The following is a 56,093-nucleotide window of genomic DNA, read 5'->3' as shown; positions in this document are numbered from 1 at the left end:
TACGCCGACCCGCTGCTCCTGCCCATCGTCACCCTGCTCAACGGCCTCGGGCTGGTGATGATCCACCGGCTCGACATCGCCGAGGGCCGCAGCATCGGGGAGGGTCTGGCCCTGCGCCAGCTCATCTGGAGCGCCCTGGCCGTCGCCATCGCCGCCGCCGTCCTGTGGTTCCTGCGCGACCACCGCGCCCTGCGCCGGTTCACGTTCACCGCGGCGATCGTCGGGTTCGGGCTGCTGATCCTGCCGCTGCTGCCCGTGGTCGGTCGCACCGTCAACGGATCGCGCATCTGGATCGGGTTGGGGCCGTTCACCTTCCAGCCCGGCGAGGTCGCGAAGATCGTGCTCGCCGTCTTCTTCGCGGGCTACCTCGTCCAGACCCGTGACGCCCTCTCGCTCGCGGGCCGCAAGGTGCTCGGCTTCACCTTCCCGCGCGGGCGCGACCTCGGCCCGATCCTCGTCGCCTGGATCCTCAGCCTGCTCGTCCTGGTCTTCGAGAAGGACCTGGGTTCGTCGCTGCTGCTGTTCGGCCTGTTCGTGTCCATGCTCTACGTCGCGACCGAGCGCGTGTCCTGGATCGCCATCGGCATGGCCCTGTTCTGCGGTGGCGCCTACCTCGCCTTCCTGCTCTTCTCCCACGTCCAGGCGCGCGTGAACCTGTGGCTCGACCCGTTCGCCCCCGGCCAGTCCGACCAGGTCGCCAAGGGCCTGATGGGTATGGCGGCCGGTGGGCTCTTCGGCACCGGCCTGGGTCGCGGTCGCCCCGACCTGACCTACTTCGCGGAGTCGGACTTCATCTTCCCCAGCTTCGGCGAGGAGCTCGGCCTGATCGGCCTGTTCGCGCTGCTCATGCTCTACGTCCTGCTCGTCGAGCGCGGCCTGCGCACGGCGCTCGGGGTCCGCGACGGGTTCGGCAAGCTGCTCGCCGGCGGGCTGGCCTTCTCCGTGGCGCTGCAGTGCTTCGTCGTCGTCGGTGGGGTGACCCGGGTCATCCCCCTCACCGGCCTGACCATGCCGTTCCTGTCCTACGGAGGCTCGTCGCTGCTGGCGAACTGGTCGCTCGTGGCCCTGCTCCTGCGCATCAGCGACCAGGCCCGCCGACCCGTCGTCGAGACGCCGGTCGGCGCGTCCAGCACCGGCGAGGCCAAGACCGAGATGGTGGCGCTGCGGTGAACGCCCCCCTCCGCCGGCTCTCCATGGTCGTGGCGCTGCTGTTCGGCGCGCTGCTCATCTCCTCGACCTACATCCAGTTCGTCCAGGCCAAGTCGCTGGACGACCGGCCCGAGAACCGCCGCACCCTCCTGGCCAACTACGCCCGCGAGCGCGGCCAGATCCTCGTGGGGGGTGCCCCGATCGCCAAGTCGGTCGCCTCCAAGGACGAGCTCAAGTGGCTGCGCACCTACCCGCAGGGCAAGCTCTACGCCCACCTCACCGGCTACTACTCCTTCACGTATGGCGCGGGCGGCGGGATCGAGGGCGCGGAGAACGCGCTGCTCTCGGGCTCCTCGGACAAGCTGTTCTACCGCCGCGTCAGCGACATCCTCACCGGCAAGGACCAGACCGGGGCCAGCCTCGAGCTCACGGTCAACGCCAAGGCGCAGGCCGCTGCGGAGAAGGCGCTGGGCAACCAGCGCGGGGCCGTCGTGGCCCTCGACCCGAGCACCGGTGAGGTCCTCGCGCTCGTCAGCCACCCGTCATACGACCCCTCGGTCCTGAGCAGCCACGACACCTCCGCCGTCGTCAAGGCGTGGAAGGACCTCAACGCCGACAGCAGCCGGCCGATGGTGGACCGTGCCATCGCCGGCAACCTCTACCCGCCGGGGTCGACGTTCAAGATCGTCACGTCGGCCGCGGCCCTGGAGTCGGGGAAGTTCACCGAGGAGTCGCAGATCCCCGGACCGGCCACGCTGGACCTGCCGCTGACCACGACCAACCTGCCGAACGACGACCGCCAGCCGTGCGGGCCGAACGGCAAGGTCACCCTCAAGCGGGCGCTGGAGATCTCGTGCAACACGGCGTTCGGGTGGCTCGGCATGCAGATCGGCGCCGACGACTTCCGTTCGCAGGCAGCCAAGTTCGGCATCGGTGACCGCCTGACGATCCCCATGACGGTGACCCCGAGCAGCGTCCCGGCCGAGCTCAACGAGCCCCAGCTGGCGCAGTCGGCGATCGGCCAGTACGACGTGCGGGTGACCCCGCTGCAGGTGGCCATGATCTCCGCCGCCGTCGCCAACCGCGGCATCGTCATGAAGCCGCACCTGGTCAAGAAGGTCACCTCCTCCGACCTGGAGGTCCTCGACGAACCCCCGCCCGAGCAGCTGTCCCAGGCCGTCTCGAAGGAGACCGCTGACGCCCTGACCCGGATGATGCAGGGCGTCGTCGAGAACGGCACCGGCACCGCCGCGCAGATCAGCGGCGTCGACGTCGCCGGCAAGACCGGCACGGCCCAGCACGAGGTGGGCAAGGCCCCGCACGCGTGGTTCACCGGGTTCGCGCCCGCCGTGGGCGCGAAGGTGGCTGTCGCCGTCGTCGTCGAGGACGGTGGCAACGCGGGGAACGAGGCCGCCGGTGGCCGGGTCGCGGCCCCCATCGCCAAGGCAGTCATGGAAGCGGTGCTCGGCAAGTGACCCCCACGCAGGGCGACGTGCTCGCCGGCCGCTACCGCCTCGAGGAGTCCATCGCGATGGGCGGGATGGGTGAGGTCTGGCGTGCCCACGACGTCACCCTGGACCGCGACGTCGCCGTCAAGGTGCTCCGGCCCGACAGCGCACAGGACGAGGGTTTCGCGGAGCGTTTCCGTGCCGAGGCCCGCCACTCCGGCGGCCTGAGCCACCCGAACATCGGGACGGTCCACGACTTCGGCGAGGACGACGGCACGGCCTTCCTGGTCATGGAGCTGCTCGTCGGCGAACCCCTCTCGACCCTGATCAAGGAGCGTGCGCCGCTGCCGCAGCAGGAGGTCACCGACATCCTGCGGCAAGCCGCGCTGGCCCTCCAGGCGGCCCACGACGCGGGGGTCGTGCACCGGGACGTCAAGCCCGCGAACATCGTCGTCGACCCGGACGGGTACGCCAAGCTCACCGACTTCGGGATCGCCCGCGCCCTGAGCGAGGCCCCGATGACCCAGACCGGCGAGGTCCTCGGCACGCCCCACTACCTCGCACCGGAGCAGGCCGCTGGCCGACCGGCCGGCCCGCTGAGCGACGTGTACGCCCTGGCCGTGGTCGGCTACGAGATGCTCACCGGCCGGCGACCGTTCAACGGCGAGTCGATGGTGACCACTGCCCTGGCCCACCTCAGCCAACCCGCGCCCCAGCTCTCCGACGAGGTCGAGGAACCCCTGCGGACGACGGTGATGGCAGCCCTGGCCAAGGACCCGTCGCAACGCCCCGGCAGTGCCGCGGAGTTCGCGGCCGCCCTCGAGCTCCCGCGCGGCGAGGTCCCCGAGCACCTCCGCGCCGGAGCCGCGTCAGCCGTCACCCCCGTGATCGCGGGGGCGCCCGAGGGCCTGACCGGCGACGACACGCTGCCGACGTCGGTCTTCCTCGCCCCCGCGGCGACCGCTGGTGTCGCGACCGACCCGGGTCACGACGACACCGAGGTGCACGACACCCGGCGGCCGGCGTGGGCCCTGCCCGTGGCAGCCGGCGTCGCCGTCCTGCTCGCCGTGGCGCTGGTGGTGTCGCTGACCTCCCGCGGCAACGCCAGCTCGACACCCACCCCGTCCCGGACCTCCCCGGTCGCCGCGACGAGCACACCCGTCGCGCCGAGCGCCACGAGCACACCCACCACCTCGAAGGCCACGACCCGCTCCACCATGACCCCTGCCACGAACACCGCCTCGCCTAAGAGCACGCCACGCACGACCCCGGCCGTGTCCAGCGCCCCGGCCCAGCCCGCCTCCGGCCACGCCGGCAAGGGCCAGGGCAAGGGCAAGGGGGGCAAGAAGCCGTGAGCGCACCACAGCTCCTCGGGGGCCGCTACGAAGTGGGCGGCCTGCTCGGTCGCGGCGGTATGGCGGAGGTGCACCTCGGCCACGACGCCCGCCTCTCGCGGCCGGTGGCCATCAAGCTGCTGCGATCCGACCTCGCGCGCGACCCCTCGTTCCTCAACCGGTTCCGCCGTGAGGCCCAGTCGGCGGCCGGGCTCAACCACGCGAGCATCGTCGCGGTCTACGACTCCGGCGAGGACCGGCTGACCGAGTCCGGCGGCGCCTCGGTCCCGGTGCCCTACATCGTCATGGAGTACGTCGAGGGCCAGACCCTGCGCGAGCTGCTCAACGACCGGCAGCACCTCGAGCCCGCTGAGGCGGCCCGCATCACCGAGGGCGTGCTCGACGCGCTGGCGTACAGCCACCGGATGGGCATCATCCACCGCGACATCAAGCCGGCGAACGTCATGATCGGCTCCCGCGGTGACATCAAGGTCATGGACTTCGGGATCGCACGAGCGGTCGCCGACGCGAACGCCACCATGACCCAGACGCAGGCCGTCATCGGCACCGCGCAGTACCTCTCGCCCGAACAGGCCCAGGGCCACCACGTCGACGCGCGCTCGGACCTGTACTCCACGGGCTGCCTGCTGTTCGAGCTGCTCACCGGTCGCCCGCCGTTCCAGGCCGACTCACCGGTCGCGATCGCCTACCAGCACGTGGGCCAGCCGCCCCCGCGACCGTCCTCGCTCAACCCCGCCGTGAGCCCGGCCCTCGACGCGGTGGTCCTGCACTCTCTCGCAAAGGACCGCGAGGCCCGCTACCAGGACGCGACCGCGTTCCGCGCCGACCTGCAGGCCGCCCGGCTCGGGCGCCCCATCAGCGATGCAGCCCGCGGGACGGCCGGCTCGGCGCCGGAGGCCACCGTGGCGATCGGTGCCCTCGGGGCCGCCGCGGCAGCGACCACGGTCCTGCCCGCGGGTGCCACCCCGACGACCGCCACCGCTCCCGGCACCGCCGGTGGCGGTCACGGCAACACCGCGACCCTGCCGGCCATCGGGCACGACCCCGACGACGAACCGCGTCGCCGACGCGGCCTCGCCTACGTGCTGCTCGTCCTCGCCGTGGTCGGCGCGCTGGTGCTGCTCGCCCTGGCCGGCAAGTCCTTCCTCGACCGGCCACCCGACACGCCTGCCCAGGTGTCCATCCCGTCCGTGGTCGACAAGCCGGTCGAGACGGCCGAGGCGGAGATCAGGGCGGCCGGGCTGGTGCCCGAGTCGACCCAGGTGGCCAGCACCAAGGAGATCGGCCACGTCATCGAGCAGAGCCCCGGCGGCGGCGAGCTGGCGGCGCGCAACTCCCGCGTCCAGCTGAGCATCTCGGCCGGCCCCGACACCAGGGACCTGCCCGACCTCAGGGACTACAGCCAGGACGAGGCGCGCACCGCCCTGTCCAACCTCAACCTCAAGGTCGGCGCCATCAAGGAGGTCGACGACTCCGGACTGGACAAGGGCCAGGTCGTCTCCACCGACCCGGGAGCCGGCGAGTCCGTCCCGGTCAGCAGCGCCGTCGACCTGACCGTGTCCTCGGGCAAGATCACCGCTCCCGACGTCGTGGGCAAGTCGCGCAGCGAGGCCGCCCAGATCCTCGGCGACCTCGGGTTCCGGATCAAGACCGAGTACGTCGAGAGCTCCGAGACCGAGGACTCGGTGACCAAGCAGAGCATCAAGAAGGGCGAGAAGGTCGACGACGGCACCCAGATCGTGCTGACCGTGGCCCAGCCGCCGCGTCCGACCCAGACCACCACCACGACGCCCCCACCGACCACCACGACGGCGCCGCCGCCGACCACGAGCACGACGACGACCACCACGGCTCCGACGAGCACCATCCCCGTCACACCCCCGGCGCCGGTCCAGACGCCCTGACCCGGGAGTGACCGGAGGTCAGTGGGCGGCGACCGCCCGGGCCACTCCCTCGGCGTCGCGGACCAGGGGGCTCAGGCCGGCCGACCGCTGGACGGCGTCGTCGAGGCCGCACACCTGCAGCCAGTTGGCCAGGATGCGGTGCCCACCCTCGGTGAGCACGCTCTCGGGGTGGAACTGCACCCCGTGCAGGGGCAGGTCGCGGTGGCGGACGGCCATGATGATGCCGGACTCGGTGTGCCCGTTGGCGACCAGCGCCTCGGGCAGCGTTGGGGGGTCGATGGTCAGCGAGTGGTACCGGGTCGCCGTGAACGGGCTGCCCAGGCCCTCGAGGACACCGGTGTCGTCGTGCAGGACCCGGGACGTCTTGCCGTGGAGCAGCTCCGGCGCCCGCCCGACGGTCGCCCCGGCCACGACCCCGAGTGCCTGGTGACCGAGGCAGACCCCCAGCATGGGCTGGGCCCGCTCGGCGCATGCCTCGATCATCGCCATCGAGACACCGGCCTGCTCGGGGGTGCCGGGACCCGGCGACACGAGCACGCCGTCGAAGTCCGCACCGTCGGCGGCGGTGAGCGCGTCGTTGCGGACGACCTCGCACTCGGCGCCGAGCTGCTGGAGGTAGCCGACGATGGTGAAGACGAAGCTGTCGTAGTTGTCGACGACGAGGATGCGGGTCATGGGGAGGCCTCGAGCTGGGGTGCGTGGACGGCGTGGGGACGGGCGGCCGAGGGGTCGACCGTGTTGTCGTTGAACGGCATGAGCGGGGCGATCCGCGGGAACAGCCACAGGAAGCAGAACGCCACGACGGCGACGACCAGCACCAGGGCCAGCAGCACCCGGAGCACCAGGGGCCCGGGCAACGCCCGCCAGATGGCTGCGTAGATCATCACGCACCTGCCTTCGGTGCGGCGAGGACGTCGGCGGGCAGCCCCGCCGCCCGGGGGTAGGACCGCACCAGCTCGGCGAAGACGACGTACCGCTGCGCCGCGCTGTACTTGGGGTGGCAGGCGGTCATCGTGAGCCACCGCTGCGTGGGCCTGGTGCCGACCTTCTGCGGCACCGGCGCGATGACGTCCACCTCGGTGGGCGCGACGATGACGTGCCGCTTCACGGCATACACGTGGAACTCGGTCCGGGTCTCGATCACGACCTTGTCTCCCGCGCGGAGGAGGTCGATGTCGTGGAACGGGCGCCCGTAGGTGGTGCGGTGGCCGGCGATCGCGAAGTTCCCCACGGCACCGGGCCGCGCCGTGCCCGTGTAGTGGCCGACACCGTCCATGAGGATGTCGCGGCTGGTGCCCTCGAGCACGGGCCGCGCGTAGTCGGCGCCGAGCCGCGGGATCCGCACGATCGCGAAGGCCTTGCCGAACGGCACGGCAGCCGGCACCCGGTTGGCCGCGGCAGAGCCCGACGCCCCGGACGCGAAGTCGCGGGTGAGCGCGTGGACGGTGTCGTCCTGGACGCGGTTGGCGGTGACGTCGGTCCACCACAACTGCCACCCGACGAACAGGAGCAGGAGCAGGCCGGCCGTGACGAACACGTCCCCGGCCAGCCCGAGCACCCACCGACCCGCCCGGGCCGCACCTGAGCTCATCGCGCCGCCCGGGCGTCCTGGAGGTTGATCGAGCCTGCGTAGGCCGGGAACGTCAGCTCGCGACGCGACGTCACGTCGTACCCCAGACCGGCGGCGTCGACCCACTGGCGGTAGATCCCGATGCTGGGGCTGGAGTCGAGCGCAGCCCGGAGCCGGCCCTGGTCGCCGATGGCCGTGATGACGTAGGGCGGCGAGTAGACCCGTCCCTGCAGGATCAACGTGTTGCCGACGCAGCGGACCGCGCTCGTCGAGACCACGCGCTGGTCCATGAGCATCATCGCCTCGGCACCGCCCTGCCACAGCGCGTTCACGACGGCCTGGACGTCCTGCTGGTGCACGACGTAGTCGTCGACCGAGAAGCCGTCCGGCAGCACGTCGGGAACGGTCTTCGCGTCGGTCATGGTGACCTGGACCGCCGGACCGGCCACCGGCTCGGTCCCGGCAGCGAGCCGCAGGGCGTCCGCGTCCTTGGTCAGCTCGGTGACCTGGAGGTCGCCGGGCGCCTGCTGGGCCGACAGCCGGTCGACCTCGGCGCGCAGGGAGGCGACCCGCTGGGCGGCGATGGCGTTCTGCCGGGTCTGCTCCCTGATCAGGCCGGGGACGTCGCCGCCGGAGGACCGCAGGTCCGTTCCCTTGGCCGTGGCCGCGCTCAGCGCGAACATGACCCCGGCGCCGAGCGCCACGAGGGGGACGACCGCCGACCACACCGTGGGCCGACGCGTCAACCACGTCAGCCTCTGGTCCGCCATGGCACTACGCTATGCCAAACGTCCCGGCGGCTCGATGCCGTCCGACCTGCGAGGAGAGTTTTCCCGTGCCGGAGTCCAAGGGCCGCGCCAAGCGCGCCTACACCCCGCCCAGCAAGCCCGCGAAGGCCAAGGTCGGGAACCCGCCCTGGTTCGTGCCCGTGATGCTGACCCTCATGGTGCTCGGACTGCTGTGGATCGTCGTCTTCTACATCACCAGCCAGCGCTTCCCGGTCGAGTCGTTCGGCCGCTGGAACCTCGGCATCGGCTTCGGCCTGATGCTGTCGGGGTTCGCGATGACCACCCGCTGGCGCTGAGCCACCGGACGCGGGTCGCCTGACGACCTGCTGGAACGACAGGAGCGCACCCCGGCTCGGCCGAGGTGCGCTCCTGTCGTTCGCCGTGGCGAACACCGTGGCCTGCCGGCGGGGGATTCCGGCGGCCAGGGGTCGGTGGGGCCAGCGGGGTCAGACCGTCGTGGCACCCGTGTTGAAGATGTCCGAGAGGTTCGTGCCCAGGAGCGCGACCGCGACGATGATGACGATGGCGATGAGGCCGACCATCAGGCCGTACTCGACGGCGGTGGCGCCGCGCTCGCCGCTGGCGTGCTGCTGGATCTTGCTGTGGATCAAGGTCATCGTGGGCTCCCTTGCGGCCGGCGGAATGGGCGTGTGGCCCTACGGAGAGAGTGGCAGCGCCGATCCGGTCGGACATCGTCCTCGTGCGGGTCGTCGTTCTCCACCATCCGCACGAGAGCGGCCCGGTCCCACCGGCGGCGCCTGCCGGCCCCGGACTCGCCTTCCCCCACTCACCCCGGGAGGGCGCGGGCCCGGCTGCTCAGAAGTCCCGGCTGCTCAGGAACCCCGGCTGGCCGCGTCGAAGATCCCCGCGAGGCTCTCGCCGAAGTGGCCCACCACGACGACGAGGAACGTCGCGACGAGACCGACGGTGAGGCCGAACTCCACCGGTGTGGCCCCTCGCTCGGAGGCGGAGCGGCGTCGGATCATCTGCTGGAGCGTGGTCAGGTGGTCCTTCTGTGGACATCGGTGTCGAGTCCCGAGAGCCTTCCAGCGCGCACCGCAAAGGTGATCATGCGGACAACGCAGCCATAGCCTCCTGCATCAGGACTAGACGCCTCATCCTCGGGCACCAGCGGGCATCCCCACCTTTGTCCACATCTGTCCGCCGCTCGTCCCCACCGTTGTCCACAGGGAGTTGTCCACACCTTTCTCCACAGCTGGGGACAAATGACAGGCGTGTAATACGCGGGTCCCCACCCGCTGCCGGGAACCCGGAGCCCGTCAGCCGACGAGGACGAACCCGGGGGAGAGCGCGTACTTCACGACAGCGAGCACGACGAGGACCGCGAGCACGGCCCCAAGGCCGGGCCACTGCCAGCGTCGGCGTTCGCGCGGCGTGGTCCAGGAGATGACGGCCGCCAGGGCCGCGCCGGTCAGCAGTCCGCCGAGGTGCGCCTGCCAGGCGACGTTGGGCAGGACGAACCCGATCACGGCGTTGATGCCGATGGTGAGGTACATCCCCGCGGAGGAACGGCCCAGGTGCCGGTTGAGCACGAGCAGGGCCCCGAACAACCCGAACACCGCACCCGAGGCACCGACCATCGGGGTGAACCACGAGGTCCGGTCCAGGGTGCTGGTGGGGGGCGTGGACATGAGGAGGTAGACGACCGAGCCGCCCACCGCGCTGATCAGGTACACCGCGGCATACCGGGCGGCACCGAGCAGGCGCTCGAGGTACTGCGCACCCACCATCCACAGGGCCGCCATGTTGAACAGGATGTGGGTGATCTGCTGGGGGCTGTGCGCGAAGGCCGAGGTGACGAACCGCCAGGGCTCGGACTCACCCGTGTAGGGGCTGAAGTCCACCTGGTCGCTGAAGCCCGGCACCGCGAGCTGGAGGACGTACACGAGCACGCAGAGCGCGATGATCGCGTAGGACACCACGGGGGTGTCGGTGACCCGTCCCCCGAAGACGGTCGTGGCCGAGCGCATCGTCTTGGCCTGGGCGCGGACGCAGTCGACGCACTGGACACCGACGGCCGCGGGCCGCTGGCAGTCCGGGCACACCGGCCGGCCACAGCGCTGGCACCGCACGTACGACACGCGCTGGGGGTGCCGGGGGCAGACCGGTGTGGTCTGCTGCTGCGCTCCGGCGGTGGGCTCGCTCATGCGCGGGTCCTGTCTTCGGGGGATCGGGTCGAGGTCAGTCGTTGACGACGACCGACTCGATGACAACGTCCTCGACCGGCTTGTCGTTCGCACCGGTGCGCACGTTCGCGATCTTGTCGACGACCTCGCGGCTCGGGCCGTCGGCGACCTCGCCGAAGATGGTGTGCTTGCCCTGCAGCCACGAGGTGTCACCCACGGTGATGAAGAACTGCGAGCCGTTGGTGCCCTTGCCCATGCGCTTGCCGGCGTTCGCCATGGCGAGCATGTAGGGCTGGTTGAAGTTCTTGTCCGGGCTGATCTCGTCGTCGAAGGTGTAGCCGGGGCCACCGAAGCCCTGGCCGACGGGGCACCCGCCCTGGATCATGAAGCCGGGGATGATGCGGTGGAACACCAGGCCGTCGTAGAACGGCGTGGGGTTCGTGCGGCCCGCGTCGTCGCGGTACTCCTGCTCGCCCTTGGCGAGGCCGACGAAGTTCGCGACCGTCTTGGGAGCGTGGTCGGGGAAGAGGGTGACATTGATGTCGCCGTGGTTGGTCTTGAGGGTGACGTCCATGCTGCTCATCCTTCCACGGAGGCCGTCCGGGCGTCGTCCGCGGGAGCCCCGCTGGGTTGCCCACCAGCCGAAACAAGGCAGGATGGGGCAGGAGTGACATCCCCTCGGGGAAGCCAGACATGTCCGCACCACCAGGGAGGCACAGGTGTTCCGCACCAAGAGCAAGACCGAGCAGGCCGCCGACGCTGTGAGCTCGACGGCCCACACCGCGGCGGACTACGCATCGACCCTCAAGGACCGTGTGGCCCCGGCCGCAGAGGTCGCCAAGGACCGCGCCGGCCAGGCCAAGGACTGGGGCAAGCCCCACGTCGAGGCTGCCCGCGACTGGGCCAAGCCCCACGTCGACCACGGCATCGAGGTCGCCGCCCCGAAGCTGCAGGGTGCTGTCGAGGGCCTCGCGCCCAAGGTCGACACCGCCCGCGACACCATCGTCGACAGCCTGCTGCCGAAGGTCGCCGAGGCCATCGCGGCCGTGGCCGCAGCCTCCGCTGCCGCCAAGAGCACCGCCACGGACGTGGCCGGCGAGACGGCCGACCGTTCCAGCGGGGCGTTCCACGTCCTCAAGGGCGACGCCGTCGCCAAGCGCAGCGGTCGCAAGGGCAAGGTGCTGATCTTCCTCGGCGTCCTCGCCGCTGCCGGTGCCGCGTTCGCCGTGTTCCGCAAGTCCGCGCCGCGCGAGGACCCGTGGGCCACCCCCCTCGACGACCCGTACACCGCGCCGACCAGCGGCCGCGCCTCCACCTCGGAGAAGGTCTCGAACCTGGCCGACGCCGCCAAGGAGAAGGCCGGAGCAGCAGCCGACACCGTCAAGGACAAGGCGACCGAGGCCAAGGACAAGGCCGCCGGTGCTGCGTCCGACGCCAAGGACAAGGTGACCTCCACGGGCAAGCACGCTGCAGGTTCTGCCGCGGACGCGACCAAGGACGCCGCCGAGGCCGTCGCCGACAAGGCCGACGAGACCAAGGACAAGGTCGACTGACCCAGCTCCACCGCCCTCAGCGCAGGGCGCACCTCCGGGGTGCCGCACCGTCGACCGACGGAGCGGCACCCCGCGGTGTTTGTCCCGGTATGCCGCCCTGCCGCCCCACACCGGCCCCCTGCCGCTCCCAGCCCACCTCCACGACGACTCCCGCCTGTCGCGACCGCCGGGTCGTCGCACCCGGCGGGTAGCGTGGACGCCATGTGGGACGCACTCGCGGGACCGTTCCTCGCCGTGGCGGGGCTGCTCGTCGTGGCCGGTGTGCCCAAGGTCATCGACCCGTTGCCCCTGGTGCGCGCCCTGCGCTCCGCCGGATTCGTCGTCCCACCGGGCCCCGGCGCGGCACTGGTCCGGCTCTTCGCCGTGGGCGAGGTCGTCGTCGGCGTCTGGGCCGTCGTGGCCCCGGGCCGCGCGAGCGCGGCCCTGGTGGCCGCGGCCTACCTCGTCTTCACCCTGTTCGTGGGGCGCGTCCTGACGCGCGGCGGGGTCCTCGGGTCGTGCGGGTGCTTCGGCAAGCCCGACACCCCCGCGACCCGGACCCACCTCGTCCTCACGGCTGCTGCCGCGCTGGTCGCCGTCGCGCTCGCCGCGGACCCGCCGTCCGCCGTGTGGTCCGGAGCAGCTGCGAACGCGCCGGCCGGTGCGTCCATCGTGACCACCGTCGCCCTCGCCGTCGTCATCGCCGGCCTCGCCTGGATGGTCATGGCCGTCCTCCCCACCACCACCGCCACCGCCGTCCGCAGCGCCAACCCGACCCGCACGAAGGGCTGACCCATGCTTGCCGTCGTCATCGCCGAGGGGGTCGCCGTCGTCCTGCTCGGCGTCCTCGTGCTCGGCCTGCTGCGCAGCCACGCGCTCATCCTCAAGGCCCTCCACGAGCTCGGGGCAGGCCTCGAGCTCGAGAAGGACGCCGGCACGGGGGTGACCACCGCGACCACGGGCGGCAAGCCCGGTCCCGTGCCGGTCGAGCTGGAGACCGGGGTCATCCCGGCCACCCGGCACGACTCGACGAAGGCGCACGACATCGTCGGCACCGACCTCGAGCGCGCCGCATCCGAGGTCGTCGTGACGGCCCCCGGCCAGCGGACCCTGCTCGCCTTCCTCACCAGCGGCTGCAGCGTCTGCCAGACGTTCTGGGAGGAGTTCCAGCGCGGTGTCGACGTGCCCGGCGACGGTGCCCTTCGAGTCGTCGCCAAGGGCCCCGAGGAGGAGTCGGTCCCGAGCCTCCGGTCGCTCGCCGGCGATGTGCCCGTGATCCAGTCCTCCGCCGCCTGGCTCGACTACGACATCCCCGGCTCGCCCTACTTCGTCTACGTCGAGGGGGGCCAGGTCACCGGCGAGGGCTCGGCGACCACGTGGCCGCAGGTCCGCGACCTGATGGCCCAGGGGGTGTCCGACAGCGAGGAGGCCCGTGCCGCGGCCGGCCGCAGCGGCCCCGGAGCGCTCGTGGGTGACGACCTCGGCCGCGGCGAGCGCGACAACCTCCCCCGCATGGACGGTGAGCTGCTCGCGGCAGGGATCGCGCCGGGTCACCCCAGCCTGTACGAGTCGCCTGACCCCGAAGGCCCGGACGACCATGACGGGCACGACCACCAGCACGACCACGACCACAGCGGGCACGACCACGAGGGTCACGACCACCACGGGCACGACCACGACGACGCCCACGAGCACGCAGTGCCCGGCCGGCGCGAGCACTGACCCGTGTCCGTCACCGTCCTGGCCCTCGCCCTGGGCCTGCCCATGGCGGCGGTCGCCGCCGTGCGCGCCACGTGGTCCCCTTGAGGTGAGTCGATGCTCTCGAGCATCAGCCCGCTCGGTGAGCGGGCCAGGAACTCCCGCTGGTGGCTGACCACCGCGGCATACCTCGTCGGGTCGTTGGTCGGCGGTCTCGGGCTCGGTGCCCTCGCCGCCCTGCTCGGCTCCGCCGTGCCCGAGGACGTGCGCGCCTCGCCCTGGGCCCTCGGTGTCGTGGCCCTGCTGCTGCTCGTCGGCCTGGGCTTCGACTCGGCGCCGGGCAACCGGATGGTGCCTTCGTGGCGCCGCCAGGTCGACGTCGACTGGCTCGACGAGTACCGCGGCTGGGTGATGGGACTGGGGTTCGGGGTGCAGCTCGGGTTCGGCCTCGTCACGATCATCACGAGTGCGACGACGTATGGCGTGGTGCTGCTCGCCGGCCTCTCCGGGCAGCTCGGTGCCGGGCTGGCCATCGGGGCGGTGTTCGGCGTGGTCCGCGCCCTCCCGTCGCTGCTCATGGGCCGGGTCACCGACCGGGCCGCGCTGCACGCCGTGTTCACCCGGGTGGAGCGTTGGGCCAAACCGGCACGAATCATCGCTAGGGTGGCGCTGGGAGGAGCGGCCGCCGCACTGCTGGTCGCCGCAGTTGGGAGCTGAACCATGGCAGACGCATACGGACTCGCCGCTCAGGCACCTCGGGGGTGGCACGTCGCCGTCTCACGGCGTCCCGGTGCCACCGACCTGGGCCCCACCGCCCGGGGAGCTGCCGAGGACGTGACCCGCCCGGTCCTGCACGCCTGCACCAGACCGATGCCGACGGCACGCGGGGACTTCGGGACCGGGGTGGTCGACCTCCTCGGCCCGGACGACATCTTCGTCGCCCTCGTCGACTACGGCACCGAGGTCGCCGACCAGGGCCTGTTCGAGAAGCAGGGGCTGCCCCGCCTGGCCCCGTCGCAGTTCGGCCCGAACCGGTTGCAGCGCCCGCTGCCGGGGCTGAGCGCGTCCCAGCACTTCTTCAGCTCGGGTGGTCGGGCGTTCTGCCTGTTCACCGTGCTCGGCAGCCACGCCCGACGGATGGGTTCGGTGCCCCGGGCGGTCGCCCTCGTCAACTCGTTGAGCATCACCGACCGGGCCACCCTGGCCCGACAGGGAGGACACCCGTGAGCGCCCTCGACGACCTCAACGCCGGCCCGGGCGGCATCGCCGGGTTCGTCACCTCGCTGACGCGGCGGATGCGCCCGGTGTCCCGCCGCGACGTGTTCGTCGGTGCGGCGGTGGCCGGCTCGGCCCTCGCGACGCGACCGAAGGACTACGTCCTGCGGCCCCAGCCGGCGTACGCGACGATCTGCGGCCCCGGCAACACCGCCAGCAGCGGCTGGACGGTGTTCTGCGCGACGGTCAACAAGGGCGCCAACACCTGTCCGCCCGGCAGCTTCGCGGCCGGGTGGTGGAAGGCCGCCGACTCCTCGTGGTGCGGTGGCGGCTACCGGTACATCGTCGACTGCAACGCCTCCTGCTCCAAGTGCTCGACCGGCTGCACCGACGGCATCTGCGACAGCAAGTGCTGGAGCTGTTCCTGCGGCACCGGTTCGAGCGCCACGTGCGACCAGCGCCGCGTCTGCTGCAACGCCTTCCGGTACGGCCAGTGCAACACCCAGGTGAAGTGCAGCGGAGGCGTGCACTGCCGGGTCGTCAGCTGTGTCGCCCCCTACAAGTGGGACGCCTGCACGACGACCTCGCTGCAGGACAACCGCACCAACGAGCACAGCTCACCCCTGCTCCCACGCTGGGGCGTCATCGAGAAGAAGTACCGCGACATGGGCGCCCAGGGGTCGTTCCTCAAGTCGTCCCTCGGGCCGATCAAGGACAACGGCGACAACCGCGGCACCCGGGTCGACTACCAGGGTGGCTCGATCCACACGAACTCCAGGACGGGTACCCGCGCGGTGCCCAACGTCGTGAAGACCGTGTGGACCCAGGTCGACGGGGTCAAGGGTCTGCTGGGCTACCCCGCCAGCGACTGGATGACGGGGCGGGCGCAGGGCGGCTGGGTCCAGCTCTTCGAGCGCGGCGCGATCGCCGACTCGCCGAGCACCGCGCCGAAGGTCGTCTACGCCGACGCGTACACCCTCTGGGTGAGCGAGGGGCGCGAGTCCGGACGGCTCGGGTACCCGATCAGCAACCGGTACTCCGGCATGGTCGACGGAGGCTGGCGGCAGGAGTTCCAGTCCGGCTGCGTCGTCGACTCGGCCTCGACGACCATCCAGTCCGTGTGGAGCGTCCGGTGGGACGTCTGGAAGCGCGAGGGCCGGGAGACCGGGCGGCTGGGCTACCCGGTCGCGCCGAAGGAGGACCTCGGCAACGGCGCATGGGTCCAGCGCTTCCAGAAGGGCTGCATCATCGACTCGGCCTCGACGACCACCCAGGCGATCAGCGGTGTCATCCACACGGCGTGGGTCGCCGGTGGGCGCGACCAGGGCTGGCTGCACTTCCCCACCGGGGCGCAGGGGACGGCAGCGCGAGGGGTCTACCAGAGCTTCCAGGGCGGCGACGTCTGGGCGCTCGGCACCGGGCCCGGCCGACGGGTGCTCGGCTCGGTCCGGGCGGAGTGGAAGGCGCAGGGCGGGGCGACCGGCCCCTACGGCTATCCCCTCACGGACACCCGGCGCCTCGCCGACGGCACCATGACCTGCACCTTCGAGGGCGGCACCATCACCGTCGCTCCCTGACGTCGGCTACCGCACCACCCGCGTCCCGTCGGGGAGCCGGCGCGTCACCATGAGGCTGTCGAGCCGTTCGAGCAGGGCGATGACCACCCGGCGCGAGGTTTGCAGCGCGGCGGCTGCGTCACCGGGGCGGAACGGCTCGGCCAGCCCCTGGATGGCGTCCGTGGCGCGAGCCACCGCGTCGCCGGCCAGCACCAGTCCGCAGAGGCGGGTCACCTGTCCGGCTCGTTCTGCTCCCGCGAGCACGTGGGCGGTCACTCCCCAGCTCCCGAGCTGCTCCCGGGTGGGCGGGTCGAGGGGGTGGACCGCCAACCACGACCCCAGCGTCGCCAGGGGTCCGTCGTCGCCGTTGGTGGGGGCCGTGCCGGGTTCGTCGGCAGCACCCTGACGAGTAACCGTCGGTCGCTGACGTCGCCGCGGCGGGTCGAGCGCCACCACCTCGACACCGGCGCGCACCTCGTGCAGCCCCGGATCCCTCAGCACCCCGCGGTCGCCGAGCGCCAGCGGCAGGGCGGTGGCGGGTCGCAGCCGGAGCCGCCCGTCGGCCATCGCGTGGACGTGCACGCCCACTGCGGCCGTGCCCACGTGAAGCACGAGCTGGCGCGGCCACGACCGGGGTATGGCGCCGCGTGGCCAGGGTTCGTAGGTGGTCACGTCCACGACCGCTGCCGGGCCGGGCAGGCGCGGGTCGAGCAGCACGTCCCCCCGGGCGACCCCGTCGAGCGGGACCGCCCGCAGGTTGAGCGCCACCCGCGCTGGCGCCGCCACCCGGTCGACGGGCCGGTCACTGGTCTGCACCCCGCGGACCCGGACCACCTCACCGCGCAGCAGCAGCTCGTCCTCGACCTGCACCGTGCCCGCGGTCAGGGTGCCGGTGACGACGGTACCCACGCCACGCACGGTGAACGCGCGGTCCAGCCACAGCCGTACCGGTGCCTCCGGGTCCGCGTCCCCCACGGCGACAGCGAGCCGGCGCAGCGCCTCACGCAACCCGGGCAACCCGGCGCCGGTGCGACCCGAGACGAGGACGAACTCGCGGGCCGCCAGGCCCAGGGCGGCCAGGTGCTCGACCGCGGCTCGCGCCGAACGGAGCGCCCTCGACTCGTCGACGAGGTCGCACCGGGTGACGACGAGCAGCACCTCGCGCAGGCCGAGTGCCGCGACAGCTCGGGCATGCTCCTCCGACTGTCGGGCCCAGCCCTCGTCGGCCGCCACGACGAACATCACCCCGGCGACGGCCCCCAGTCCGGCCAGCATGTTGGCGGCGAACCGCTCGTGGCCGGGCACGTCGACCAGGGACAGGTGCACCCCGTCGAGGTCGGTCCAGGCGTAGCCGAGGTCGATCGTCAGTCCACGGTCGCGTTCCTCGGCCCACCGGTCCGGCTCGGTGCCGGTGAGCAGGCGGACCAGGGTGGACTTGCCGTGGTCCACGTGGCCGGCGGTGGCGACGACCGCCATCTACGTCGTGCGCCCGGCCAACCGGATGGCCGCCGCGACGTCCGCGTCCCGCTCGCCGGGGACGCACCGCAGGTCGACCAGGCAACGGCCGTGGTCCAGGCGCGCGAGGACGGGGCGGTCGAGCGCCCTCAGCGCGGCGGCATACGGCTCGGGGAGGGCGACTGCCCACCCCGGCAGGGGGAGTCCGGGTGCACCGCCGCCACCGACGACACCGTCGGCGGGCACCACCTCGACGACGTGCGCGGGGTGGCTGGCGGCCACCGGACCGGTGACCTCCGCGGCCAGGCGTTCACAGCGGGACCGCAGTGCCCTCGGGTCGGCCTCGAGCGCCTCCCACACCGGGGGGCGGGGGCCGCGCACGGTGGCCTCCAGCCCGGCGAGCGTGGTCTTGTCGGCCCGCAGGGCACGGGCCAGCGGGTGGCGGCGCAGACGATCGACGACGTCGGCCGTGCCGAGGACCAGGCCGGCCTGTGGTCCACCGAGCAGCTTGTCGCCGCTGCACGTCACGACCGCGGCCCCGCCGCGCAGGGAGGTCGTCGCATCCGGTTCGTCGGGCAGGAGCGGGTGTGGACGCAGCAGGCCGCTGCCGATGTCGTGGACCACCGGCACACCGAGTCCGGCGAGCGCGCGGATGCCGACCGATGCGGTGAACCCCTCGACGCGGAAGTTGCTGGGGTGCACCACGAGGATGCAGCCGGTCTCGGGGCCGAGGGCGCGCTCGTAGTCGGCCAGCGTGGTGCGGTTCGTGGTGCCGACCTCCCGCAGCCGGGCGCCGGTGCTCTCGATGAGGTCGGGCAGGCGGAACCCGTCGCCGATCTCGACCATCTGCCCGCGGCTGACCACCACCTCGCGTCCGGCGGCGAGGGCGGTCGTGGCGAGCACCAGGGCGGCGGCCCCGTTGTTGACGACGAGGGCCCCACCGGCGGACGGCACCGCGCCGAGGAGGGCGGCGAGCGTGCCCCGACCACGCGTCGACCGGTTGCCGGTGGCGAGGTCGAGCTCGACGTCCACGGTGCCTGACGCGGCGACGACGGCCTCGACCGCGGCAGCCGACAGCGGTGCCCGTCCGAGGTTGGTGTGGATCACGACCCCGGTCGCGTTGAGCACCGGCGTGAGCGTGGTCGCCCGGGTGGGCAGCGCTGCCAACGTCGCTGACACCAGCTCGTCCGGACGTATGCCGCCGCGACGCACCTGCTCCTGCGCGGCCACCACGGCGGTCCGGACCGTGTCTCGACCCAGGCGCGAGATCGCCTCTGCCACAGCGGTTTCCGCAAGGACGGTGTCGGTACGTGGCACGAGGCGACGCACGTCGCCCGGTTGCGGCTGCGGCATACGTCCTCCTGTCGTGGCGGAGGCGGACGGGAATCGAACCCGCCAAGCCGAGCTGCTCGGCTTCACCGGTTTTGAAGACCGGGAGGGCCACCAGGCACCTGTACGCCTCCGCTGGCGAGGCTAGCGTAGGCACGGTGAGCACCCTCGACGCGACCACCGGGACGCCTGTCCGGCTGACGCAGTACGCCTCCGGTGGGGGGTGCGCCTGCAAGATCCCGCCCGGGGAGCTCGAGGAGGTCGTCCGCGGTCTCGTCGGCGGCGCACCGGTCGGAGCCGGTGACGGCGACCTCCTGGTCGGGCTCGACGACGGCGACGACGCGGCCGTGCTGCGCATCGACGGCGGCACCGCGGTGATCAGCACCGCCGACTTCTTCACCCCGGTCGTGGACGACGCCTACGACTTCGGGCGCATCGTCGCGGCGAACGCCCTCTCCGACGTCTACGCGATGGGCGGGCGTCCCGTCCTGGCGGTCAACCTCGTGGGCTGGCCACGGGCGGTCCTGCCGTTGGAGCTGTTGCGCGAGGTGCTCCGCGGGGGCCTGGACGTCGCCCGGTCCGCCGGCTGTGCGGTCGCTGGCGGGCACAGCATCGACGACCCCGAGCCGAAGTACGGGATGGCCGTGACCGGCCTGGCCGACCCGAACCTGTTGCTGCGCAACGACGCCGCCGTGGCCGGGCTGCCCATCAGCCTGACCAAGCCGATCGGGGTGGGGGTCCTGAACAACCGCCACAAGTCGACCGGTGAGGTCTTCCCCCATGCGGTGGCCTCGATGGTCGCGCTCAACGACGTCGCCTCCGCCGCTGCCGTCGCGGGCGGGGCGCGGGCGGCGACCGACGTGACCGGGTTCGGGCTGCTCGGGCACCTGTGGAAGCTGCTGCGCGCGTCCGGGGTGGGGGCCGTGCTCGACTCGACGGCGGTGCCGGTGCTCGACGGGGCCCGGGAGTCGCTGCGGGAGGGGTACGTCAGCGGCGGAACGCGACGCAACCTCGACTGGGTGCGCCCCCACCTGGACGCCGAGGTCTCCGAGGAGGTGCTGCTCATGCTCGCCGACGCCCAGACCAGCGGTGGCCTGCTCGTGGTCGGTGAGGTGCCCGGTGCCCCGGTCGTCGGTCACACGGTCGCCGGCCCCCCTCGCCTGCGCATCACCTGAGGTCTTGTCGTCGGGGGCTCGGGAGCGCACGCTGGGGTGATGAGGACCTTCGACGTCACCGCGCGCTCGCGTCGCGGCGGGCTGAGCACGTGCAACGTCCCCGCGGACAACGCCGGGGAGGCGGTCGCCCTGGTGCGTTCCCTCGCTCCCACCGACGCCACGGACGTCACCGCGTATGCCGTGTACCGGCAGCGCCGGGTCCGTGGCCGCCGCCTGGTCGGCCTCTTCGCCGGACCCGGCGCCGACGGTGGACCGGCAGGGGTGCGGGAGCCCCGTCGCCCCCGGCCGGCCCCGCCCGGCCTTGAGGTGCACGCCATACCTCCCACCCCCTAGCTGCCGGCGCGAACTCGTCCGTGCGACGGACCCGGAGGGTGGCACGGAGCAGTACGGTGTCCGCACCCCTGCACGACCCCTCGACGTGTCCGGAGACCTGTCATGCCCCGCTTCGCACACACGCTGTCCGTCAGCGCCCCACCGTCCGTGGTCTTCGCGATCGTCGACGACTTCAGCCAGACACCGCAGTGGCTGTCGCGGTGCACCGGGATCGACAAGCTCGACGCCGGGGCCAACGACGTCGGCACCAAGCTGAAGTACCACTACGACGACGGCCGGCGCACGGGTTCGATGGACGGCGAGGTCATCGCGCGCGAACCCGACCGCCACTTCGCGATGAAGTTCACCGACAAGACGATGGACGTCACGGTGGACTTCGTCGCCGCCTCGGACGGGGTGGGCACGACCCTGACGCACTCGATCGACATCGGCACCCGGGGGTTCGGCAAGCTCTTCACCCCGCTCATCCGTCGCGACCTGCCGAAGCAGACGATGGACGCCATGACGAAGCTCAAGTCGATGGCCGAGGCCCGCGCGACCCACTGAGGAGCCGGCCGGTCGAGGGGTGCGCTCGATGTCGGTCGACGCTGCCTGAGTCCGCACCTCGTGGACCTGTACGGGCGCACCCGGCGGTCCTAGGCTGCCAAGCGTTTCGGTTGTCCACTCGACGGAGGTGCGCCATGGCGGGGAAGTTCGAGCTCTACCAGGACAAGGCCGGCAAGTGGCGGTTCCGTCTCAAGGCCGGCAACGGCCAGGTCGTCGCCGTCGGTGAGGCGTACGAGAGCAAGTCCGCTGCCCAGAACGGCATCGCCTCGGTGCAGACCAGTGCGGCAGGAGCCCCGACCGTCGAGGTGGACGGCTAGGTCTCCGTGGCGGATCGCGCCGAGCGCTGGCGGGTCTGGGCGGCTCGGGTCTCCGTGGTGGTCGCTGGGGTCGTCGTCGCCGTGGCCCTGGTGAAGCTCTGGGCGTTCGCCAACACCGACAACCCTGCGGTCATCGAGAACTCGGCGATCACCCGGACCGTCGGCGTGGCGTGCGCGACGATGCGTGACTCGGTGTCGGCGGCGGCGGTGCCCACGTCCGCACCACGCAACCAGCGGCTCGGCGCCATCAACGCGCAGAACGACGCCGTGGTCGAGATGCTGACCACGCTGCGCTCCCTCGGTCCGGGCGTGGTCGACGCCGACCAGCCGACCGCCCAGTGGATCGACGACTGGGAGCAGCTGGTCACTGCCCGCGACGCGTACGCGCGGTCGCTGGCGGCGGGCAAGCCGAAGCCGTTGGTCCTCCCCGTCGTCGACGGGCGCCCGCTCGTCGCCCGCCTCAACGACGTCGGCGTCAACTGCCGCGTCCCCTTGGCCCTGCTGGCCCCCTGACCGTCGGATCCCTCAGACGCCCCGGGGCTCGCGGGGTCAGAGTCCGAGCTGGAGCAGGGTCTGCTCGGCCATCGCGGCCTCGCCGGTGGCGTTCGGGTGCACCGGGAAGGCGTTGACCGGTGCAATGGCCGGCTCGATCCAGCGAGTGCCGACGGGGGCGCACGCGTCGTGCCCACGGGAGCTGGCAGCCATGTCGATGAACCGGGCGCCTGCCTGCCGCGCCGCCTTGGCGATGACGGCGTTGAGGACGTCCTGCTCGTGCTTGAGCCAGGGCACGTCACCCATGGCGATCGGCATCGAGCGGTAGCAGTCGAGCCGGCCGACCTCGGGGAGGATCTGCGGGTAGCCCACGATCGCGATCGTCGCGGCGGGCGCCTTCTTGCGTACCGCCTTGAGCGCGGCCAGGACGTTGGGGTAGGTCTGGTTGACGATCGCGTCGGTGAAGGTGGTGCCGTACTTGCGCTGGCACGGGTTGCCCAGGACGTCGGTCGCCGAGATCGTCGCGCAGCCGAAGAACGAGCTGGTGAAGACGTCCTCGTCGTTGCCGCCGATCGTCATGGTCACGAACCGGGTCTTCTTCGTCACCGCGTCGAGCTGGGGCGCAACACCGGGAGCCTGCGAGCCGTAGAAGTCTGCGGTCTTCGCGCCGCTGCAGGTGACGTCGGTGAAGGACCTCGGCTGCGTGGCGGCGGCCAGGTCGTGGGCGAAGTTCAGCGTCGACCGGCTGCAGGTGGCCGGGGCACCGGCGACGAGCGGGGCCACCCCCGCCGCGGAGGCGTAGCTGTCACCGAGCGCCACGTAGGGGGACGTCTTGATCGAGTGGTGGTTCGCCTTGGGGGGACTCACCTTCGCGGTGGCGGGGACCGCAACTCCCACTCCCAGGGCTGCGGTGAAGAGGGTCGTGGCGAGGACACTCGTGGTGCGGCGCATCAGGAACTCCGATGTTCGTGAACAGCCCGGGTCCGGCTCGCCCCGGCGGGTGACGTCGGTGGCACCCAGCCCAACCTAACCCCGCGACGCCGCGGCAACGAGTGGAGCGGGCGGCGCAAACGGAAGAGGCCCTCCCGGCACACCGGGAAGGGCCTCTGATCTGTGGTGGAGCCAAGGGGACTCGAACCCCTAACCCCCTGCTTGCAAAGCAGGTGCGCTACCAATTGCGCCATGGCCCCCGACGTGCGGGCTGCGACTACGAGGGTGAGTCGGTCGCCTGGGCCCAGAGGTCTTTCTCGGCCTGCTGGTCCTTGAGCTTCTTCTGCACCGCGGCAGCCCCGACGACGGTCGCAATGAGGAGCAGGATCTTCTTCACGGCGGTCCGCCTTCCCTCGCAGAGGAACCCGCGGGGATCGGGATTGGTGGGCCTAACAGGACTTGAACCTGTGGCCTCTTCCTTATCAGGGAAGCGCTCTAACCGTCTGAGCTATAGGCCCGTGAGCCCAATCTCCGCTGCGCCACGGAGGGTGGCGCGAGGCACGAGGTTACATGACAGGTGACCCGCCCACCAAAACGGATACCGCCCACCCTCCGGGGCCGGAGGATGGGCGGTTTCGCGTATGCCGCGGGGCCGGCTCTCAGTCGTCGGTGAGGGTCAGCTGGAGGCCGCCGACGAGGGCCGAGCAGATGTTGTAGAGGAACGCTCCGAGGGTGCTCAGGGCGGTCAGCAGGATGACGTCGATGACCCCGATGACGATCGACAGGGACAGCACCCGACCGAAGCCGAGGAAGTCCATGATGTCGAACGGGTTCTGCGCGTCGTTGAAGACGGTCCCGACCAGGCGGTTGACCTCGGAGAAGACGCCCATGCCCGAGAGGATCATCCACAGCACCGCGACCATGACGACACCGGCGATGCCGAGGGCGACCGAGATGAGGAAGGACATCTTCATCGCCGACCAGGGGTCGACCCGCGAGACGGTGAGCTTCACCCGGCGGGCCCGGGCTGCGCTCGCCGCCGTGGTGGCTGCCCCGGGTCGGGACTGCGCGCCGGCGCGCGGTGCTGCCGAACCATCGGCGTTGCGGCTCATGGCACCGGACTCCTTCCCACCGGGCAGGGAGGTGCTGGTCTGGCCTGCCGTGCTCACTCGTTACCTCCGCTGGCGTCAGTCCCGGTCTCCTCGGTGGACTCCGGCGCCGTGTCGACCGACTCGTCGACACCCTCGCCGGCCACCTGGGCGACCTGCTCGTTCTCCGACGACGGTACGGCATCGACGGCCTGGGAGTCGCCTTCGGCACCCTCGGCGACCTGAGAGTCATTCAGTTCCTCGGCGGCACGCTCGGGGTTCCGGGCGACGGCCACGACGGAGTCGCTGCTCCCCGGGCTGGCGAACTTCATGCCCTGGGTGTTGCGGCCACGTCGGGTGACGGGACCCACCGGCATACGCACGATGTTGCCCTTGCCCATGATGACCAGGACCTCGTCGTCCTCGCTCACCGTGAGGGCGCCCACGAGGTCGCCGTTGCGCTCGGTGATCTTGGCGACGGCGACACCGAGGCCGCCACGACCCTTGGCGTTCCAGTCCGAGGACGGGCTGCGCTTGGCCATGCCGTTCTCGAACACCACAAACACGTCGGGGTCCTCACCCTCGTGGATGACGCTGAGCGACAGCAGCGAGTCGTCGCCGCGGAACCGCATCCCGGTCACGCCGCTGGTGGCGCGGCCCATCGGGCGCAGCTGCTCGTCGGTGGCGTGGAACCGCACCGACTGGGCCTTGCGCGACACGAGGAGCAGGTCGTCGGTCTGCGACGCGAGGTCGGCCGCGACGAGCTCGTCGCCGTCCTTGAGGTTGATGGCGATGAGCCCACCGCTGCGCGGGGAGTCGTAGTCGCCCAGGCGGGTCTTCTTGACCAGGCCGTTCTTCGTGGCGAGCACGAGGTAGGGCTGCTGGGCGTAGTCGCGCACGTCGAGGACCTGGGCGATCTTCTCGTCCGGCTGGAACGCGAGCAGGTTGGCGACGTGCTGGCCCTTGGCGTCGCGGCCCGAGTCCGGCAGCTCGTAGGCCTTGGCGCGGTAGACCCGTCCGAGGTTGGTGAAGAAGAGCAGCCAGTGGTGCGAGGTGGTGGTGAAGAAGTGGTCCACCATGTCGTCGCCGCGCAGCGAGGCGCCGCGGACTCCCTTGCCGCCTCGTCCCTGCGACCGGTACGCGTCGACCCGGGTCCGCTTCGCATAGCCACCACGGGTGATGGTGACGACCACGTCCTCCTCAGGGATGAGGTCCTCCATCGACATGTCGCCGTCGAAGAACTCGATCCGGGTGCGCCGGTCGTCGCCGTACTTGTCGACGATCTCCGCGAGCTCCTCGGACACGATCGTCCGCTGGCGCTCGGGCTTGGCGAGGATGTCCTCGAAGTCGAGGATGAGGGCCTCGAGGCGGTCGTGCTCGTCGATGATCTTCTGGCGCTCGAGGGCGGCCAGGCGGCGCAGCTGCATCTCGAGGATGGCGCGGGCCTGGATCTCGTCGATCTCGAGCAGGGCGATCAGCCCGTCGCGCGCCGCCTCGACGGTCTGCGACCGGCGGATGAGGGCGATGACCTCGTCGAGGGCGTCGAGCGCCTTGAGCAGACCACGCAGGATGTGGATCTCGTTCTCAGCCTTGCGCAGGCGGAACTTCGTCCGGCGCTGGATGACCTCGATCTGGTGGTCGACCCAGTGGCGGATGAAGGCGTCGATCGGCAGGGTGCGCGGCACCCCGTCGACGAGCGCGAGCATGTTGGCGCCGAAGTTCGTCTGCAGCTGGGTGTGCTTGTAGAGGTTGTTGAGCACCACCTTCGCAACGGCGTCGCGCTTGAGCACGACCACCAGACGCTGGCCGGTACGACCCGAGGTCTCGTCGCGGATGTCCGCGATGCCCGAGAGCCGGCCCTCCTTGGTCAGCTCGGCGATCTTCTGCGCGAGGGTGTCGGGGTTCACCTGGTACGGCAGCTCGGTGACCACGAGGCACTGCCGGCCCTGGATCTCCTCGACCTCGACGACCGCGCGCATGATGATCGAGCCACGGCCGGTGCGGTAGGCCTCCTCGATCCCCTTGCGGCCCAGGATCAGTGCGCCCGTGGGGAAGTCCGGTCCGGTGATCTTCGAGACGACCGCCGCCTGCACGGCCTCGCGGTCGGCCTCGGGGTTGGCCAGGATCCACTGGGCGGCGTCGGCCACCTCGCGCAGGTTGTGCGGCGGGATGTTCGTGGCCATGCCCACGGCGATGCCGGAGCTGCCGTTGACGAGCAGGTTCGGGAACCGGCTCGGCAGGACGGTCGGCTCCTGCGTCTTGCCGTCGTAGTTGTCGCGGAAGTCGACGGTCTCCTCGTGGATGTCGCGGACCATCTCCATGGCCAGCGGGGCCATCCGGCACTCGGTGTACCGCGGCGCTGCCGCCGGGTCGTCACCCGGGGACCCGAAGTTGCCCTGCCCGTCGACCAGCGGGTACCGCAGGGACCAGTCCTGCACCAGGCGGACGAGGGCGTCGTAGATCGAGGAGTCACCGTGCGGGTGGTACTGACCCATGACCTCGCCGACGACGCGGCTGCACTTGTTGTAGCCGCGGTCCGGACGGTAGCCACCGTCGTACATCGCGTAGACCACGCGGCGGTGGACCGGCTTGAGCCCGTCACGCACGTCGGGCAGCGCGCGGCTGACGATGACCGTCATCGCATAGTCGATGTAGCTGCGCTGCATCTCGGCGTTGAGGTCGACCGCCTCAGTGCGGTCGTACTCGATCGGCGGTATCTCAGTCATGAAAATCCTTGCGTATCAACGAGGAACGGTGACGATCAGAGGGAGGTGCTGCGGGGGGCGCGCAGGCCGTGGTGGGTCGGCGGGAGCAGGGAGTGCGCCCAGCGCGCGAGCTGCGGATGGACAGGCCAAGCGCCCCCCGCAGTGCCGACCGTCGGCGAGCCCCGCTGCATACCTAGATGTCCAGGAAGCGGACGTCGCGGGCGTTGCGCTGGATGAAGCCACGACGGCTCTCGACGTCCTCACCCATGAGGATCGCGAAGATCTCGTCGGCCGCGGCCGCGTCGTCGAGCGTGACCTGCAGCAGCACGCGGTGGTCAGGATCCATCGTGGTCTCCCACAGCTCCTGGTAGTCCATCTCGCCCAGCCCCTTGTAGCGCTGGATGCCCGCGTCCTTCGGCAGGCGCCAGCCCTGGGACTGCCCGGCCTTGAGCATGGCGTCGCGCTCACGGTCGGAGTAGGAGAACTCGTGCGCGTGGTTGCTCCACTTGAGGCGGTACAGCGGCGGCTGCGCGAGGTAGACGTAGCCCTCCTCGATCAGCGGACGCATGAACCGGAAGAGCAGCGTCAGCAGCAGGGTCCGGATGTGCAGGCCGTCGACGTCGGCATCGGCCATCAGCACGATCTTGTGGTAGCGCGCCTTGGTCTTGTCGAAGTCCTCGCCGATGCCGGTGCCGAACGCCGAGATCAGCGCCTGGACCTCGTTGTTGGCGAGCACCTTGTCGATGCGGGCCTTCTCGACGTTGAGGATCTTGCCTCGGATCGGGAGGATCGCCTGGTTGTGCGGGTTGCGACCGCGCACGGCCGAGCCGCCGGCCGAGTCACCCTCGACGATGAAGACCTCGGAGATCGAGGGGTCCTTGCTCTGGCAGTCGCGCAGCTTGCCGGGCAGGCCACCGGACTCGAGCAGGCCCTTGCGCCGGGTCGCCTCGCGCGCCTTGCGGGCGGCCATGCGGGCGGCGGCGGCCTGGATCGACTTGCGGACGATGTCCTTGCCCTCGGTCGGGTGCGCCTCGAGCCAGTGGCCGAACTCGTCGGTCATGGCCCGCTGGACGAACCCCTTGACCTCGGAGTTGCCGAGCTTGGTCTTGGTCTGGCCCTCGAACTGCGGCTCGCCGAGCTTGACCGACACGACGGCCGTGAGGCCTTCGCGGATGTCGTCGCCGGTGAGGTTGTCGTCCTTGTCCTTGAGCAGGTTCTGCTTGCGCGCGAAGTCGTTGATGAGCTTGGTCATCGCCGCGCGGAAGCCCTCCTCGTGGGTGCCGCCCTCGTGGGTGTTGATGGTGTTGGCGTAGGTGTGCACCGACTCGGAGTACGCCGTCGTCCACTGCATCGCGAGCTCGAGCGACAGCTGTCGCTCGGTGTCCTCGGACTCGATCGAGATGATCTCGTTGTGGACCGGCTCGGACTTCTTGGACGAGACCAGGTGCGTGACGTAGTCGACCAGGCCATTGTCGTACTTGTAGCTGACCTTGCGCGGCTTCTTCTCCGTCACGTCGACCACATCGGCCTCGTCGGCGTCGACCGCCGCCTCCGGGACCCGCTCGTCGACCAGGTTGATGGTCAGGCCCTTGTTGAGGAACGCCATCTGCTGGAAGCGCGCGCGGATCGTCTCGAAGTCGTAGGTCGTCGTCTCGAAGATGTCGCCGTCGGCCCAGTAGGTGATGGTGGTGCCGGTGCGGTCCGACGCCTCCATCTTCTCCAGGGGGGCCGTGGCCTCACCGTGGTCGAAGGAGACCCGGAAGACGTGGCCGAGCTGGTGCACCTCGGCGTCGAGGCGGGTCGACAGCGCGTTGACCACGGAGGAGCCGACGCCGTGCAGGCCGCCGGACACCTTGTAGCCACCGCCGCCGAACTTGCCGCCGGCGTGCAGCTGCGTCAGGACGAGCTCGACGGTGGACATGCCGTACTGGTCGTTGTTGCCCGTCGGGATGCCGCGGCCGTTGTCGACGACGCGCACCCCGCCGTCGGCGAGCAGCGTGACGTCGATGGTGTCGGCGTAGCCGGCCAGCGCCTCGTCCACGGCGTTGTCGACGATCTCCCACACCAGGTGGTGCAGTCCCCGCTCACCGGTCGAGCCGATGTACATGCCGGGACGCTTGCGCACCGCCTCGAGGCCCTCGAGGACCGTGATCGCGCTGGCGTCGTAGTCGGCGCCGGCGGGCACCCCGGCGAGCTCTGCCTCGGCCGCGAGTCGGGCCGCCTCGGCCTGCGCTGCGGTGAGGTTCTCGCTGGGGTCCGAGTTGGGCGTGGCTCCCGGTGCGTCGTTCGGGGTGGTGCTCGGCGTGCTCTCGTGTGGCGTCTGGTCAGACTCGGACACGGTGCTCCTTCTCCGGTGGGGCAGCGCGCTCGGGGGTCGCCCCGGCGCGTCGCTGCTCCCTGCTCATGGCACGCGGCCGTTCTGGTGGAGACCAGCCGGCCGCGATTTCACCCCCCAGTCTACCTGTCAGGGTGGTCGCACAGGGCGTCAGGAGGCCCGTGAGCCACGATTTGAACCAAAAAAGGGCCCGGTTTGGAGTCCCGGTACGTCACCCCGTCCTCCAGAGCCAGATTTCGGGATTTCCGGCGTCCGCGAGCGGCTCGTGTGGGGCCCGTTCCGCAGGAGCACCGCCGGTATGGCCCGTCTGGGCCATTTTCCCCCATTCGGCCCTCGCGACAGGCAGCCGCCCACCTATCTTCTCGGCCATGCGGGGGAGACGTGTGTCCAAGGGCCTGACCGGGTCCGTCGTGCTGGTCGTGGCGGCCCTCGGGCTGTCCGGGTGTGGATCGGGGGTCGGTCTCTCGTCGGCCACCCTGACCACACCACCACCGATCCCCGGCGAGATCACCCAGACGGCGACCCGCACCGCGGTGCCTTCGCCGAGCACCTCCACCTCGCTCGCCGGCGCCTCCACGCCGAGCACCTCCGCCTCGGCCGCCGGCACCTCCACGCCGAAGGCCACCAGGTCGGCGAGCGCGAAGCCGGCAGCCTCGTCCACGACCGCCCTCCGCGGCGACGAGCAGCGCGTGACCGTCAAGCCCGCCGGCATCAGCTTCGCCGCCCCGATCGAGCTCGGCCGCGTCGACGCGGACGCCATGCTGACCCAGAACGCGCAGGCGCCGGCCATGAAGGCGCTGGCCGCTCGACTCGGCGTCGGGACGACCGAGCTCAAGGACGGCCTGCTGCGTCAGACGGACACCATCCTGGTCGGTACGACGGTCGTCGTCGTGATGCACCTGCCGTACCAGGAGATCCCTGCGGACGACCTCCTGCGGCGCCAGCTGGAGTTCGGCTCGGGCGGCACGGTGACGAAGATCCGGCACGTGACGACCAAGGCCGGACCGGCCGTGCGCGCCAGCTACGTGATCACGTCGGGGACGAAGACCGTTGCCGGCGACGCGCTCATGGTCCGCACCGCGGGCGGGATCGCCAACGTCTCGACGACGGCAGCCAGCGCCTCGCGCAGCGCGGCGGTCATGACCCGGATCATCCGGACGATTCAGGCCACCCGCTGACACCGCGACCTCGTCAGCCCTGACCGGTCAGTCGCCGAGGGTGCGGCGGAACAGCTCCCGCACCGGATCCGGTATGCCGTGCTCGGGCAGCGTGACCTCGTCACCGTCCGGTGGGCAGGCCACGTGGTAGGTGAACGCGTCGGGGATGGTGCGCCCGCCCGGGCTCGCGGCCAGGGCGTGCAACCCGTCCTCCGCGAGCAGACTGCGCCACTGGCTCGCATCGGGTTCGGGGAGCTCGGACAGCGCCACGGTGCGGGCCTGCCGCATCCCCGCGAGACCCCCGGTGCGCCGCACCTGGACGAGCTCCGCCGGCGCGGGAGCGGGGGAGGGGACGGTGGGGGACGGCGCGGTGGGGGACGGCACGGCCGGACCCTGGCCGGCGGTGACCGCGACCCCGACCTCGGCCCAGGCCTGCTCGACCGCCGTCGCCTGGCTGGACCCTGCGCCATACCTCGTGGTGGCGGCGGCCACGGTGAGGCGGGCGAAGGTGGCGAAGTCGCAGTCGGCGGCGATCCCGTCGCCGGTCAGGGTGTCGAACCAGATCTGGCCGGGGGCCTCCCAGGCGTTCCCGCCGATGGCGGTCGCCGCCAGGTAGAACGCGTGGTTGGGAATACCGGAGTTGGTGTGGACCCCGCCGTTGTCGTCGGTGGTCTCGACGTAACCGGCCATCGTGGCCGGCTGCGGGTCCTTGCCCAGCCGCGGGTCGTCGTACGCGGTGCCCGGCGCCTTCATCGAACGCAGCGCCACCCCCTTGATGTCCGCCGTGAACAGACCGGCTCCGATGAGCCAGTCGGCCTGTTCTGCGGACTGTCCGAGGGCGCGCTGGCGCACCAGTGACCCGAACACGTCGGACACGCTCTCGTTCAGCGCCCCCGACTGGCCCTGGTAGGTCAGTCCCGCGGTCAGCTCGGTCACGCCGTGGGTCAGCTCGTGGCCGATGACGTCGACACTGACGGTGAACCGGTTGAAGACCTCGCCGTCGCCGTCGCCGAACACCATCTGCGTGCCGTCCCAGAACGCGTTGTCGTAGTCCTTGCCGTAGTGCACCGTCGCGAGCAGCGGCAGCCCCTTGCCGTCGAGCGAGTCCCGGCCGTAGGCCTGCGAGTAGAGCGACCAGGTCTGGCCCAGGCCGTCGTAGGCCTCGTCGGCAGCGGGGTCGCCGGTGGCCGCCTCGCCCTCACGGCGAACCGTCGTGCCGGGAAGGGTCTCGGCCCCCTTGGCGTCACCGACGACGCGCTGCGGTCCGGACCCGTCGTCGGGGGCAGGACCGGTGGCTGACGGGGACGTCGTGGTGCCCCCGGCAGCCCGGGGCGGGGAAGCGGCGGTGGGGCGTCCCTCACGGCGCGAACGGTGCTCGACGTCGCGGCGCAGGGTGTGCTCGGCCGACGCCGCAGCGTGGCCGTCGGCGGCGGCGAGCGCCTGCAGGAGGTACGGCGGGACGATCCCGCAGCGTGCTGATCCGGACATTTCGTTCATGGGTCCATGGTGCGCGGCCCCACCGACAACCGCCAGAGGTCGGCGGCGCCCGTCGCCATGCCGTCCGCCCTCGGGGACGGGTTCAGGCGGCGATGGTCGTCGAGTGTGCGAGGGCCTCCACGACGACGCGGCGCCAGCTCAGCCGGTTCAGGTCGGTGCGGCAGTGGGCGCCCCCGCACTCGCACGTCCAGGTCCAGCTGCCTCGGGCCTTGCTCACGACGGGGTGGTGGTGCGCGGTGTCGAGGTGACGTTGGCTTCGCATCACGATCTCCTGGGTGTCCGGGCCCCGGCGCTTCCGGGTGGCTCCACCCTCGCCCCGAACGGCTGGCCGCTCCGTGGCCCGGCAGACGGAGCGGGTGTCGTCGTGCTGACACACGCCGAACCGCCGTGCCGGTTCAGAACCGGATGACCTGCCGTACGGCGCGTGCCGCCGCAAGCTCGTCCATCGCCTCGTTCACCTGGTCCAGCTCGATGGTCGAGGAGACGAGCGCTTCCACGGGCAGCCGTCCCTCGCGCCACCACTGGGCGAACACCGGGATGTCGCGGCGGGGGACGGCCGAGCCCAGGTAGCTGCCGATGACGGTCCGGGCCTCGGCGACGAGCTGCAGCGGCGAGATGCTGGCCCGGGCGTCGGGGTGGGGCAGCCCCACGGTGACGGTGCGGCCCCCCGGGGAGGTCGCAGCCAGCGCCGCCTCGAACGCCCTCGCGTTCCCGGCTGCCTCCACCACCACGTCGCCGCGGACGTCTCCTGCCCCCAGCTCCGCCGGGTCGAGCACGCGGGTCGCCCCCAGGTCGAGGGCCTGGGCGCGCTTGGCCGCGACCCCGTCGACGGCGATGACCTCGCCGGCGCCGAGGGCCACGGCGGTGAGCAGGGCCGCCATACCGACCCCGCCCAGGCCGACCACGAGGACGGACTGCCCGGGCTCGGGGGGCGCGGCGTTGAGCAGCGCACCCCCGCCGGTGAGCACGGCGCAGCCCAGCACCGCGGCGACGTCGGGCGGGACGTCGTCCTCGACCGGCACCACGGAGCGGGTGTCGACGACGGCGTGGGTGGCGAACGCGGAGACCCCGAGGTGGTGGTGCACCGGGGCGCCGTCGCGCGAGAGGCGACGCCCGCCACCCAGCAGCTCACCGGTGCCGTTGCTCACCGAACCGGGACCGCACGGCATCCGGCCACCGGTCGCGCACCCCGGGCACGCCCCGCACCGGGGCAGGAACGTCATGACCACGCGCTGCCCCACGACCAGGTCGTCCACACCGGCCCCGACCGTGACGACTCGTCCCGCCCCCTCGTGACCGAGCAGCATCGGGACGGGGCGGGACCGGTTGCCGTCGACGACGGACAGGTCGGAGTGGCAGACCCCCGCGGCCTCCATCCGCACCAGCACCTCGCCCGGGCCCGGTCCGTCGAGGTCGAGCTCTCCGACCGTCAGGGGCCGGGTCTGCGCCCAGGGGCCGGCCCGGCCGACCTCCTCGAGGACCGCACCGGTGATCCTCACGCCCGCGCCAGGACTGCGTCGTCGAGCAGGTCGCGCACCACGGCCGGGATGGGGACGCTCGAGCGGGTCGTGCGGTCGATGTACACGTGGACCCAGTGCCCCAGGGCTGCCAGCTCGTCCGACCCGGCGTCGAACAGGCCCAGGGCGTAGGTGATGCTGCTGCGCCCCATCCGCTCGACCCGCACGCCGACATCGAGGGGTCGGGGGTACTCCAGCTCACGGAAGTACCGGCAGCCGGACTCGGCGACGACCCCGAGCTCGGGCAGCGCCATCACGTCGATCCGGGCACCCGCGATCAGCCAGCCGTTGATGGCGGAGTCGAACAGCTCGTAGTGGACGGCGTTGTTGAGGTGGCCGTACATGTCGTTGTCGGACCACCGGGTCGTCGCCGCGACCACGTGGTCGAAGTGCGCCCGGGTCAGGGAGCGCGGGTCCGGCCTCGATCCCGAGCCGTCGGTGGCAGTGCGGTCAGCGGCGGCCGTCATGGCTCGATCCTAGGCAGGCACGGCCCGGGCGACCTGCCCGGCGGCCTCAGCCATAGGTGTCGCGGGGCCCGGGCCCGGTGCTGCGCCGGGGACCCTTGGACCACGAGGGTGCGCTCGGACCGACGATCTTCAGCGCCGCGACCGTGCCCTTGCCGACCTCCCCCTCGAGCCGGCCCATGATCGCCGACTCGAGCAGCTTGAGCTGCGTCGTCCAGGCGGTGGAGTCGGCCCGGACGGTGAGCACCCCCAGCTCGAACGTCACGGGCACGCAGTGCTGGGCGACCTCCTCCCCGACGATCTGCGGCCACCGGCCCATGACCGAACCCACCGCGACGTCGACCTTCCAGCCGCGGTCGGACAGCAGCCGGTCCATCTGGTCGCCGAGCAGCAGGGGGTCGCGACCGTCGCGCGGCGTCCTGCTGGGGACCCCGGGCTGGCGTCGGCGCATCGGCTTGAGCCCCGGCCGAAGTCCCTTGTCCCGGGCGGCTGCCCGCGCGCGCTGGAGGGCGGCACTCGCCGCGTCCTCGACCGACCCCGCCGCCTCACCGGAAGCTGTGGGCTCGCTGGGCTCGGTGGGCAGGCCGGGCTGGGCAGGCTCTGACGGAGCCGCGTCCGTGTCGCCTGCGGCCGAGGTCTGCAGCAGGGGCTCGGGGAGGTCCTCGCCGGGGTCCTCACTCACGCAGGCTCACCTCACCCAGCCTCACGGCATACGTCCGGCCGGTCAACGTGCTCGGCACGTCGGCGTCCACGGCCGCGGTGATGAGCACCTGCTCGCAGTCGGCCACCATCGCGGCCAGCCGCTCGCGGCGGCCGGAGTCCAGCTCGGCGAACACGTCGTCGAGGATGAGGACCGGGTCGTCGCCGAGGTCGTGCCGCAGCAGCTGGTATGCCGCCAGCTTCAGTCCCAGCGCGAACGACCAGCTCTCGCCGTGGCTGGCGTAGCCCTTGGCGGGGAGCTCGCCGAGGGACAGGACCAGGTCGTCCCGGTGCGGGCCGGCCAGGGACATGCCGCGTTCGACCTCGCGCTCACGCAGCTCGCCCAGGGTCTCGAGGATCTCGGTGCGGAGCTGGTCGATCTCGGGCACCTCGCCCGCCGCGAGGGACGCGGAGGCGGCCTCCCGCAGGGAGCTCTTGTAGGAGACGCGGGCGTCGGACTGGCCGGCGCTCACCTCGTCGTAGGCCTTCGTGAGGTAGGGGCCGAGGTCGCGCAGCAGGCGCAGCCGGGCGTACAGCAGCTGCGACCCGACGGTTGCGAGGTGCTCGTTCCAGATGTCGAGGGTGTGCAGCGCCGAGGCGCGCGCGTCCTCGACGGGTTCGTCGGTGGGCCGCGGCGGCGGCCGACGCTGTCCTCGGCGCAGCACCGGGGCGGCCGACTTCAGCAGGGCGTTGCGCTGCTTGAGGATCTTGTCGTAGTCGGCGCGGACGCTGGCCCAGCGTGGCTGCCGGGCCACGAGCAGGTCGTCGAGGAACTTGCGCCGCTCGCTCGGGTCGCCCTTGACCAGGGCCAGGTCCTCCGGCGCGAAGAGCACGGTCCGCAGGGTGCCGAGCACGTCGCGCGGCCGCCCTGCCGGGGAGCGGCCGAGGCGGGCCCGGTTGGCTCGCCCCGGGTTGAGCTCGAGCTCGACCATGGTCTCCCGACCGTCCCGCACGACGGCACCCCGGATGACGGCCTGCTCCGCCCCGAACCGCACGAGCGGCTGGTCGGTCGCCACCCGGTGGCTCGACAGGGTCGCGAGGTAGCCGATCGCCTCGACCAGGTTCGTCTTGCCCTGGCCGTTGAGGCCGACCAGCGTCGTCACCCCGGGCTCGAGCGGCAGCTCGGCCGTGACGTAGCTGCGGAAGTCGGAGACGGTCAGGTGGCGGACGTGCACGATCGACCGATCAGGTGCTCGACGGACGGGCGGACGGGTCCGCCGACAGGCGCCATACCCCGGGGGTGGGTCAGCTCGACTTCTTCGCTGCGCGCTTGCGGGTCGGGCTGGTCGCGCCGGTGCCGGACGACGGGCCCGCGGCCGCGGCCTTGCGGCCCTTGGCAGCAGCCTTGGCCGCGCTCTTGGTGGGCTTCTCGTGGGCGGCAGCCTTGGCGGCGACGGCCTTCTCGTGCTTGGGAGCACCGTCGGCGCGCAGCTTCTCGCCCTCGGCGACGGACATGACCTGGTGGCCACCGAACCCGCCACGCAGCGCGGCGACGGCCTGCATCGTCGGCGACTCCTGCTGGCGCGAGGCGAACCGCGAGAACAACGACGCCGAGATGACGGGCATGGGCACCGAGTTGGCGATGGCCTCCTCGACGGTCCAGCGACCCTCGCCCGAGTCGACGGTGTACCCGGAGACGTCCTCGAGGTGCGGGTTCTTCTCCAGCGCGTCGACGAGCAGGTCGAGCAGCCAGGAGCGGACGACCGTCCCGCGGGTCCAGGCCTTGAAGGCACCGGGGACGTCGGTGACGATGTCCTTGGCCTCGAGCAGCTCGTAGCCCTCGGCATAGGCGGCCATCAGGCCGTACTCGATGCCGTTGTGGACCATCTTCGTGTAGTGCCCGGCGCCGACCTTGCCGGCGTGGACGAAGCCCTCTTCGCGCGGGCCCTCGGGGCGCAGCGCGTCGAAGATCGGCATGGCCTTCTTCACGTTGGCCGCGGTGCCGCCGACCATGAGGCCGTAGCCGTTCTCCAGGCCCCAGATGCCACCACTGACACCGCAGTCGACGTAGCCGATGCCCTTGGACTTGAGCAGCTTCTCGTTCTCGAAGTCGTCGGTGAAGCGGCTGTTGCCACCGTCGATGACCATGTCGCCCTTGTCGAGCAGGTCACCGAGCTTGACGACGGTCTCCCTGGTCGGCTCGCCGGCCGGGACCATCACCCACACGGTGCGGGGGGCGTCGAGCTTCTTGACCAGGGCCGCCAGCGTCTTCACGTCGGAGACAGCAGGGTTGTGGTCGAAGCCGACCACCTCGTGGCCCGCGCGGCGGATGCGCTCGCGCATGTTGCCGCCCATCTTGCCGAGGCCGATCAGACCGAGCTGCATGTGACGACGCCTTTCGTGTGGGGGCGGGGTCCGCGAGGGAGGACCTCCGTGGCGCACGGCATACCGCGCCGTGCGCGTAGGTCAGGCTACGCCCGGGTGAGCTCAGCTCGCGAAGCGGACGGGCATGAGGACGTACCGGTACGACGTGTCGGCCTCGCCGTCCAGCTCGTCCTGGCCCGAGAGCACCGCCGGGCGCGACGGCTGGGTGAACGACAACCGGGAGAACTCGGTGCCGACGGCGCCGAGGCCGTCGAGCAGGAACTGCGGGTTGAACGCGATCTCGATCTCGGGACCGGTCAGCGTCGACTCGACCGCCTCGGAGGCCTGGGCGTCGTCACCGGTGCCGGCCTCGATGGCGACCTGGCCGTCGGTGAACCGCAGCCGGACGGGGGTGTTGCGCTCGGCGACCAGGGCCACGCGCTTGACGGCCTCGACGAGGTCGGAGGTCTTGATGACCGCCTCGGTGTCGACGCTGGAGGGGAAGATCGACGTCACCTTGGGGTACTCGCCGTCCAGCAGGCGGGTGGTCGTCCGGCGCTGGCCGGCCTCGAAGCCCACCAGCCCGTCGCCCCCGGCGGACGAACCGAGCGCCACCTCGATCGAGCCGGAGGCACCGAGCGCCTTGGCCGTCTCGGACAGCGTGCGGGCCGGCACCAGCGCGAGGTGCTGGGCGTCGGTGGCCTCGGGGTTCCAGGTCAGCTCACGCATGGCCAACCGGTAGCGGTCGGTGGCGAGCAGCGTCATCTTGTCGCCGTCGATCTCGACGCGGACGCCGGTGAGGATCGGCAGCGTGTCGCCGCGGTCGGCAGCGATGGCGACCTGGCCGACGGCCTCGGTGAAGACCTTGCCGTCGATGTGGCCGCTGGCGGTGGGGGAGGTGGGCAGGGTCGGGTAGTCGTCGGCCGGCATCTGCATCAGGCTGAAGCGCGACGAACCGCAGGTCACCGCGACCTTGTTGCCCTCGGTGGCGACGTCGACCGGCTTGGTCGGCAGGTTGCGCGAGATGTCGGCGAGCAACCGGCCCAGCACGAGGACGGTGCCGCTCTCCGCGACGTCCGCGGCGACGGTGATCTTGGCGGAGACCTCGTAGTCGAAGGCCGACAACGTGAGGGTGCCCTCGTCGTTCGCCTCGAGGAGGACCCCGGCCAGGACCGGGACCGGGGGACGGGCGGGGAGCCCTCGGGCCACCCAGGTCACGGCGTCGGCGAGGACCTCACGTTCGACCCGGAACTTCACCGTCGCTACCTGCCCTTCACGTGCGGCCCCGCCGCCTAAACACCACGAATGTGATTGCGCACTGACCCTAGTGCTCGCGCTGCGGTCGGCCAACCCGGATGGAGGATTCGCCTTTCGTGTGATCTGCACGAGGTCGGGGGCAGGATTGGTACTCGGGGCTGGATCTCTGAGTTGAGGGATCTCGTCATCGTTGTAGGGGGTGTGCACTCTGTGGACGGGGCGCGTCGGCGCAGGTCAGGGGGCCGATCCCCTGTGCACACCGCGTGGACGCCGCGCCGGACCGATGGGTCCGGGCTGTGGAGGCCGATCCCGCGCCCACAGCGTCTCCACACGACACTCCCGGGCTGTCCCCAGCTCCGCGGTGTGTCGTGCACCGGTTGTCCACAGGTTGTCCACCGGTGTGCAGAAGGATCAGCCGAACGGATGAGAGACAGGGGGCCGCCACACATACCCACAGACTTGTCCACAGGTGTGGACCACGGGGACTTGGCCGGGATTGTCTGCTTTCCCGTGCTCAAGGGCGGCGGGCCCGTGCTCCGGCACTGCCGGGTGGCGTCACGTGTCGGGAGGATGAACGAGCACGCACAGCTGTGGAGAGTGCTGTGGACAACTGGGGACAGCCTGAGGACAAGCCGTGGATGACGGGGGTTCAGGACGACAGGACGAGACGGCGCGCGATCGTCACCATCGAGGCGAAGTAGGCGTCCTTGTCGGTGACCGTGTCCGCCCCGAGCTGCTCGAACAGCTCGGTCGACAGCGTTCCCATGACCAGGGACCAGGCGGCGAGGCCGGTCACGAGCGTGCGCGCGTCGACCCCGCTGCCCTCGAAGAACTCGCTGCGCACCATGGTTCCGACTGCTCGTTCGGCCAGGTCCGTGGCCTCCCCTCCGTCCTCGCCCGTCGCCAGCTGCCCGGATCGGGTGGCGTCCGCGAGCAGCCGGACGAGGAGCAGCTGCACCCGGGTGCCGGGTTCGGTCGTGCGCTCCGAGGGGGCGTCGTAGTCCGGCACCGGCGAGCCGTACACGAGGGCGTACTCGTGCGGGTGGGCCAGTGCCCAGGTGCGCAGGCCGTGCGCGATCGCGTCCCAGCGTCCGCCGAGGTCGTCGTCCGGTATGGCGCCGTGCGCCTCTTCGACCGCGTCGCCGAGCGAGGTGTACGCGGCGACGATGAGCAGCGTGAGCAGGTCGTCCCGGTTGGCGACGTACCGGTAGAGCGCCGAGGACACCATGCCCAGGTCCCGCGCGACGGCCCGCAGCGACAGGGCGGCCGCGCCGTCCCGGGCGAGGTGGCGTCGGCCGGCTTCGAGGATCTCCTCCTCCATCGCGGCGCGGTTGCGGGCACGGATCCCCATGGGGGCGGACCCGGTGCGGGTGGCGTCATCGGTGGGCACCTGCCCATCCTGCCAGTTCAGTGAGCAGGTGTCACGAATGTGAGCAGTGCTCTTGACGGGGCGCCGTTCCCGGGTGTCTACTTCGAGAAACAGAGAGCAGTGCTCACATTTGAGGATCAAGGAGCTGGTGGTCATGGCGAGGTACGTGGTGATGGGGGCAGGGGCGGTCGGGCAGAACACGGCCCGTGAGCTGGTGGCGGCAGGGCACGAGGTGAGGCTGGTGTCGCGGTCCGGGCGGGGTGCACACCTCCACGGGGTCGAGCCGGTCGCCGCCGACGCGACGGATGCTGACCGGGTCACCGAGCTGACCCGCGGGGCGGATGCCCTGGTCAACGCCCTCAACCCGCCGGACTACTCGACGTGGGACCGCGACTGGCCCCCGCTGGCGGCGTCCCTGCTCAGCGCGGCCGAGCGCACGGGTGCCGGGCTGGTCATCGTCGGGAACCTCTACGGCTACGGCCGGGTCGACGGGCCGATGACCGAGCAGACCCCGCTCGTGCCCAACGGGCACAAGGGTGCGCTGCGCGTGCGGATGTGGGAGGACGCCCTCGCCGCCCAGGCCGCGGGCCGGGTCCGCGTCACCGAGCTGCGGGCCTGCGACTACACCGGGCCGGGCATCGGCGGGCGGATGAGCATGCTCCAGGAGCTGGTCGTCACCCCGGTGGTCCGTCGACGGCCGGTGTGGCTGCTCGTGGGTGACCCCGACGCAGCCCACACCTGGACCGACGTCCGTGACACCGGCCGGCTCGCCGCGCTGCTCGCCCAGGACGACCGGGCCTGGGGACGGGCGTGGCACGTCCCCAGCGCACCGGCCCGCTCGATGCGTCAGGTCGCAGGTGAGGTCGCGGCCCTGGTGGGGCGCAGGACGCCGGCCGTGCGCGCCATACCGGCTCCCGTGGTGAAGGGGATGGGGCTCGTGGTGCCGTTCCTGCGCGAGCTGGCCGAGACCCGGCACCAGTTCGACCGCCCGTTCGTGCTCGACTCCTCCGAGACCGAGCGCGTCTTCGGTATGGCGCCCACGCCGTGGGAGCAGACCCTCGCCGACACGGTGGCCTTCGTGCAGGACCCTGCTGCTGTTCCCGGCGCCGCCGGGAACGGGATCAGCGAGACTGCTGCTTGATCCGGTTGGTCAGCTCGGTGACCTGGTTGTAGATCGCCCGGCGTTCGGCCATGAGCTGGCGGATCTTCTTGTCGGCGTGCATGACCGTGGTGTGGTCGCGGCCGCCGAACTGCTGGCCGATCTTCGGCAGGGACAGGTCCGTCAGCTCGCGGCAGAGGTACATCGCGATCTGGCGGGCCGTCACGAGCACCCGCGAGCGGGACGTTCCGCACAGGTCCTCGATGGTGAGCCCGAAGTAGGCTGCTGTCTGGGCCATGATCGTCGCGCTCGTGATCTGCGACCCCTGCTCGTTGGGGATGAGGTCCTTGAGCACGATCTCGGCCAGGCCCATGTCGACGCTCTGCCGGTTGAGGCTGGCGAACGCGGTGACGCGGATCAGGGCGCCCTCGAGCTCGCGGATGTTCGTCGAGATCCGGCTCGCGATGAACTCGAGCACCTCGTCGGGGGCGCTCATCCGCTCCTGGATGGCCTTCTTGCGCAGGATGGCGATGCGGGTCTCGAGGTCGGGCGGCTGGACGTCGGTGAGCAGGCCCCACTCGAACCGGCTGCGCATCCGCTCCTCGAAGCCGCTCAGCAGCTTGGGGGGCAGGTCGCTGGTGATGACGACCTGCTTGTTGGCGTTGTGCAGGGTGTTGAAGGTGTGGAAGAACTCCTCCTGCGTCTGCACCTTGCCCTGCAGGAACTGGATGTCGTCGATGAGCAGCACGTCGACGTCGCGGTAGCGGCGCTGGAAGTTGCTCGCCTTGTCGTCGCGGATGCTGTTGATGAAGTCGTTGGTGAACTCCTCGGAGTTCACGTAGCGCACCTTTACGTGCGGGTAGAGGTTGCGCGCGTAGTGCCCGATCGCGTGCAGCAGGTGGGTCTTGCCCAGCCCGGACTCGCCGTAGACGAACAGCGGGTTGTACGCCTTGGCCGGCGCCTCGGCGACGGCGACCGCTGCCGCGTGGGCGAACCGGTTGCTTGCCCCGATGACGAAGGTGTCGAAGGTGTACTTGGGGTTGAGCCGGGTCGCCGACTCGTCGGTGATGCTCGGGACCTCGTCGCGGGGACGCCGCTGCGCGGGAGCCGGTCCGGGGGCCTGGGCGGCCTGCTCGCCCGAGGGGTCCGGCCGCTCGTCGGGGTCGACCCGGTGCGCGGGCTGGTGCTGCGGCTCACGCTGGCTCGGGGCCCAGCCGTTGTTCTCGAGGTGGCCGACCTCCCGCGGGCTCTCGCCGTATCCCGCGTCGCGGAAGTTCGCCGGGGCCTCGCCGTACCCGCCGTAGGGGGCGGTACCGCCGCGCTGCTCACCACGCTGGTCGGGCAACCCGACGGTGTCCTCGACGTAGTGGTCCTCGTCGAGCGAGGGGTCGACGGTGACCGCGAGCTGCACCTGCGTGCCGAGCTGGGAGGACAGCGCACGGGTCACCGCGTCGCGGACCCGCTGCTCGACGACGTCCTTGGTGTAGTCGTTCGGCACCTTGACCAGGGCGGTCCCGTCGAGCAGGCCCGAGAGCCGGGCCAGTGCGAGGAACGCGCGTTCGCGGACGGGCAGACCGTCGGCGTCGAGGGAGGCGATGGTGTTCTGCCAGATCTGAGCAAAGTCCAGATCGGCCTCGCTCACAGGTCCCACATCCCTTTCGACGGTGTCCGCGTTGCTGCCCTGTCGCAGGGTCATGGTGTCCGGTCCACACTGTGCCTCATCCACATGGTTATCCACAACCTGTGGGCAAGGACCGGGACGAGGACGGACGCTAACAACATCAGCCCCCGCGGAGCAAGCCACACTCCGGAAAATTTGCCTGTCCCGGGCAAATTCGGGGCAGAGCCTCGGCGTGTCCGCGTGGACGTCGCCCCCGGCGGTGTTAAAGCGGGTGGTACGTCCCGTGTGCCGCCCGCCGACGGGCTGGTTTGACCCTGCCGTTCACGCTCGCGTACCTTGGAGCAGGCCTGTCGGCCGTTTTCGCATGCCCGTGACACCCCGTGGTCGCTCTCTTCCAGGAGCCGGTCGCGGCGCGGGTTTCCGATTGCGGCCGCGTGCCGCCCACCAGCACTCAGCAGGCCAACCGGGCCTGACCAGTAACGGAGAAACCTCGTGAGCAAGCGTACTTTCCAGCCGAACAACCGTCGCCGGGCCAAGACCCACGGCTTCCGCCTGCGGATGCGCACCCGTGCGGGTCGCGCCATCCTGTCGGCTCGTCGCGCCAAGGGCCGCTCCGAGCTCTCCGCCTGAGGCAGTCCCTGTGCTGCCCGCAGGGCACCGGCTCCGCACGAGCTCGGAGTTCTCGGCAGCGCTCAGGGGCCCCAGGGGAGCCCGAGCAGGCTCCACGCTCATCGTGGTCCATGCAGGACAGACCGACGCGCGCGCGGGACAACCGCCGCGGGTCGGTTTTGTCGTCTCCAAGGCCGTCGGTGGCGCAGTGGTGCGCAACCGGACCAAGCGTCGGCTGCGGGCGCTGATGGCGGCCCGTCTCAGCGACGTCCCGGCCGGTACGGACCTCGTCGTTCGGGCGAATCCCGCTGCGGCGCAGGCGAATTCGGCGCAGCTCGGGGCCGAGCTGGACCGGGTCCTGCCGAAGGTCCTCGCTCGGGTGGGGTCGGGTCGGCGATGAGGTCCGTCGGCAAGGTCGTCACGACTCCGCTGATCGGCCTGATCGTGCTCTACCAGCGGTTCGTCTCCCCGATGCGGCCCCCGACGTGCCGGTACTACCCCTCCTGCTCGGCCTACGCAGTCACCGCCCTCCAGCGATTCGGTCCCGTCAAGGGAACCTGGCTCGCCCTGAAGCGGTTGGGCAGGTGTCATCCCTGGACCGCCGGGGGTGTCGACCATGTGCCAGCCCAGTCAGCACGACCCGCCCAGCCCGCAGCCCAGCGGTAGGGCACCAGACCTGCCGGCCACGCGTCATACGCACTGCATGGTCGGAACCACTGGTGGGACGTCAGCCCGACGGCCCACCACCAGATTGAGGACACCATGAGCTTCAGTGATCTGATCTACCCGTTCGAATGGATCGTCGCGTGGATCCTGTACGGCTGGCACAGCCTGTTCGACACGATCGGGATGCCGCCGGACTCGGGCGCGGCGTGGGTGCTGTCGATCATCGGCCTCGTGGTGGTCATGCGGGCGGCGATGATCCCGCTGTTCGTCAAGCAGATCCACGCCTCCCGGCGGATGCAGCTCATCCAGCCCGAGATGCAGAAGATCCAGGCCAAGTACAAGGGCAAGACCGACCCGGACTCCCGTCAGGCGATGACGCAGGAGACGATGGACCTGTACAAGCGGACCGGGACCAACCCGTTCAGCTCGTGCCTGCCGATCCTGCTGCAGTCCCCGTTCTTCTTCGGCCTGTTCCGTGTCCTCAACGGCCTGCAGAAGATCGCCTCGGGCGAGACCCAGCCGATCGGTCCGATCAGCCGCACCCTGGCCGGTCAGGCGGAGCAGTCGACGCTCTTCGGTGCCCAGCTCTCCGACAAGTTCATCGGTGCGGACAGCCTGACCACGCAGATCGTCACCATCGTGCTCATCGTGCTGATGTCGGCCTCCACGTTCACCACCCAGCGTCAGCTGATGATGAAGAACATGCCGGCCTCAGCGCTGGACAACCCCTTCGCCAAGCAGCAGAAGATGCTGCTCTACCTGATGCCGTTGTTCTTCGCCATCTCCGGCGTCAACTTCCCCATCGGTGTCCTGCTCTACTGGCTCACCACCAACGTGTGGTCGATGTGCCAGCAGTTCTACGTCATCCGCAAGATGCCCGCCCCGGGTTCGCCGGCGGAGAAGGCCATGCAGGAGCGTCGGGCCAAGCGCGGCAAGCCGGTCGAGGAGTTCCGGGTCAAGGGACTCGACAAGCCCGAGGAAGAGGCTCCCAAGGCGTCCGGCCAGCGGCAGCAGCCGAGCCGGAACAAGAAGAAGAAGACGAGTGCCGCAGGCAAGCCGAAGCCGGCCACCGCGAGCTCGCCCGTGCAGGAATCCAAGCCGCAGACCGACAACTGAGAGCGATGACCATGACCGAGCACCACGACACCGTCGTCGACGAGACCAGCCAGGCCGGCCAGACCGAGGTCGCAGCGAGCACCGACGCGACCCCCGCGGGTGACGCCACCGACGCGCACGCCGCCGAGACGGACACCGTCAGCGCGCACTCGGAAGCCTCCGAGACCGAGACAGAGACCGAGGCCGACCCCGACTCCGACGATGCCACCGACGCGACCGGTGCCCAGGACGCAGGAGCCTCCGGCTCGACCTCCCGTCGTCGCCCCGCCAAGACCGCCGACCTCGAGCGGGAGGGCGAGGTGGCAGCCGACTTCCTCGAGACCCTGCTGGACATCGCCGACCTCGACGGCGACATCGACGTGGACGTCGATGGAGACCGTGCTGCCGTCTCCATCGTCGACTCGGACGAAGGGCGGGTGCCCCGCCGCCTCGTCGGACCGGACGGCAAGGTCCTCGACGCGCTGCAGGAGCTCACTCGGCTCGCGGTGCAGTCCGCGACCGGTGAGCGCAGCCGCCTCATGCTCGACGTGGCCGGCCACCGTGCCGAGCGACGAGCGGCGCTGGTGACCATCGCCCAGAAGGCCATCGCCGACGTCAAGGCGTCGGGCCAGCAGGCGTCGCTGGAGCCGATGACCGCGTTCGAGCGCAAGGTGGTCCACGACGAGGTGCTCGCAGCCGGCCTGGTGTCGGAGTCGGACGGGGTCGAGCCTCGCCGTTTCGTCGTCGTGCTGCCGGGCTGACGCGGTTTCACGTGAAACAGTGCCGATAAGGCGCCGCCCGACGGGCGCAGGACCGGGACACCGGACCTGCGCCCGTCGCGCATTTTCCCCTCGCCGGACCCGGCCCCTACGCTGGTCGGCGCAGCCCGATCGATTCGACCCCGAGGTGACATGAGCGACCAGCCCGCCCCCAGAGACGCCGCCGAGGCTCCGCTCATCGCGCCCGCTGCACCCGCGGCGGCCGCGGTGGTCTTCGGGGACCGCCTCGCCGTGGCCGAGGCGTTCGCCGCGATCCTGGCCGACACCGGGGTGTCGCACGGCCTCATCGGTCCCCGTGAGGTCCCGATCCTGTGGGAGCGGCACATCCTCAACTGCGCCGTGGTGCACGAGGCCTTCCCTGAGGGCGCGGCGATCGTGGACGTGGGATCCGGGGCCGGGCTCCCCGGCCTGGCGCTGGCCATCGCGCGCCCTGACCTGCACCTGCACCTCGTCGAACCCATGCTGCGCCGCACGACCTGGCTGTCCGACACCATCGAGGCGCTCGGTCTGACCAACTGCACGGTCCACCGGGGCCGGGCCGAGGAGTTCCACGGAGTGCTGTCCGTCGAATGGGCCACGGCTCGAGCGGTGGCCAGGATCGACAAGCTGGCCCGGTGGACGTTCCCCCTCCTGGCTGCCGGTGGAACGCTCGTCGCCCTGAAGGGCAGCAGCGCCGACGACGAGCTGGAGGCGGCCGCACCCCTGCTCCGCAAGCTCGGCATGGTGGGATCGCAGGTGCAGCGCTACGGAGGCGACCTGCTGGAGGTCCCCACGGTCACGTTGGAGCTCGTCGTGAAGCCCCGCCCGGCGACCAAGGCGGAGGCTCGTCGCGCCAAGAAGGCGACGCGGCCGGGAACAGCCTCCCGACGCGACGCCTGAGCCCGCGCTGGACGCAACGGGACCAAGCGGTCAGACCGGACGAGGACCCGCGTGGTGCGGCGGGATCGAGCGCGTTTGTGAGGCCACCCCCACGTAGGGTTGGATGATGCCCATGGCCAACGAGGTGACCGCGTGACGACAGCAGCGCTGCAGCTGAACCGGGGTCTGGGATGGCCCGGACGTCAGGCGGGCCCCAGCACCGCTGTGGGTTGGCCCAACGTCTCCGACGAGCAGGAGCAAGCCGTCGAGAGCCAGACCAGCGACGCAGTTGACGCTCCTGTTTCACGTGAAACAGACGACGCGACCCCGGCTGATGTCAAGGATGTCGGGGCGACAGGTCCTGTCCCTGCGGGTACGGCAGCCGATTCGTCGCCCGTCGCGACCGCGCCGGTTTCACGTGAAACCGGGTCCGCGTCGGAGTCGCCAGTCGCCGGTGGGCCCACGCCGTCGCACGTGGGGGACTCGGCCGCGGCCGAGGACGCCCTGGCGGCCGTCGTTTCACGTGAAACAGAGCAGCGGGAAGAGCTCGCCTCGTCCCTGCCGCACGGGGACCACGACACCCCGCTGGCGCGCGCTGTCGCCGAGGACGCCCGCAAGCGGATCGCCCTGACGGGGCGGGTCTTCCCGAAACCGCCGACCACCCGCGTGCTCACCGTCGCGAACCAGAAGGGCGGGGTCGGCAAGACGACCACGACGGTCAACGTCGCGGCTGCCCTGGCGCAGGCCGGGCTCACGGTGCTGGTCATCGACATCGACCCGCAGGGCAATGCCAGCACCGCGCTGGGCATCGACCACCACGCAGAGGTCCCGAGCATCTACGACGTGCTCGTCGAAGGAACGCCGATGATGGACGTGGTGCAGGAGTGCCCCGACATCCCGGGCCTGTGGTGCGCACCCGCCACGATCGACCTGGCGGGTGCCGAGATCGAGCTGGTCTCGCTCGTGGCGCGAGAGACCCGTCTCCAGCGCGCCATCACCGCCTACCTCCTGCAGGCGGAGTCGTCGGACCGTCCCACGCCGGACTACGTCCTCATCGACTGCCCGCCCAGCCTCGGTCTGCTCACGGTCAACGCCTTCGTCGCGGCCCAAGAGGTCTTCATCCCGATCCAGTGCGAGTACTACGCGCTCGAGGGTCTCTCCCAGCTGCTCAAGAACATCGAGCTGATCCGCAACCACCTGAACCCCACGCTGCACGTGTCGACCATCCTGCTCACCATGTATGACGGTCGGACGAGGCTTTCGGCCCAGGTGGCCGACGAGGTCCGCACCCACTTCCCCGAGCAGGTCCTGCGCAACACCGTGCCGCGGTCCGTGCGCATCTCCGAGGCGCCCAGCCACGGCCAGACCGTGATGACGTACGACCCGAACTCCAGTGGCGCGCTCTCGTACCTCGGCGCCGCCGCCGAGCTCGCCGACCGTGGGGCAGCCGGCCCCGTCCCCCCGCCCGCCCCCGCGCAGAACTGACAAGGAACCCCCCACATGAGCGAGAAGCGTCGCGCCCTCGGCCGGGGCCTGGGTGCCCTCATCCCCAACGCCCCGACCTCTCCGACCTCGAGCCGTCCGGTCGACGTGTTCTTCCAGGACCAGCGGCCGGCCACGACGGTGGACCGTGCGCAGGAGACCCCGGCAGGGGAGGAGACCCTCACGGAGGGCCCGGACGCGACGACCTCGGTCGAGGGCGGCGCCGCCGAACGGCGGACCGAGACCTCCGAGCGGCCCACGGCCGACGGGAGCGGGGACGGGGCAGGGTCCGAGGGGGCGGCTGACGGGGAGGGTGCCACCGCACCCCGGCAGGAGGCGGACGCCACGGACGCCTCGGTCGTGGACCGTACCGGCGGCCGTGGTCTCGCGCCGGTGCCGGGGGCGTCGTACGGCGACCTCCCGGTGGGGTCGATCCGGCCCAACCCGAAGCAGCCACGGTCGGTCTTCGACGAGGACGCCATGGCCGAGCTCGTCCACTCGATCAGCGAGATCGGGGTCCTCCAGCCGATCGTCGTGCGCCCCATTCCTGCAGGTCAGGGGCCTGACGACCTCGACAACGCGCCCGAGGGCGTCATCTACGAGCTCATCATGGGTGAGCGCCGCTGGCGGGCGTCGCAGGAGGCCGGCAAGAGCACCGTGCCGGCCATCGTCAAGGAGACCGACGACGACGACCTGCTCCGCGACGCGCTCCTGGAGAACCTCCACCGCAGCCAGCTCAACGCGTTGGAGGAGGCTGCGGCCTACCAGCAGCTCCTCGAGGACTTCGGCTGCACGCACGACGAGCTCGCCGGACGGATCGGGCGGTCCCGGCCCCAGATCTCCAACACCCTGCGCCTGCTCAAGCTGCCCCCTCTCGTCGCGCGCCGGGTGGCCGCCGGGGTGCTCTCGGCCGGGCACGCCCGGGCCCTCCTGTCGCTCGACGACGGTGCGGGTATGGAGCGCCTGGCCCAGCGGATCGTGGCCGAGGGGCTGTCGGTGCGCTCGGTCGAGGAGATCGTCGCCCTGGGCGGGGACCAGGAGAAGGCCAAGCCCCGTCGTCCCCGCGCGGGGAACCGTCACCCTCAGCTCGACGACCTCGCCGCCCGCCTGTCCGACCGCTTCGACACCCGCGTCAACATCGCCCTCGGCCAGCGCAAGGGCAAGCTCACCGTGGAGTTCGCGTCGGTGGAGGACCTCAACCGCATCGTCGACATGCTCGGCGTCGACCGGAGCGCCTGACTCCGCGACGCCCACACCCGGCAGGCCTCGACGGCACGGCCGCTGGCTGCCGGCCGCCGTGAGCGGGGCGCTCGCGGGCGTCGATGTTTCACGGGAAACATGGCGTCCAGAGGCGCCCGCGGCCCATCTTGGCCATCACCGGAGACGACGAATCCCCTTGACCAGCAAGGGGATTCGTCAGTTGGAGGCGTTGCGTCGGCCGGTCGGGTCAGCGGTGCGCGGCGAGGTAGGCGCGCAGGTCGCCGAGGTGCAGGACCCCGGTCTTGGCGGTGTCGTCGTCACCCAGGTAGAGCCGCTGGAGGCTGACGAGCACGGCCTCGGCGAGGGTGTCGCGGAAGGCCGGGTCGGCCAGACGGGCGGCGTCGGCGGGGTGCGAGAGGTACCCGGCCTCGATGCGGACCGCAGGCATCGTCGTCTGCTGGAGCAGGGTCCAGGAACGCCCGTGCGAACGGCAGTTGGCGAGCCCGGTGCGGGCGACGATCTCGCGCAGCACGAGGTCGGCCATGTGCTCGCCGATGGCCGACCAGGACGTCGTCCGGTCGCGGCCGAAGAAGAACGTGGCCACCCCGCTCGCGTCGGCGGCGTCGTGCGAGTCGGCGTGCAGCGACAGCAGCAGGTCGGCGCCGGCGGCGTTGGCGATGGCCGCGCGCTCCTCCTCGGTGGGGCAGGTGTGCTCGGTGCGGGTGTAGACCACCGCGACACCGATGGCGGTCAGGCGACCCTCGATGCGGCGGGCGAGGTCCATGACCAGATCGGCCTCGACCAGTCCGTTGGCAGCGGCCCCGGTGTTGTCGCCGCCGTGCCCGGGGTCGAGCACGACGGTGCGCCCGCTGAGGTTGTGCCCGGAGCGACGGACCCGCTCCCGCTCGCGCAGCACGTTGGCGGAGCCGCCGGACACCGAGCGTCGCAGGTCCTCGAACGCGCGCAGCGTCTCCGGGCCCACCGACCCGTCCCCGGGCAGGCCGTAGGCACGCTGGAAGCTGCGCACCGCGCGCTCGGTCTCGGGGCCGAACCGTCCGTCGACCCGGCCGGAGGCGAACCCGAGCGTGTTGAGCCGTTCCTGGAGCGCCACGACGTCCTCACCGCGCAGGAGGTGGCCGGGCGTGTGGACGAGGATGCGGTCCCCCAGGGTCCAGCGGGCGCCGTCGATGGCGCCGAACGTCTCCACGCCCACGACACCGTCGACGATGAGGCCCTTGTGCTGCTGGAAGGCGCGCACGGCACGCAGGAGGCCCTCGTCATACACGTCGGGGTCGGGGGAGCCGGCCATCAGCTCGGTGAGCTCGGGCAGGTCGTCCGAGGCGAGGGCGGCGAGCCGGGTGCGGACGTCGAGCACCGCGGGTCCGCGGCTCCCGAGGCCGAGCAGGCCGTTCTTGCTGTCGGACACGCAGCCTCCTCGCGGAACGTGGTCGGGACCTCGTCGAGGTCGGCATCGGTGCAGGTCAGGGGTGGTCCGCAGGAGCGAGCCGGGATCCTGCCGCAACCGGCGGGACGGGGTGGGACACAGGTGGCCGGCTGTCCGGTGGGGTCGGCGCGGCCGGGTCGTGCAGGGACCGACTCTAGGTCAGCGGAGGGGGTTCATCCAACCGAAACCGCTGGACGAGGACCCCTCGGAACGCGTCAGCCGGCCGGCCCCGAGGGGGTCGGCCGGCTGACGGACGCCTCAGTTGAGGTAGTCGGCGAGCTCGCGGACGAGCTTGGGCTTCGGCATGGCGCCGACGAGGGTCTTGACGACCTCGCCACCGACGTAGACGTTCAGCGTCGGGATGCCGGTGATGCCGTAGCGCGAGCTGACGGCGAGGTTCTCGTCGGTGTTGAGCTTGACGATGTCGATCTTGTCGGCGTGCGCGATGGCCAGCTCCTCGAGGACCGGGGCGACGGCGCGGCAGGGGCCGCACCAGGGTGCCCAGAAGTCCACCAGGACCGGCTTGTCGTTCTGGAGGACGTCGGCCTCGAAGGTGGCGTCCGTGGTGTCCTTGATGGCTCCCACTCGGGGGCTCCTTTCGGTGGTGCTGCGGTTGGGGAAGGGGTCGTGCGGTCGGTCAGTGGGTGAGCGCGGGCTCGTCGACGAGCGCCGCGTCGGTGGCCGGTGCCCCGGCGTGGTCGCGGTCGGCCAGGAAGCGCTCGGCGTCCAGGGCCGCCGCACAGCCCGAACCGGCGGCGGTGATCGCCTGCCGGTAGGTGTGGTCGACCAGGTCGCCGGCAGCGAAGACGCCGGGCAGGTTCGTCAGCGTGGTGCGACCTTCGACGAGCACGTACCCCTCGTCGTCGAGCGACACGACGTCCTTGACCAGCTCGTTGCGCGGGTCGTGGCCGATGGCGACGAACAGCCCCGTCACGGGCAGCTCGCGCGTCTCGCCGGTCACGGTGTCGCGCAGCGTGATGCCGGTGAGCTTGGCGTCACCGTGGATGGCCTCGACGGCGGAGTTCCAGGCGAACTTGATCTTGTCGTTGGACAGGGCCCGCTCGGCCATGATCTTGGAGGCGCGCAGCTCGTCACGACGGTGGACGATCGTCACCGACCTCGCGAACTTGGTGAGGAAGGTGGCCTCCTCGACGGCGGAGTCGCCACCGCCGACGACGGCGATGTCCTGGTCACGGAAGAAGAATCCGTCGCAGGTCGCACACCAGGAGACACCGTGCCCGGAGAGGCGCTTCTCGTCGGGCAGGCCGAGCTCACGGTAGGCCGAGCCCATCGCGAGGATGACGGCGTGCGCACGGTAGGTGTTGCCCTCCGCGTCGACCACGGTCTTGATCTCGCCCTCGAGGTCCACCGACTCGACGTCGTCGGTGATGATCTCGGCGCCGAAGCGGTCGGCCTGGGCCCGCATGTTCTCCATGAGGTCCGGACCCATGATGCCGTCGCGGAACCCGGGGAAGTTCTCCACCTCGGTGGTGTTCATCAACGCGCCACCGGCCGTCACGGCACCCTCGAAGAGCAGGGGGGCCAGGTTGGCCCGGGCGGCATACACGGCGGCGGTGTAGCCCGCCGGGCCGGAGCCGATGATGATCAGACTGCGGATGTCGTCAGGTGCGGTCGTGCTCACGCGAGTACAGCCCCTTGTGGTCGAGAAGGAGGTTCACCGCTACATACGGTGCTGATGTCTGCAACCGATCGTAGGGCCTGAATGTTCCTCGCCGGGCCGCGGCAGGCCGCGGTCGACGGGTGATTCCGCCGCTCAGGGGACGGGGACCGGCCCGGCGATCACGACGGGGTGCGTGGCGTCGCAGTCGCGACCCACGGCGTACACGTTCTGGCCGGTGTCGCCGCTGACCAGCGCGACCACGGCGGGGCGTCCGTCGTAGGTGCCCACGTCGCCGACGACGGGCATCCACGGAGCCACCCCGAGGGCGGTGAGGCAGCCGCGCAGGCCCTGCGGGTTGGTGGCGGCGTCCGCCTTGAGGGAGCTGGCAGCGCTGAACCCCTGGCTGAGCATGCTCCGCGCCTGCCTGGTCAGCTCCGTGGAGGTGTATGCGGTGCCGGTGGAGGCCAGGGCGATGGCTCCGGTCCCGGCAGCCGCACGGCTGTCCGCCCCGGTGGGGGCGCCCTCGGGACCTGACGCGGAGGACTTCGCCGCACCGGCCGAGGCGTCGTGGGCGCTGGACGAGCCACCTCTGCTCAGCGAGGCCATGAGCTCGCCGGGGCCGGTGCCCAGCATGGCGGGGACGGCGACGGCCACGGCGGCGACCGCGGCAGCGACCAGGCCCACCTTGGCCCACAGGGGACGGCGTCGACGCAGCGGGACGACGGTGCGGTCACCGGCGGCCGACCGGGACTGCTGCTCGGCGGCGATCGAGGCGTTGATGCGGTCGACGAGGTCAGCAGGCATCGGTCCAGGGTCGCCGAGCCCGGCGAGGAGGGCCCGGATGCCGGTGGGGTCGTCCTGCTCGTCGGGTCGACCGGGCGGCACGGGCGGGGTGGTCACCACGAGAACCTCCGGACGGGTCGGGCCGCGACAGGGCGGAGCGGGGGACGTGCAGGTCGGTGGGAGCAGGCGGCGCCGGTGCGACGGGCACGACAGGGGCTCCATGGGTACGACGTCACGGCTGCCCCGATCGTTCCCGGAGCATGGCTGCCATCGCCTCGCGTCCCCGGCTGCACCGTGACTTCACCGTGCCCTCGGCGACCTCGAGCACCGCAGCCGCCTCGAGCACCGAGAGCCCGTGCATGTCGACGAGCACGAGCGCCATCCGTTGGCCCTCGGGCAGCCGGTCGAGGGCCTCGCGCACGTCCAGCCGGGTGTCCACCGAGGCGTGGGCGTCCCGCTTGTCCGCCAGCTCGTACTCCGGCAGCGGGGAGGTGGGCTTGTCGCGCCGGAGCCGGTCCAGGCACGCGTTGACGACGATGCGGTGCAGCCAGGTGGTCACGGCGGCGTCGCCCCGGTAGGACCCTGCCCGCCGGAAGGCCGAGATGAACGCGTCCTGGACGCAGTCGGCGGCGAGCTCGGGGTTCCGGGTGGTGCGCAGGGCGACGGCCCACATCCGGTCGCGGTGACGGCGGAACAGCTCCCCGAAGGCGTCGGGGTCACCGGCCAGGTGTTGGCGCAGCAGCTCCCGGTCGTCGCGCTCGTGCAGGGGAGTGGTGCCCATGGGAGTGACCGTCCGCCGCCGCGCGGCTCAGCGGACCGTGACCTCGGCGAGCGTGGCCCGGAACCTGCCGTCGGAGACCTGGGACACCTTGGTGAACCAGACGAAGACGTACTGCCCGGAGACCGGCTTCTTGGCCTTGACCGTGACCGAGCCATCCTTGCCCTGGGAGGTGCCGAGCTCGGTCGCGTTGTCGAGGGTGCGGTCCTCGCCGACGTAGACCGTGACGTCGGACGTGTCGGGCAGGACGAGGTCGACCTCGGAGACCTTGCGGACCTGGCCGAGGTCGACCCGGACGCCGACACCCTTCTTCAGGCCGCCGAGGTTGGCGCTGGCGTAGCCCTCGGAGCTCCAGAAGGTGTCGTCCTTGCCGTCGAAGACCCGGGGGGCCTCACCGTTGCGCTCGGCGTTGTCGCCCTCGGGGTCGAAACCGGTGGCGCTGAGGATGGCGAACGGCTCGCCCCCGGTGGCGGTGTCCGACGGCTGCGACGTCTGGGTCTGGCCGGGGGGCACGGTGACGGTCGTGGACGCCGTGGCCGTGACGGTCGGCTTCGAGGTGCCCCCGAACAAGATGTTGCTCCTCGAGCCGATGGTCGAGGCGCCCCAGAAACCCAGGACCGCGACGACCACGAGGAAGGTGGCCACGATGCCCAGCACGATCCCGGACTGGTCGCTGCTGCGCTGGGTCGTCTCCTGCGACAGCATCGGCAGCGGCGGGTCGAGCGGTTCGTCGTTCTCCACGAGGGCCTCGTCGAGGCTGATCCGGCGGGACTCGGCGCGCTCGGCAGCCGCCTCCTTCGCGGCCTTGCGGTCGGCGGCCTTGTCGGCGGCCGCCTTGGCGAACGACCCGACCTTGTGCGCCGCGGCACCGGCCGCGTGGCCGGCGGCGGTGCCGGCCGCTCCCAGCGCCAGGCCGACGGCGGCGGCCGGGCCCTCCTGGTGGGTCGTCGGGGAGCCGTCGGCGGTGCCGCCGTCCGGGGTGGTGGCGGTCGCGGCGTCAGTCCCGGTGGCGGTCCCGGTGGCAGTCCCGGTGGCGGCGACGGCCGGGGCGTCGCCCACCCCGCCCGCGGGCAGGGTCTGCGTCGACTGGTCCGTCGGCGCGGCGAGGACCTGGGTGGCCTGGTCGAAGGGTGCGGCGCCTGGCTGCTCGGCCGCGGCCTCCCGTGGCAGGTCGGCCATGGGTAGGGCGATGGTGCGTTCGACCCCGTCGTCGGGGCGCGGGGAGCTGCCTCCGAGCCCGACCACCTGGGTCGGCGCCCAGGGGGCGATCTGCGAGGCGAAGTCACCGGGGCTGAGGGGGCCCTGGTCGTCGTTGAGGGTCAGGCGGCACAACGCGTCGAGGTCGCCGGGGACGCCGGCCGCGATCTCCGAGGGGGCGGCCACCCCGCCGACGACGCGCGGCGCGCTCTCCACACCGGGCACGGGGGTGGAGAGGGGCCAGCGGCTGGTCAGCGCCGCATACGCGATGGCCACCACGCCCACGGCGTCGAGGCGGGCGGCGGTCGCGGAGTCGATGTCGTCGTCGGAGGCCATCGCGGCGGCGGTGGCGACGCCACGGACCTTGATGGTGCCGTCGGGGGCGCGCAGGACCGAGTGGGGCGTGAGGCGCAGGTGGTGCAGGCCGCGGGAGCGAGCCGCTTCGAGACCGGTCGCGGTCTCGCCGGCGATCCGACGCGCCTCCTCGGCGGGTAGGCCGCCCTGCTCGAGGATCTGGGCGAGGGTGTGGGCCTCGGGGATGGCCTCCTCGACGTAGAAGGCCGTGCCCTCGGAACGACCCACGTCGAGGACGCGGACCAGCCGGTGGTTGTCGAGGCCCGCGGCGCGACGGGCGGCGTCGAGGGTGGCCGGGGCGTGGGCGTCGTCCTCGCCGAAGCAGACGACGACGACATCGCGTTCGAGGGTGGTGTCGTGGGCCGACCAGCGCTCTGCGTGCGGCAGCTTCTCCAGCCTGCGCTGCACGGCGTACCGGCCGCCCAGCACCGTCGAAGGCCCGACCCCGTGCACGCTGCCTCCTGTTCGTTCGTCGACGTGGTCGACGTCCTCGTTGCCGTCCGTGTTGTCGTCCGTGCTGCCCCTGCGCTGCGCTGTCATCCTAGGGTCTGCGCACCTCAGGGTGAGCGACGACGCAGCCGACGCACGACCGGGTCGAGCAGCTGCGAGGCCTCCCGCACACGCATGGCGTGGGCGAGCCCCAGCGCGGCCGCGGCGAAGGCCAGTCCGGCGACCACGGTCACCACGAGGCGACCGGCGAACCCGCTGTCGGTGACGCCCTGGCCGAGCCGCAGGACGAGCCAGCCCACCGCGGCGGCGAGCACCGAGGCGATGGCGAGCCGGACATACACCTGGATCGCGGAGGCGAGCCGCAGCCTGCCGAGCTTGCGCCGCAGCAGGAAGAACCCGAGCAGGGCCGCGAGCAGGTTGCTCACGGTCTGGCCGATGCCGACGACCACCCCGGCCTGGTCCGGTCCGGCGACGATGATCGCGACGTTGAACGCGGTGGCGACCACGGTGACGAGCAGCTGGAGGAGGAACGGGGTGCGGGCGTCCTCGTAGGCGTAGTAGACGCGCTGCACGAGGTAGAGCCAGCCGTAGGGGACCAGGCCGAGCAGCATCGCCATGAGGACGTGCGCGACACCGCGGACCTGCTCGGGGTTGTTGCTGAACAGCAGGACGCGCAGCACGGGCTCGGCCAGCAGGATGCCGCCGACCGTGGCAGGCACGAGCAGG

58 protein-coding genes and 3 tRNA genes (2 of these 61 cut by a window edge) are annotated in these 56,093 nt (G+C 71.5%); 26 read left to right on the top strand and 35 right to left on the bottom strand.

The window, feature by feature from the left end; all coding sequences use genetic code 11:
• The 4 genes in view from ASC58_RS12485 to pknB are tightly spaced (each overlapping or abutting the next) and all read left to right on the top strand, a layout consistent with a single transcriptional unit that may run on beyond the window.
• On the top strand, positions 1–1,170 hold the 3' portion of the coding sequence (locus ASC58_RS12485) for an FtsW/RodA/SpoVE family cell cycle protein (RefSeq protein ID WP_056919499.1). The gene continues 207 nt to the left of window position 1, outside the view; only the last 1,170 of its 1,377 coding nucleotides appear in the window; the start codon falls outside the window, past its left edge; the stop codon is at positions 1,168–1,170.
• Positions 1,167–2,624 (top strand): penicillin-binding protein 2, encoded by a 1,458-nt coding sequence (locus ASC58_RS12480; RefSeq protein WP_056919498.1) that lies wholly within the window; start codon positions 1,167–1,169, stop codon positions 2,622–2,624. Before ASC58_RS12485 ends, ASC58_RS12480 begins: the two co-directional genes overlap by 4 nt.
• Positions 2,621–3,952, top strand: coding sequence for a serine/threonine-protein kinase (locus ASC58_RS12475; RefSeq protein ID WP_056919497.1), 1,332 nt, complete (start codon positions 2,621–2,623; stop codon positions 3,950–3,952). Before ASC58_RS12480 ends, ASC58_RS12475 begins: the two co-directional genes overlap by 4 nt.
• Complete coding sequence (gene pknB, locus ASC58_RS12470) at positions 3,949–5,856, top strand: Stk1 family PASTA domain-containing Ser/Thr kinase (RefSeq protein WP_056919496.1); 1,908 nt, start codon at positions 3,949–3,951, stop codon at positions 5,854–5,856. Before ASC58_RS12475 ends, pknB begins: the two co-directional genes overlap by 4 nt.
• A gap of 18 nt (positions 5,857–5,874) precedes the next feature.
• On the opposite strand, the gene ASC58_RS12465 is transcribed toward pknB, so the two are convergent.
• The 4 genes from ASC58_RS12465 to ASC58_RS12450 are packed head-to-tail and all read right to left on the bottom strand — an operon-like array spanning position 5,875 to position 8,196.
• Positions 5,875–6,531 carry an aminodeoxychorismate/anthranilate synthase component II gene (locus tag ASC58_RS12465; protein ID WP_056919495.1) on the bottom strand — a complete coding sequence of 219 codons (657 nt, stop codon included), beginning with the start codon at positions 6,529–6,531 and terminating at the stop codon, positions 5,875–5,877.
• Positions 6,528–6,743 carry a hypothetical protein gene (locus ASC58_RS12460; RefSeq protein WP_369796226.1) on the bottom strand — a complete coding sequence of 72 codons (216 nt, stop codon included), beginning with the start codon at positions 6,741–6,743 and terminating at the stop codon, positions 6,528–6,530. Before ASC58_RS12460 ends, ASC58_RS12465 begins: the two co-directional genes overlap by 4 nt.
• A complete protein-coding gene (locus ASC58_RS12455) occupies positions 6,740–7,447 on the bottom strand; it encodes a class E sortase (RefSeq protein WP_056916058.1) in 708 nt (235 codons plus the stop codon). Before ASC58_RS12455 ends, ASC58_RS12460 begins: the two co-directional genes overlap by 4 nt.
• Positions 7,444–8,196: a DUF881 domain-containing protein gene (locus ASC58_RS12450; RefSeq protein WP_056919494.1), complete on the bottom strand. Its 753-nt coding sequence runs from the start codon at positions 8,194–8,196 to the stop codon at positions 7,444–7,446. Before ASC58_RS12450 ends, ASC58_RS12455 begins: the two co-directional genes overlap by 4 nt.
• 65 nt (positions 8,197–8,261) lie before the next feature.
• On the opposite strand from ASC58_RS12450, the gene ASC58_RS12445 reads away from it, so the two are divergent.
• On the top strand, positions 8,262–8,510 hold the full coding sequence (locus ASC58_RS12445; protein WP_056919493.1) for a cell division protein CrgA: 249 nt from the start codon (positions 8,262–8,264) through the stop codon (positions 8,508–8,510).
• A gap of 150 nt (positions 8,511–8,660) precedes the next feature.
• On the opposite strand, the gene ASC58_RS12440 is transcribed toward ASC58_RS12445, so the two are convergent.
• The 4 genes from ASC58_RS12440 to ASC58_RS12430 all read right to left on the bottom strand — a co-directional run bounded on the left by ASC58_RS12440 (position 8,661) and on the right by ASC58_RS12430 (position 10,935).
• Entirely contained in the window at positions 8,661–8,831 is a 171-nt protein-coding gene (locus tag ASC58_RS12440; RefSeq protein ID WP_056919492.1) for a Flp family type IVb pilin, read from the bottom strand.
• A gap of 216 nt (positions 8,832–9,047) precedes the next feature.
• Positions 9,048–9,200 (bottom strand): Flp family type IVb pilin, encoded by a 153-nt coding sequence (locus ASC58_RS21040; protein WP_157598478.1) that lies wholly within the window; start codon positions 9,198–9,200, stop codon positions 9,048–9,050.
• 294 nt (positions 9,201–9,494) lie between these two features.
• Positions 9,495–10,382 (bottom strand): rhomboid family intramembrane serine protease, encoded by an 888-nt coding sequence (locus ASC58_RS12435; protein ID WP_056916062.1) that lies wholly within the window; start codon positions 10,380–10,382, stop codon positions 9,495–9,497.
• A 34-nt stretch (positions 10,383–10,416) separates the two neighbouring features.
• The gene (locus ASC58_RS12430) at positions 10,417–10,935 is read right to left on the bottom strand and encodes a peptidylprolyl isomerase (protein WP_056916063.1); all 519 of its coding nucleotides are present in this window, start codon (positions 10,933–10,935) and stop codon (positions 10,417–10,419) included.
• 145 nt (positions 10,936–11,080) lie between these two features.
• On the opposite strand from ASC58_RS12430, the gene ASC58_RS12425 reads away from it, so the two are divergent.
• The 6 genes from ASC58_RS12425 (at position 11,081) to ASC58_RS12400 (ending at position 16,383) form a co-directional block, all read left to right on the top strand.
• The gene (locus tag ASC58_RS12425; RefSeq protein ID WP_056916064.1) at positions 11,081–11,914 is read left to right on the top strand and encodes a hypothetical protein; all 834 of its coding nucleotides are present in this window, start codon (positions 11,081–11,083) and stop codon (positions 11,912–11,914) included.
• Between the two features lie 201 nt (positions 11,915–12,115).
• The gene (locus ASC58_RS12420; RefSeq protein ID WP_056919491.1) at positions 12,116–12,685 is read left to right on the top strand and encodes a MauE/DoxX family redox-associated membrane protein; all 570 of its coding nucleotides are present in this window, start codon (positions 12,116–12,118) and stop codon (positions 12,683–12,685) included.
• 3 nt (positions 12,686–12,688) lie between these two features.
• On the top strand, positions 12,689–13,615 hold the full coding sequence (locus ASC58_RS21035; protein ID WP_056919490.1) for a hypothetical protein: 927 nt from the start codon (positions 12,689–12,691) through the stop codon (positions 13,613–13,615).
• A gap of 93 nt (positions 13,616–13,708) precedes the next feature.
• On the top strand, positions 13,709–14,308 hold the full coding sequence (locus ASC58_RS12410; RefSeq protein WP_056919489.1) for a hypothetical protein: 600 nt from the start codon (positions 13,709–13,711) through the stop codon (positions 14,306–14,308).
• Between the two features lie 3 nt (positions 14,309–14,311).
• On the top strand, positions 14,312–14,818 hold the full coding sequence (locus ASC58_RS12405; RefSeq protein WP_056919488.1) for a hypothetical protein: 507 nt from the start codon (positions 14,312–14,314) through the stop codon (positions 14,816–14,818).
• Positions 14,815–16,383: a hypothetical protein gene (locus ASC58_RS12400; RefSeq protein ID WP_056919487.1), complete on the top strand. Its 1,569-nt coding sequence runs from the start codon at positions 14,815–14,817 to the stop codon at positions 16,381–16,383. The genes ASC58_RS12405 and ASC58_RS12400 overlap by 4 nt, the downstream gene beginning before the upstream one ends.
• Positions 16,384–16,389: 6 nt before the next feature.
• On the opposite strand, the gene selB is transcribed toward ASC58_RS12400, so the two are convergent.
• From selB to ASC58_RS12385, 3 genes are all read right to left on the bottom strand, one after another.
• On the bottom strand, positions 16,390–17,838 hold the full coding sequence (selB, locus tag ASC58_RS12395) for a selenocysteine-specific translation elongation factor (protein ID WP_056919486.1): 1,449 nt from the start codon (positions 17,836–17,838) through the stop codon (positions 16,390–16,392).
• Positions 17,839–19,170, bottom strand: coding sequence for an L-seryl-tRNA(Sec) selenium transferase (gene selA, locus ASC58_RS12390; RefSeq protein ID WP_056919485.1), 1,332 nt, complete (start codon positions 19,168–19,170; stop codon positions 17,839–17,841). It abuts the gene before it with no gap.
• Positions 19,171–19,184: 14 nt separating this feature from the next.
• Positions 19,185–19,280 (bottom strand) — tRNA-Sec (locus ASC58_RS12385).
• Between the two features lie 24 nt (positions 19,281–19,304).
• Between ASC58_RS12385 and selD the strand changes: the two genes are divergently transcribed.
• The 5 genes from selD to ASC58_RS12360 all read left to right on the top strand — a co-directional run bounded on the left by selD (position 19,305) and on the right by ASC58_RS12360 (position 22,030).
• Entirely contained in the window at positions 19,305–20,321 is a 1,017-nt protein-coding gene (gene selD / locus ASC58_RS12380) for a selenide, water dikinase SelD (RefSeq protein ID WP_056919484.1), read from the top strand.
• A 39-nt stretch (positions 20,322–20,360) separates the two neighbouring features.
• The gene (locus tag ASC58_RS12375) at positions 20,361–20,654 is read left to right on the top strand and encodes a hypothetical protein (protein ID WP_056919483.1); all 294 of its coding nucleotides are present in this window, start codon (positions 20,361–20,363) and stop codon (positions 20,652–20,654) included.
• Between the two features lie 102 nt (positions 20,655–20,756).
• A complete protein-coding gene (locus ASC58_RS12370) occupies positions 20,757–21,200 on the top strand; it encodes an SRPBCC family protein (RefSeq protein ID WP_056919482.1) in 444 nt (147 codons plus the stop codon).
• A gap of 134 nt (positions 21,201–21,334) precedes the next feature.
• Positions 21,335–21,517, top strand: coding sequence for a YegP family protein (locus ASC58_RS12365; RefSeq protein ID WP_056916074.1), 183 nt, complete (start codon positions 21,335–21,337; stop codon positions 21,515–21,517).
• Positions 21,518–21,523: 6 nt separating this feature from the next.
• Positions 21,524–22,030 (top strand): hypothetical protein, encoded by a 507-nt coding sequence (locus ASC58_RS12360; RefSeq protein ID WP_056916075.1) that lies wholly within the window; start codon positions 21,524–21,526, stop codon positions 22,028–22,030.
• Positions 22,031–22,066: 36 nt separating this feature from the next.
• Here ASC58_RS12360 and ASC58_RS12355 read toward each other — a convergent pair whose 3' ends face one another.
• The 7 genes from ASC58_RS12355 to gyrB form a co-directional block, all read right to left on the bottom strand.
• Positions 22,067–22,960, bottom strand: coding sequence for an SGNH/GDSL hydrolase family protein (locus ASC58_RS12355; protein ID WP_056919481.1), 894 nt, complete (start codon positions 22,958–22,960; stop codon positions 22,067–22,069).
• A gap of 163 nt (positions 22,961–23,123) precedes the next feature.
• Positions 23,124–23,199, bottom strand: a tRNA-Ala gene (locus ASC58_RS12350).
• A gap of 17 nt (positions 23,200–23,216) precedes the next feature.
• Entirely contained in the window at positions 23,217–23,336 is a 120-nt protein-coding gene (locus tag ASC58_RS21650) for a DLW-39 family protein (protein WP_235529214.1), read from the bottom strand.
• Positions 23,337–23,380: 44 nt separating this feature from the next.
• Positions 23,381–23,457: transfer RNA gene (locus ASC58_RS12345), tRNA-Ile, on the bottom strand.
• Between the two features lie 141 nt (positions 23,458–23,598).
• Positions 23,599–24,108, bottom strand: a complete 510-nt coding sequence (locus ASC58_RS12340; protein ID WP_235529213.1) for a DUF3566 domain-containing protein — start codon at positions 24,106–24,108, stop codon at positions 23,599–23,601.
• Positions 24,105–26,753 (bottom strand): DNA gyrase subunit A, encoded by a 2,649-nt coding sequence (gyrA, locus tag ASC58_RS12335; protein WP_056916077.1) that lies wholly within the window; start codon positions 26,751–26,753, stop codon positions 24,105–24,107. The genes ASC58_RS12340 and gyrA overlap by 4 nt, the downstream gene beginning before the upstream one ends.
• A gap of 172 nt (positions 26,754–26,925) precedes the next feature.
• The gene (gene gyrB / locus ASC58_RS12330) at positions 26,926–28,917 is read right to left on the bottom strand and encodes a DNA topoisomerase (ATP-hydrolyzing) subunit B (protein WP_056917335.1); all 1,992 of its coding nucleotides are present in this window, start codon (positions 28,915–28,917) and stop codon (positions 26,926–26,928) included.
• A gap of 518 nt (positions 28,918–29,435) precedes the next feature.
• On the opposite strand from gyrB, the gene ASC58_RS12325 reads away from it, so the two are divergent.
• On the top strand, positions 29,436–30,245 hold the full coding sequence (locus ASC58_RS12325; protein WP_157598477.1) for a hypothetical protein: 810 nt from the start codon (positions 29,436–29,438) through the stop codon (positions 30,243–30,245).
• A gap of 27 nt (positions 30,246–30,272) precedes the next feature.
• Here ASC58_RS12325 and ASC58_RS12320 read toward each other — a convergent pair whose 3' ends face one another.
• The 9 genes from ASC58_RS12320 to ASC58_RS12280 form a co-directional block, all read right to left on the bottom strand.
• Positions 30,273–31,721: a protealysin inhibitor emfourin gene (locus ASC58_RS12320; protein ID WP_082553241.1), complete on the bottom strand. Its 1,449-nt coding sequence runs from the start codon at positions 31,719–31,721 to the stop codon at positions 30,273–30,275.
• An 82-nt stretch (positions 31,722–31,803) separates the two neighbouring features.
• The gene (locus tag ASC58_RS21030; RefSeq protein WP_157598476.1) at positions 31,804–31,983 is read right to left on the bottom strand and encodes a hypothetical protein; all 180 of its coding nucleotides are present in this window, start codon (positions 31,981–31,983) and stop codon (positions 31,804–31,806) included.
• Positions 31,984–32,116: 133 nt separating this feature from the next.
• Positions 32,117–33,220, bottom strand: a complete 1,104-nt coding sequence (locus ASC58_RS12310; protein WP_056919477.1) for an alcohol dehydrogenase catalytic domain-containing protein — start codon at positions 33,218–33,220, stop codon at positions 32,117–32,119.
• On the bottom strand, positions 33,217–33,705 hold the full coding sequence (locus ASC58_RS12305) for a thioesterase family protein (RefSeq protein WP_082553240.1): 489 nt from the start codon (positions 33,703–33,705) through the stop codon (positions 33,217–33,219). Before ASC58_RS12305 ends, ASC58_RS12310 begins: the two co-directional genes overlap by 4 nt.
• Positions 33,706–33,751: 46 nt before the next feature.
• Entirely contained in the window at positions 33,752–34,384 is a 633-nt protein-coding gene (locus ASC58_RS21025) for a DUF721 domain-containing protein (RefSeq protein WP_369796225.1), read from the bottom strand.
• Positions 34,377–35,576: a DNA replication/repair protein RecF gene (recF, locus tag ASC58_RS12295; protein ID WP_056919476.1), complete on the bottom strand. Its 1,200-nt coding sequence runs from the start codon at positions 35,574–35,576 to the stop codon at positions 34,377–34,379. Before recF ends, ASC58_RS21025 begins: the two co-directional genes overlap by 8 nt.
• Before the next feature lie 70 nt (positions 35,577–35,646).
• Positions 35,647–36,726 (bottom strand): phosphogluconate dehydrogenase (NAD(+)-dependent, decarboxylating), encoded by a 1,080-nt coding sequence (gene gnd, locus ASC58_RS12290; protein ID WP_056919475.1) that lies wholly within the window; start codon positions 36,724–36,726, stop codon positions 35,647–35,649.
• Between the two features lie 102 nt (positions 36,727–36,828).
• On the bottom strand, positions 36,829–37,962 hold the full coding sequence (dnaN, locus tag ASC58_RS12285) for a DNA polymerase III subunit beta (protein WP_056919474.1): 1,134 nt from the start codon (positions 37,960–37,962) through the stop codon (positions 36,829–36,831).
• Positions 37,963–38,611: 649 nt separating this feature from the next.
• On the bottom strand, positions 38,612–39,352 hold the full coding sequence (locus ASC58_RS12280; RefSeq protein ID WP_235529212.1) for a TetR/AcrR family transcriptional regulator: 741 nt from the start codon (positions 39,350–39,352) through the stop codon (positions 38,612–38,614).
• 133 nt (positions 39,353–39,485) lie between these two features.
• On the opposite strand from ASC58_RS12280, the gene ASC58_RS12275 reads away from it, so the two are divergent.
• Positions 39,486–40,472: an NAD-dependent epimerase/dehydratase family protein gene (locus ASC58_RS12275; RefSeq protein WP_056919571.1), complete on the top strand. Its 987-nt coding sequence runs from the start codon at positions 39,486–39,488 to the stop codon at positions 40,470–40,472.
• On the opposite strand, the gene dnaA is transcribed toward ASC58_RS12275, so the two are convergent.
• Complete coding sequence (gene dnaA / locus ASC58_RS12270) at positions 40,453–42,072, bottom strand: chromosomal replication initiator protein DnaA (protein WP_056919473.1); 1,620 nt, start codon at positions 42,070–42,072, stop codon at positions 40,453–40,455. The genes ASC58_RS12275 and dnaA overlap by 20 nt on opposite strands.
• A 471-nt stretch (positions 42,073–42,543) precedes the next feature.
• Between dnaA and rpmH the strand changes: the two genes are divergently transcribed.
• The 8 genes from rpmH to ASC58_RS12230 all read left to right on the top strand — a co-directional run bounded on the left by rpmH (position 42,544) and on the right by ASC58_RS12230 (position 48,779).
• On the top strand, positions 42,544–42,681 hold the full coding sequence (rpmH, locus tag ASC58_RS12265) for a 50S ribosomal protein L34 (protein WP_056882794.1): 138 nt from the start codon (positions 42,544–42,546) through the stop codon (positions 42,679–42,681).
• Positions 42,620–43,060: a ribonuclease P protein component gene (gene rnpA, locus ASC58_RS12260; protein ID WP_369796224.1), complete on the top strand. Its 441-nt coding sequence runs from the start codon at positions 42,620–42,622 to the stop codon at positions 43,058–43,060. Before rpmH ends, rnpA begins: the two co-directional genes overlap by 62 nt.
• Positions 43,057–43,326, top strand: coding sequence for a membrane protein insertion efficiency factor YidD (gene yidD, locus ASC58_RS12255; protein ID WP_056916087.1), 270 nt, complete (start codon positions 43,057–43,059; stop codon positions 43,324–43,326). The genes rnpA and yidD overlap by 4 nt, the downstream gene beginning before the upstream one ends.
• Positions 43,327–43,422: 96 nt before the next feature.
• The gene (yidC, locus tag ASC58_RS12250) at positions 43,423–44,442 is read left to right on the top strand and encodes a membrane protein insertase YidC (RefSeq protein ID WP_056919472.1); all 1,020 of its coding nucleotides are present in this window, start codon (positions 43,423–43,425) and stop codon (positions 44,440–44,442) included.
• Positions 44,443–44,453: 11 nt separating this feature from the next.
• Complete coding sequence (locus tag ASC58_RS21645; RefSeq protein ID WP_235529211.1) at positions 44,454–45,182, top strand: R3H domain-containing nucleic acid-binding protein; 729 nt, start codon at positions 44,454–44,456, stop codon at positions 45,180–45,182.
• A 150-nt stretch (positions 45,183–45,332) separates the two neighbouring features.
• On the top strand, positions 45,333–46,079 hold the full coding sequence (gene rsmG, locus ASC58_RS12240) for a 16S rRNA (guanine(527)-N(7))-methyltransferase RsmG (protein ID WP_056919471.1): 747 nt from the start codon (positions 45,333–45,335) through the stop codon (positions 46,077–46,079).
• 453 nt (positions 46,080–46,532) lie between these two features.
• A complete protein-coding gene (locus ASC58_RS12235; RefSeq protein ID WP_304438396.1) occupies positions 46,533–47,543 on the top strand; it encodes a ParA family protein in 1,011 nt (336 codons plus the stop codon).
• Positions 47,544–47,558: 15 nt separating this feature from the next.
• Positions 47,559–48,779, top strand: coding sequence for a ParB/RepB/Spo0J family partition protein (locus ASC58_RS12230; protein ID WP_056916090.1), 1,221 nt, complete (start codon positions 47,559–47,561; stop codon positions 48,777–48,779).
• A gap of 208 nt (positions 48,780–48,987) precedes the next feature.
• Here the strand turns inward: ASC58_RS12230 and ASC58_RS12225 are convergent, their stop codons facing one another.
• The 7 genes from ASC58_RS12225 to murJ all read right to left on the bottom strand — a co-directional run.
• Positions 48,988–50,166, bottom strand: a complete 1,179-nt coding sequence (locus ASC58_RS12225) for an N-acetylmuramoyl-L-alanine amidase (RefSeq protein WP_082553238.1) — start codon at positions 50,164–50,166, stop codon at positions 48,988–48,990.
• Between the two features lie 276 nt (positions 50,167–50,442).
• A complete protein-coding gene (gene trxA / locus ASC58_RS12220; protein WP_056916091.1) occupies positions 50,443–50,769 on the bottom strand; it encodes a thioredoxin in 327 nt (108 codons plus the stop codon).
• Positions 50,770–50,821: 52 nt separating this feature from the next.
• Positions 50,822–51,826, bottom strand: coding sequence for a thioredoxin-disulfide reductase (gene trxB, locus ASC58_RS12215; protein WP_056919470.1), 1,005 nt, complete (start codon positions 51,824–51,826; stop codon positions 50,822–50,824).
• A 132-nt stretch (positions 51,827–51,958) separates the two neighbouring features.
• On the bottom strand, positions 51,959–52,705 hold the full coding sequence (locus tag ASC58_RS12210) for a hypothetical protein (RefSeq protein WP_056919469.1): 747 nt from the start codon (positions 52,703–52,705) through the stop codon (positions 51,959–51,961).
• A gap of 115 nt (positions 52,706–52,820) precedes the next feature.
• Positions 52,821–53,369 (bottom strand): RNA polymerase sigma factor SigM, encoded by a 549-nt coding sequence (gene sigM / locus ASC58_RS12205; RefSeq protein WP_056916094.1) that lies wholly within the window; start codon positions 53,367–53,369, stop codon positions 52,821–52,823.
• 27 nt (positions 53,370–53,396) lie between these two features.
• Complete coding sequence (locus ASC58_RS12200; RefSeq protein WP_056919468.1) at positions 53,397–55,457, bottom strand: protein kinase family protein; 2,061 nt, start codon at positions 55,455–55,457, stop codon at positions 53,397–53,399.
• A 17-nt stretch (positions 55,458–55,474) separates the two neighbouring features.
• Positions 55,475–56,093, bottom strand: the 3' portion of a protein-coding gene (murJ, locus tag ASC58_RS12195; RefSeq protein ID WP_056919467.1) for a murein biosynthesis integral membrane protein MurJ. It continues 992 nt past the right edge of the window; only the last 619 of its 1,611 coding nucleotides appear in the window; the start codon falls outside the window, past its right edge — the gene reads right to left on this strand; it ends in the stop codon at positions 55,475–55,477.

The sequence above is a fragment of the Phycicoccus sp. Root101 genome, assembly GCF_001426245.1.
Taxonomy (GTDB): domain Bacteria; phylum Actinomycetota; class Actinomycetes; order Actinomycetales; family Dermatophilaceae; genus Pedococcus.
The sequence above is the reverse complement of the archived record's forward strand: the minus strand, read 5'-3'. Positions and strand labels throughout refer to the sequence as shown.

Coding starts and splice junctions, on each gene's coding strand:
- ASC58_RS21645 (WP_235529211.1), top strand. CDS start 44,454: ATGACCGAGCACCACGACACCGTCGTCGACGAGACCAGCCAGGCCGGC.
- ASC58_RS12370 (WP_056919482.1), top strand. CDS start 20,757: ATGCCCCGCTTCGCACACACGCTGTCCGTCAGCGCCCCACCGTCCGTG.
- ASC58_RS12465 (WP_056919495.1), bottom strand. CDS start 6,531: ATGACCCGCATCCTCGTCGTCGACAACTACGACAGCTTCGTCTTCACC.
- ASC58_RS12375 (WP_056919483.1), top strand. CDS start 20,361: ATGAGGACCTTCGACGTCACCGCGCGCTCGCGTCGCGGCGGGCTGAGC.
- ASC58_RS12450 (WP_056919494.1), bottom strand. CDS start 8,196: ATGGCGGACCAGAGGCTGACGTGGTTGACGCGTCGGCCCACGGTGTGG.
- ASC58_RS12365 (WP_056916074.1), top strand. CDS start 21,335: ATGGCGGGGAAGTTCGAGCTCTACCAGGACAAGGCCGGCAAGTGGCGG.
- ASC58_RS12420 (WP_056919491.1), top strand. CDS start 12,116: ATGTGGGACGCACTCGCGGGACCGTTCCTCGCCGTGGCGGGGCTGCTC.
- ASC58_RS21030 (WP_157598476.1), bottom strand. CDS start 31,983: ATGCGAAGCCAACGTCACCTCGACACCGCGCACCACCACCCCGTCGTG.
- ASC58_RS12455 (WP_056916058.1), bottom strand. CDS start 7,447: ATGAGCTCAGGTGCGGCCCGGGCGGGTCGGTGGGTGCTCGGGCTGGCC.
- ASC58_RS12405 (WP_056919488.1), top strand. CDS start 14,312: ATGGCAGACGCATACGGACTCGCCGCTCAGGCACCTCGGGGGTGGCAC.
- selB (WP_056919486.1), bottom strand. CDS start 17,838: ATGGCGGTCGTCGCCACCGCCGGCCACGTGGACCACGGCAAGTCCACC.
- selA (WP_056919485.1), bottom strand. CDS start 19,170: ATGCCGCAGCCGCAACCGGGCGACGTGCGTCGCCTCGTGCCACGTACC.
- yidC (WP_056919472.1), top strand. CDS start 43,423: ATGAGCTTCAGTGATCTGATCTACCCGTTCGAATGGATCGTCGCGTGG.
- ASC58_RS12440 (WP_056919492.1), bottom strand. CDS start 8,831: ATGACCTTGATCCACAGCAAGATCCAGCAGCACGCCAGCGGCGAGCGC.
- ASC58_RS21035 (WP_056919490.1), top strand. CDS start 12,689: ATGCTTGCCGTCGTCATCGCCGAGGGGGTCGCCGTCGTCCTGCTCGGC.
- ASC58_RS21040 (WP_157598478.1), bottom strand. CDS start 9,200: ATGATCCGACGCCGCTCCGCCTCCGAGCGAGGGGCCACACCGGTGGAG.
- ASC58_RS12320 (WP_082553241.1), bottom strand. CDS start 31,721: ATGAACGAAATGTCCGGATCAGCACGCTGCGGGATCGTCCCGCCGTAC.
- ASC58_RS12275 (WP_056919571.1), top strand. CDS start 39,486: ATGGCGAGGTACGTGGTGATGGGGGCAGGGGCGGTCGGGCAGAACACG.
- yidD (WP_056916087.1), top strand. CDS start 43,057: ATGAGGTCCGTCGGCAAGGTCGTCACGACTCCGCTGATCGGCCTGATC.
- ASC58_RS12230 (WP_056916090.1), top strand. CDS start 47,559: ATGAGCGAGAAGCGTCGCGCCCTCGGCCGGGGCCTGGGTGCCCTCATC.
- ASC58_RS12410 (WP_056919489.1), top strand. CDS start 13,709: ATGCTCTCGAGCATCAGCCCGCTCGGTGAGCGGGCCAGGAACTCCCGC.
- ASC58_RS12355 (WP_056919481.1), bottom strand. CDS start 22,960: ATGCGCCGCACCACGAGTGTCCTCGCCACGACCCTCTTCACCGCAGCC.
- ASC58_RS12325 (WP_157598477.1), top strand. CDS start 29,436: ATGCGGGGGAGACGTGTGTCCAAGGGCCTGACCGGGTCCGTCGTGCTG.
- gyrA (WP_056916077.1), bottom strand. CDS start 26,753: ATGACTGAGATACCGCCGATCGAGTACGACCGCACTGAGGCGGTCGAC.
- ASC58_RS12305 (WP_082553240.1), bottom strand. CDS start 33,705: ATGACGGCCGCCGCTGACCGCACTGCCACCGACGGCTCGGGATCGAGG.
- gnd (WP_056919475.1), bottom strand. CDS start 36,726: ATGCAGCTCGGTCTGATCGGCCTCGGCAAGATGGGCGGCAACATGCGC.
- ASC58_RS12435 (WP_056916062.1), bottom strand. CDS start 10,382: ATGAGCGAGCCCACCGCCGGAGCGCAGCAGCAGACCACACCGGTCTGC.
- ASC58_RS12430 (WP_056916063.1), bottom strand. CDS start 10,935: ATGGACGTCACCCTCAAGACCAACCACGGCGACATCAATGTCACCCTC.
- rsmG (WP_056919471.1), top strand. CDS start 45,333: ATGAGCGACCAGCCCGCCCCCAGAGACGCCGCCGAGGCTCCGCTCATC.
- sigM (WP_056916094.1), bottom strand. CDS start 53,369: ATGGGCACCACTCCCCTGCACGAGCGCGACGACCGGGAGCTGCTGCGC.
- ASC58_RS12200 (WP_056919468.1), bottom strand. CDS start 55,457: ATGACAGCGCAGCGCAGGGGCAGCACGGACGACAACACGGACGGCAAC.